Annotated in this window: 56 protein-coding genes (2 of these 56 cut by a window edge); 31 read left to right on the top strand and 25 right to left on the bottom strand. The window is 72.4% G+C overall.

The window, feature by feature from the left end; translation table 11 throughout:
- Together BFV98_RS15120 and BFV98_RS15125 are read left to right on the top strand one after the other, a co-directional pair.
- Positions 1-343 carry the 3' portion of a GtrA family protein gene (locus BFV98_RS15120; protein WP_013284056.1) on the top strand. Its footprint begins 194 nt before the window's first position, so only the last 343 of its 537 coding nucleotides appear in the window; its start codon lies off the left edge, out of view; the stop codon is at positions 341-343.
- Between the two features lie 62 nt (positions 344-405).
- On the top strand, positions 406-1,101 hold the full coding sequence (locus BFV98_RS15125) for a GtrA family protein (protein ID WP_013474015.1): 696 nt from the start codon (positions 406-408) through the stop codon (positions 1,099-1,101).
- 56 nt (positions 1,102-1,157) lie between these two features.
- Here the strand turns inward: BFV98_RS15125 and BFV98_RS15130 are convergent, their stop codons facing one another.
- Together BFV98_RS15130 and BFV98_RS15135 are read right to left on the bottom strand one after the other, a co-directional pair.
- Positions 1,158-1,727 (bottom strand): PH domain-containing protein, encoded by a 570-nt coding sequence (locus BFV98_RS15130; RefSeq protein WP_013284054.1) that lies wholly within the window; start codon positions 1,725-1,727, stop codon positions 1,158-1,160.
- Positions 1,728-1,869: 142 nt separating this feature from the next.
- Positions 1,870-2,742, bottom strand: coding sequence for a biotin--[acetyl-CoA-carboxylase] ligase (locus BFV98_RS15135; RefSeq protein WP_071096809.1), 873 nt, complete (start codon positions 2,740-2,742; stop codon positions 1,870-1,872).
- 96 nt (positions 2,743-2,838) lie between these two features.
- Here BFV98_RS15135 and BFV98_RS15140 point away from each other — a divergent pair, with 96 nt between their 5' ends.
- On the top strand, positions 2,839-4,422 hold the full coding sequence (locus BFV98_RS15140) for an acyl-CoA carboxylase subunit beta (RefSeq protein WP_013474013.1): 1,584 nt from the start codon (positions 2,839-2,841) through the stop codon (positions 4,420-4,422).
- A 41-nt stretch (positions 4,423-4,463) separates the two neighbouring features.
- On the opposite strand, the gene BFV98_RS15145 is transcribed toward BFV98_RS15140, so the two are convergent.
- The 4 genes from BFV98_RS15145 to BFV98_RS15160 all read right to left on the bottom strand — a co-directional run bounded on the left by BFV98_RS15145 (position 4,464) and on the right by BFV98_RS15160 (position 7,733).
- Complete coding sequence (locus tag BFV98_RS15145) at positions 4,464-5,348, bottom strand: hypothetical protein (protein ID WP_030270714.1); 885 nt, start codon at positions 5,346-5,348, stop codon at positions 4,464-4,466.
- A complete protein-coding gene (locus tag BFV98_RS15150) occupies positions 5,341-5,844 on the bottom strand; it encodes a SigE family RNA polymerase sigma factor (RefSeq protein ID WP_030270712.1) in 504 nt (167 codons plus the stop codon). The genes BFV98_RS15145 and BFV98_RS15150 overlap by 8 nt, the downstream gene beginning before the upstream one ends.
- A gap of 59 nt (positions 5,845-5,903) precedes the next feature.
- Positions 5,904-6,887, bottom strand: coding sequence for a ketopantoate reductase family protein (locus tag BFV98_RS15155; RefSeq protein WP_071096814.1), 984 nt, complete (start codon positions 6,885-6,887; stop codon positions 5,904-5,906).
- A 102-nt stretch (positions 6,888-6,989) separates the two neighbouring features.
- Positions 6,990-7,733, bottom strand: a complete 744-nt coding sequence (locus BFV98_RS15160; RefSeq protein WP_071096816.1) for a M50 family metallopeptidase — start codon at positions 7,731-7,733, stop codon at positions 6,990-6,992.
- 100 nt (positions 7,734-7,833) lie between these two features.
- Here BFV98_RS15160 and BFV98_RS15165 point away from each other — a divergent pair, with 100 nt between their 5' ends.
- Both BFV98_RS15165 and BFV98_RS15170 read left to right on the top strand, forming a co-directional pair.
- Positions 7,834-8,382 carry a Uma2 family endonuclease gene (locus tag BFV98_RS15165; protein ID WP_071096818.1) on the top strand — a complete coding sequence of 183 codons (549 nt, stop codon included), beginning with the start codon at positions 7,834-7,836 and terminating at the stop codon, positions 8,380-8,382.
- 128 nt (positions 8,383-8,510) lie between these two features.
- The gene (locus BFV98_RS15170) at positions 8,511-9,263 is read left to right on the top strand and encodes a GH25 family lysozyme (protein WP_013284046.1); all 753 of its coding nucleotides are present in this window, start codon (positions 8,511-8,513) and stop codon (positions 9,261-9,263) included.
- A gap of 64 nt (positions 9,264-9,327) precedes the next feature.
- Here the strand turns inward: BFV98_RS15170 and BFV98_RS15175 are convergent, their stop codons facing one another.
- Both BFV98_RS15175 and BFV98_RS15180 read right to left on the bottom strand, forming a co-directional pair.
- The gene (locus BFV98_RS15175) at positions 9,328-9,540 is read right to left on the bottom strand and encodes a hypothetical protein (protein ID WP_013284045.1); all 213 of its coding nucleotides are present in this window, start codon (positions 9,538-9,540) and stop codon (positions 9,328-9,330) included.
- Between the two features lie 87 nt (positions 9,541-9,627).
- Complete coding sequence (locus tag BFV98_RS15180) at positions 9,628-11,607, bottom strand: serine/threonine-protein kinase (protein WP_013284044.1); 1,980 nt, start codon at positions 11,605-11,607, stop codon at positions 9,628-9,630.
- Positions 11,608-11,698: 91 nt separating this feature from the next.
- Here BFV98_RS15180 and BFV98_RS15185 point away from each other — a divergent pair, with 91 nt between their 5' ends.
- Both BFV98_RS15185 and BFV98_RS15190 read left to right on the top strand, forming a co-directional pair.
- Positions 11,699-11,911: an acyl-CoA carboxylase subunit epsilon gene (locus BFV98_RS15185; protein ID WP_071096820.1), complete on the top strand. Its 213-nt coding sequence runs from the start codon at positions 11,699-11,701 to the stop codon at positions 11,909-11,911.
- Positions 11,912-12,012: 101 nt separating this feature from the next.
- Complete coding sequence (locus tag BFV98_RS15190; protein WP_013284042.1) at positions 12,013-12,465, top strand: hypothetical protein; 453 nt, start codon at positions 12,013-12,015, stop codon at positions 12,463-12,465.
- A 292-nt stretch (positions 12,466-12,757) separates the two neighbouring features.
- Here BFV98_RS15190 and BFV98_RS33080 read toward each other — a convergent pair whose 3' ends face one another.
- On the bottom strand, positions 12,758-13,012 hold the full coding sequence (locus BFV98_RS33080; protein ID WP_030270705.1) for a hypothetical protein: 255 nt from the start codon (positions 13,010-13,012) through the stop codon (positions 12,758-12,760).
- An 813-nt stretch (positions 13,013-13,825) separates the two neighbouring features.
- On the opposite strand from BFV98_RS33080, the gene mycP reads away from it, so the two are divergent.
- The 4 genes from mycP to BFV98_RS32685 are packed head-to-tail and all read left to right on the top strand — an operon-like array spanning position 13,826 to position 16,431.
- Positions 13,826-14,941, top strand: a complete 1,116-nt coding sequence (mycP, locus tag BFV98_RS15200) for a type VII secretion-associated serine protease mycosin (protein ID WP_052166156.1) — start codon at positions 13,826-13,828, stop codon at positions 14,939-14,941.
- A 10-nt stretch (positions 14,942-14,951) separates the two neighbouring features.
- Positions 14,952-15,608, top strand: coding sequence for a nucleoside triphosphate pyrophosphatase (locus BFV98_RS15205; protein ID WP_013284039.1), 657 nt, complete (start codon positions 14,952-14,954; stop codon positions 15,606-15,608).
- 9 nt (positions 15,609-15,617) lie between these two features.
- Positions 15,618-16,271, top strand: coding sequence for an O-methyltransferase (locus tag BFV98_RS15210; protein ID WP_013284038.1), 654 nt, complete (start codon positions 15,618-15,620; stop codon positions 16,269-16,271).
- Positions 16,272-16,296: 25 nt separating this feature from the next.
- The gene (locus BFV98_RS32685; RefSeq protein ID WP_255352853.1) at positions 16,297-16,431 is read left to right on the top strand and encodes a hypothetical protein; all 135 of its coding nucleotides are present in this window, start codon (positions 16,297-16,299) and stop codon (positions 16,429-16,431) included.
- 119 nt (positions 16,432-16,550) lie between these two features.
- Here the strand turns inward: BFV98_RS32685 and BFV98_RS15215 are convergent, their stop codons facing one another.
- From BFV98_RS15215 to BFV98_RS15230, 4 genes are all read right to left on the bottom strand, one after another.
- The gene (locus BFV98_RS15215) at positions 16,551-18,056 is read right to left on the bottom strand and encodes a sugar MFS transporter (protein ID WP_071096821.1); all 1,506 of its coding nucleotides are present in this window, start codon (positions 18,054-18,056) and stop codon (positions 16,551-16,553) included.
- A gap of 63 nt (positions 18,057-18,119) precedes the next feature.
- Entirely contained in the window at positions 18,120-18,875 is a 756-nt protein-coding gene (locus tag BFV98_RS15220; RefSeq protein WP_013284036.1) for an ABC transporter permease, read from the bottom strand.
- A gap of 17 nt (positions 18,876-18,892) precedes the next feature.
- Positions 18,893-19,852 carry an ATP-binding cassette domain-containing protein gene (locus tag BFV98_RS15225; protein WP_071096823.1) on the bottom strand — a complete coding sequence of 320 codons (960 nt, stop codon included), beginning with the start codon at positions 19,850-19,852 and terminating at the stop codon, positions 18,893-18,895.
- Between the two features lie 127 nt (positions 19,853-19,979).
- Entirely contained in the window at positions 19,980-20,570 is a 591-nt protein-coding gene (locus BFV98_RS15230) for a PadR family transcriptional regulator (RefSeq protein WP_013284034.1), read from the bottom strand.
- 132 nt (positions 20,571-20,702) lie between these two features.
- Between BFV98_RS15230 and BFV98_RS15235 the strand changes: the two genes are divergently transcribed.
- Positions 20,703-22,454, top strand: coding sequence for a biotin carboxylase N-terminal domain-containing protein (locus BFV98_RS15235; RefSeq protein WP_013473998.1), 1,752 nt, complete (start codon positions 20,703-20,705; stop codon positions 22,452-22,454).
- A 125-nt stretch (positions 22,455-22,579) separates the two neighbouring features.
- The gene (locus tag BFV98_RS15240; RefSeq protein WP_013284032.1) at positions 22,580-24,019 is read left to right on the top strand and encodes a GuaB1 family IMP dehydrogenase-related protein; all 1,440 of its coding nucleotides are present in this window, start codon (positions 22,580-22,582) and stop codon (positions 24,017-24,019) included.
- Between the two features lie 21 nt (positions 24,020-24,040).
- Here BFV98_RS15240 and BFV98_RS15245 read toward each other — a convergent pair whose 3' ends face one another.
- A complete protein-coding gene (locus tag BFV98_RS15245) occupies positions 24,041-24,580 on the bottom strand; it encodes a TetR/AcrR family transcriptional regulator (protein WP_013473996.1) in 540 nt (179 codons plus the stop codon).
- Between the two features lie 85 nt (positions 24,581-24,665).
- On the opposite strand from BFV98_RS15245, the gene BFV98_RS15250 reads away from it, so the two are divergent.
- Positions 24,666-25,109: a DoxX family membrane protein gene (locus tag BFV98_RS15250; protein WP_071096824.1), complete on the top strand. Its 444-nt coding sequence runs from the start codon at positions 24,666-24,668 to the stop codon at positions 25,107-25,109.
- A gap of 44 nt (positions 25,110-25,153) precedes the next feature.
- Here BFV98_RS15250 and BFV98_RS15255 read toward each other — a convergent pair whose 3' ends face one another.
- Positions 25,154-26,776 carry a DHA2 family efflux MFS transporter permease subunit gene (locus tag BFV98_RS15255; protein ID WP_071096826.1) on the bottom strand — a complete coding sequence of 541 codons (1,623 nt, stop codon included), beginning with the start codon at positions 26,774-26,776 and terminating at the stop codon, positions 25,154-25,156.
- A 53-nt stretch (positions 26,777-26,829) separates the two neighbouring features.
- Here BFV98_RS15255 and BFV98_RS15260 point away from each other — a divergent pair, with 53 nt between their 5' ends.
- The 4 genes from BFV98_RS15260 to BFV98_RS15275 all read left to right on the top strand — a co-directional run bounded on the left by BFV98_RS15260 (position 26,830) and on the right by BFV98_RS15275 (position 31,730).
- Positions 26,830-27,345, top strand: a complete 516-nt coding sequence (locus BFV98_RS15260; protein ID WP_013284028.1) for a MarR family winged helix-turn-helix transcriptional regulator — start codon at positions 26,830-26,832, stop codon at positions 27,343-27,345.
- A 61-nt stretch (positions 27,346-27,406) separates the two neighbouring features.
- The gene (locus tag BFV98_RS15265; protein ID WP_030270693.1) at positions 27,407-27,928 is read left to right on the top strand and encodes a MarR family winged helix-turn-helix transcriptional regulator; all 522 of its coding nucleotides are present in this window, start codon (positions 27,407-27,409) and stop codon (positions 27,926-27,928) included.
- A complete protein-coding gene (locus BFV98_RS15270) occupies positions 27,922-29,655 on the top strand; it encodes an ABC transporter ATP-binding protein (protein WP_013284026.1) in 1,734 nt (577 codons plus the stop codon). The genes BFV98_RS15265 and BFV98_RS15270 overlap by 7 nt, the downstream gene beginning before the upstream one ends.
- Entirely contained in the window at positions 29,652-31,730 is a 2,079-nt protein-coding gene (locus BFV98_RS15275) for an ABC transporter ATP-binding protein (protein WP_071096827.1), read from the top strand. Before BFV98_RS15270 ends, BFV98_RS15275 begins: the two co-directional genes overlap by 4 nt.
- Before the next feature lie 70 nt (positions 31,731-31,800).
- Here the strand turns inward: BFV98_RS15275 and thrS are convergent, their stop codons facing one another.
- Positions 31,801-33,015, bottom strand: coding sequence for a threonine--tRNA ligase (thrS, locus tag BFV98_RS15280; RefSeq protein WP_071096829.1), 1,215 nt, complete (start codon positions 33,013-33,015; stop codon positions 31,801-31,803).
- A 502-nt stretch (positions 33,016-33,517) separates the two neighbouring features.
- On the opposite strand from thrS, the gene BFV98_RS15285 reads away from it, so the two are divergent.
- The 3 genes from BFV98_RS15285 (at position 33,518) to BFV98_RS15290 (ending at position 35,121) form a co-directional block, all read left to right on the top strand.
- Entirely contained in the window at positions 33,518-34,141 is a 624-nt protein-coding gene (locus BFV98_RS15285; protein ID WP_013473989.1) for a DedA family protein, read from the top strand.
- 38 nt (positions 34,142-34,179) lie between these two features.
- Positions 34,180-34,362: a hypothetical protein gene (locus BFV98_RS31925; protein ID WP_141722566.1), complete on the top strand. Its 183-nt coding sequence runs from the start codon at positions 34,180-34,182 to the stop codon at positions 34,360-34,362.
- 96 nt (positions 34,363-34,458) lie between these two features.
- Positions 34,459-35,121 carry a DUF998 domain-containing protein gene (locus BFV98_RS15290; protein WP_013284022.1) on the top strand — a complete coding sequence of 221 codons (663 nt, stop codon included), beginning with the start codon at positions 34,459-34,461 and terminating at the stop codon, positions 35,119-35,121.
- Between the two features lie 24 nt (positions 35,122-35,145).
- Here BFV98_RS15290 and BFV98_RS15295 read toward each other — a convergent pair whose 3' ends face one another.
- Positions 35,146-36,549, bottom strand: coding sequence for an NAD(P)H-quinone dehydrogenase (locus BFV98_RS15295; protein WP_013284021.1), 1,404 nt, complete (start codon positions 36,547-36,549; stop codon positions 35,146-35,148).
- 106 nt (positions 36,550-36,655) lie between these two features.
- Between BFV98_RS15295 and BFV98_RS15300 the strand changes: the two genes are divergently transcribed.
- Positions 36,656-37,111: a gamma-glutamylcyclotransferase gene (locus tag BFV98_RS15300; protein WP_013284020.1), complete on the top strand. Its 456-nt coding sequence runs from the start codon at positions 36,656-36,658 to the stop codon at positions 37,109-37,111.
- A gap of 74 nt (positions 37,112-37,185) precedes the next feature.
- Here the strand turns inward: BFV98_RS15300 and BFV98_RS15305 are convergent, their stop codons facing one another.
- From BFV98_RS15305 to BFV98_RS15320, 4 genes are read right to left on the bottom strand one after another with little or no spacing between them, the layout of a single operon-like run.
- Positions 37,186-38,148, bottom strand: coding sequence for a GNAT family N-acetyltransferase (locus BFV98_RS15305; protein WP_013473987.1), 963 nt, complete (start codon positions 38,146-38,148; stop codon positions 37,186-37,188).
- A gap of 42 nt (positions 38,149-38,190) precedes the next feature.
- Positions 38,191-38,931 carry a hypothetical protein gene (locus BFV98_RS15310; RefSeq protein ID WP_047893668.1) on the bottom strand — a complete coding sequence of 247 codons (741 nt, stop codon included), beginning with the start codon at positions 38,929-38,931 and terminating at the stop codon, positions 38,191-38,193.
- A 43-nt stretch (positions 38,932-38,974) separates the two neighbouring features.
- Positions 38,975-39,901, bottom strand: a complete 927-nt coding sequence (locus BFV98_RS15315; RefSeq protein WP_013284017.1) for a hypothetical protein — start codon at positions 39,899-39,901, stop codon at positions 38,975-38,977.
- A 2-nt stretch (positions 39,902-39,903) separates the two neighbouring features.
- Positions 39,904-40,533, bottom strand: a complete 630-nt coding sequence (locus tag BFV98_RS15320) for an MBL fold metallo-hydrolase (RefSeq protein WP_071096831.1) — start codon at positions 40,531-40,533, stop codon at positions 39,904-39,906.
- A 124-nt stretch (positions 40,534-40,657) separates the two neighbouring features.
- Between BFV98_RS15320 and BFV98_RS15325 the strand changes: the two genes are divergently transcribed.
- On the top strand, positions 40,658-41,653 hold the full coding sequence (locus tag BFV98_RS15325) for a DUF4349 domain-containing protein (RefSeq protein ID WP_013284015.1): 996 nt from the start codon (positions 40,658-40,660) through the stop codon (positions 41,651-41,653).
- On the opposite strand, the gene BFV98_RS15330 is transcribed toward BFV98_RS15325, so the two are convergent.
- The gene (locus tag BFV98_RS15330) at positions 41,610-42,869 is read right to left on the bottom strand and encodes an amidohydrolase (RefSeq protein ID WP_013284014.1); all 1,260 of its coding nucleotides are present in this window, start codon (positions 42,867-42,869) and stop codon (positions 41,610-41,612) included. The two genes, BFV98_RS15325 and BFV98_RS15330, sit on opposite strands and share 44 nt — an antisense overlap.
- A 472-nt stretch (positions 42,870-43,341) precedes the next feature.
- Positions 43,342-44,925, bottom strand: coding sequence for a methylmalonyl-CoA mutase (locus BFV98_RS15335; protein WP_013473985.1), 1,584 nt, complete (start codon positions 44,923-44,925; stop codon positions 43,342-43,344).
- A 203-nt stretch (positions 44,926-45,128) separates the two neighbouring features.
- Here BFV98_RS15335 and BFV98_RS15340 point away from each other — a divergent pair, with 203 nt between their 5' ends.
- A complete protein-coding gene (locus BFV98_RS15340) occupies positions 45,129-47,147 on the top strand; it encodes a serine/threonine-protein kinase (RefSeq protein WP_013284012.1) in 2,019 nt (672 codons plus the stop codon).
- 49 nt (positions 47,148-47,196) lie between these two features.
- Positions 47,197-48,861, top strand: coding sequence for a phospho-sugar mutase (locus tag BFV98_RS15345; RefSeq protein ID WP_013284011.1), 1,665 nt, complete (start codon positions 47,197-47,199; stop codon positions 48,859-48,861).
- 88 nt (positions 48,862-48,949) lie between these two features.
- On the opposite strand, the gene BFV98_RS15350 is transcribed toward BFV98_RS15345, so the two are convergent.
- Positions 48,950-49,624: a GPP34 family phosphoprotein gene (locus BFV98_RS15350; RefSeq protein ID WP_013284010.1), complete on the bottom strand. Its 675-nt coding sequence runs from the start codon at positions 49,622-49,624 to the stop codon at positions 48,950-48,952.
- 193 nt (positions 49,625-49,817) lie between these two features.
- Positions 49,818-50,450: a uracil phosphoribosyltransferase gene (upp, locus tag BFV98_RS15355; protein ID WP_013284009.1), complete on the bottom strand. Its 633-nt coding sequence runs from the start codon at positions 50,448-50,450 to the stop codon at positions 49,818-49,820.
- Positions 50,451-50,586: 136 nt separating this feature from the next.
- On the opposite strand from upp, the gene deoC reads away from it, so the two are divergent.
- From deoC to BFV98_RS15385, 6 genes are all read left to right on the top strand, one after another.
- Complete coding sequence (gene deoC / locus BFV98_RS15360) at positions 50,587-51,546, top strand: deoxyribose-phosphate aldolase (RefSeq protein WP_071096833.1); 960 nt, start codon at positions 50,587-50,589, stop codon at positions 51,544-51,546.
- 5 nt (positions 51,547-51,551) lie between these two features.
- Positions 51,552-52,982, top strand: coding sequence for an aldehyde dehydrogenase family protein (locus BFV98_RS15365; RefSeq protein ID WP_071096835.1), 1,431 nt, complete (start codon positions 51,552-51,554; stop codon positions 52,980-52,982).
- Complete coding sequence (locus BFV98_RS15370) at positions 52,975-53,799, top strand: aldehyde dehydrogenase family protein (protein ID WP_071096837.1); 825 nt, start codon at positions 52,975-52,977, stop codon at positions 53,797-53,799. The genes BFV98_RS15365 and BFV98_RS15370 overlap by 8 nt, the downstream gene beginning before the upstream one ends.
- 887 nt (positions 53,800-54,686) lie before the next feature.
- Complete coding sequence (locus BFV98_RS15375) at positions 54,687-55,163, top strand: BlaI/MecI/CopY family transcriptional regulator (protein WP_071096839.1); 477 nt, start codon at positions 54,687-54,689, stop codon at positions 55,161-55,163.
- A gap of 10 nt (positions 55,164-55,173) precedes the next feature.
- Positions 55,174-56,079, top strand: coding sequence for a M56 family metallopeptidase (locus tag BFV98_RS15380; RefSeq protein ID WP_013473979.1), 906 nt, complete (start codon positions 55,174-55,176; stop codon positions 56,077-56,079).
- Positions 56,080-56,181: 102 nt separating this feature from the next.
- On the top strand, positions 56,182-56,208 hold the 5' portion of the coding sequence (locus BFV98_RS15385; protein ID WP_071096840.1) for a cytochrome ubiquinol oxidase subunit I. The gene runs 1,221 nt beyond the window's last position; only the first 27 of its 1,248 coding nucleotides appear in the window; its start codon is at positions 56,182-56,184; its stop codon lies beyond the right edge, outside the window.

Below are 56,208 nucleotides of genomic sequence, written 5' to 3' on the forward strand. Positions count from 1 at the left end.
CTCCACGGTGATCGCCGCGACCGTCGCCTTCCTCGGCAACCGGTTCTGGACGTGGCGGCACCGGCAGCGGTCGAACCCGGCCCGCGAGTACGCGCTGTTCTTCTTCTTCAACGCGGTCGGCCTCGGCATCGCGGTGGCCTGCCTGGCGATCAGCCACTACGGGCTGGGCGCGATCTGGCCCGCGGTGTTCCAGACCCCCCTCGCCGACAACATCGCCAGCTTCGTCGTCGGCACCGGCCTGGGGACACTCTTCCGGTTCTGGTCGTACCGACGGTTCGTCTTCGTCGAGGCGGGAACACCTCCCGTTCCGGCAACGAGCCACGACCGAGAGTCCGGGGCGTGACGAACCGCCCATCCCGACCCGCCGGGCCCAGCCGGCCCAGCCAACTGCCTAAGGTGTTCCGCATGCCTGGAGTCCGTCTGCTGCCCGAGCGCTGGCAGAAGTTCATCCACGAGGCGCTCAAATTCGGCATCGTCGGCGGCATCAACACCGTCATCAATTACGCGGTGTTCAATGCGCTGGCACTCACGGTTTTCCGTGACGGTCAGCTGAAGGCGACAGTGATCGCGACGATTGTCGCCACGATCACGTCGTATCTGATGAATCGTCACTGGACGTACCGTGATCGACCGAAATCGGCACTCCGGCGCGAATACGTCCTGTTCTTCCTCTTCAACGGCGCGGGTCTGCTCATCGAACTCGGCGTCCTGGCCCTGGCCAAGTACGGCCTCGGCGTACACGGCCTGCTCGCGCTGAACGTCGCCAAGACCATCGGTGTCCTGCTGGCCACGCTGTTCCGCTTCTGGTCGTACCGCACGTTCGTCTTCCAGCCGGTACCCAAGCACGCCGAGGAGACCTGGCACTCGGTGCCGCGTGACGAGTGGGACAACGTCGCCGAGATGGACCCGGTGGCCGAGCTGGCCGAGTCGGTCAGCGAGCTGGAGGAGGAGGAACCAGCTCCGGGCGCCGGCCGGGTGGCCGACTTCCCGCCACCGCGTGGCCGCCCCGCACCGGCGGACGCCGGACTGGGTGGCGCGCTCGGCGCCGACCTGGACGCCGAACTCGCCGCGGAACTCCAGCCCCGCCGCGCCCGCCGCTGAACGACGAGAGGCCGGCACCCCTGACACGGGGTGCCGGCCTTTTCCGTCGGTCAACGTCAGGGCTGGTCGCGCAGGGCCTTGCCCTCGGTCATGTCGGCCAGGATCTCGCGCATCTCGCCGTCACCCAGGCTGTGCTTGTCGTGGTGCGCCTCGACCAGCTCGTAGAGCTTCGTCTGAACCTTGTCCACGCCCGGCACGTCGTGCAGCACCGACTGGCCGCGCTCACCCGCCGACTCGATGGTCAGCGTGCCGCAGCCGAGCAGCCGCTCCACGAAACGCTGGTGCATGGCGTGGTCGTTGATCCGGGTCAGCGGCAGGTCCCGCCGGTTACGCGACAGCACCCCCTGCTGGAGCAGCACCCGCTCGTTGGTGAACAGGTAGTGCGTGGTGCGCCAGACCAGGAACGGCCACAGACCCAGCCACAGCACCAGTGCCAGGCCGACCACCGCGATCGCGTAGAGCGCGATCGTGCCGCCGCTGCCGTCGGGCAGCAGGAGCCACCCGGCGACGACCGCCGCGACGGCGAGCACGAGCACCAGGACCGGCCGGATCAGGGCCTTCCAGTGCGGGTGCAGGTGCAACACGACGTGCTCGTCCTCGGTGAGCACGTCTTCGGGGAACGCCACGGCTGAACCTCCTCGCAGAACCGGACGCGCTGACCGTAACCGGTCGGCGCATCCGGCCGGCATCGGCCGCGCGGACGGCTACCCGTGGTTGTTAACAGGGGGCCCTTCCTCTACCGGAGGCGTTAAGAGGGTGCCCTTCCTTTCACCGCAGGTGCAGCACGTCGCCTGCGGCCAGCCGCAGCGTCTCGGCGCCCGTCTCGACCAGGAGCTGCCCGTCGGCGTCCACGCCGGTGGCGGTGCCGTGCGCCTCGCGGCCGTCGGGCAGCAGCACCCGCACCTGGCGGCCGACTGTGGCGCACCCCGCCAGGTACGCCTCACGCAGCCCGCTGGCCTCCGCGTCGCCTCCGGCGTCACGCCAGCGCTCGTACCAGTCGGCGAGCGAGCGCAGCAGCGCCCGCAGCAGCGGATCGCGGTCGGTGGCGGTGGCGCCGGCGAGCTGGAGCGACGTGGCGGGCAGCCCGGTCGGGTTCTCCGGCAGCTCGTCGGCGCGCAGCGTCACGTTCAGCCCGACACCGACCACGATCGCGGGCGGCCTGTCGTTCTCCCCCGGCACCGCCTCGGCCAGCACCCCGGCGCACTTCGCACCGTCCACCAGCAGATCGTTGGGCCACTTCAGCCGCGCGTCCAGCTCGGCCAGCAGCCGTACCGCCTCGGCCAGCGCGACACCGGCCAGCAGCGGCAGCCAGCCGTACCCGGTGGTGGGCACGGGCGACCAGCCGCGCTCCGCGACCGCCTCGCCGGGCCGCAGCAGCACGCTCGTCGCGAGACCGGCGCGCGGCGGCGACTGCCAGACGCGGCCCCGGCGGCCGCGGCCGGCGGTCTGCCGCTCGGCGACCACCACCAGGCCCTCCGGCTCTCCGGCCCGCGCCGCGGCCACCACGTCCGCGTTCGTCGAGCCGGTCTCGGCCAGCAACTCCAACCGGCGCCAGGGCCCGTGCGGCGCGACGAGCGCGCGCCGCAGCCGGGCCGCCGACAGCGGCGGTCGGTCCAGATCGGTGTACGGCGAACCGGGCATCCCGCCAGCCTACGGCCACCGGGTCCGCCGGTCGCCGCGAAGCGGTGAGGCGCACTGCACAGCCTCAGACACCTGAACCATCGTTATATTCCACGGGTGACTACCGAGACCGGGTTCAACATCCACACGACCGCCGGCAAGCTGGCGGACCTGGAGCGACGGCTCGACGAGGCGGTGCACGCCGGGTCGGCACGCGCGGTCGAGAAGCAGCACGCGCGGGGCAAGAAGACCGCCCGCGAGCGGATCGAGATGCTCCTCGACGAGGGCTCGTTCGTCGAGCTGGACGAGTTCGCCCGGCATCGCTCGACCAACTTCGGGCTGGAGAAGACCCGCCCGTACGGGGACGGCGTGGTGACCGGCTACGGCACCGTGGACGGCCGGCAGGTCTGCGTCTTCTCGCAGGACTTCACCGTCTTCGGCGGCTCCCTCGGCGAGGTCTTCGGCGAGAAGATCGTCAAGCTGATGGACCTCGCCATGAAGATCGGCTGCCCGGTCGTCGGCATCAACGACTCCGGCGGCGCGCGGATCCAGGAGGGCGTCACCTCCCTCGGCCTCTACGGCGAGATCTTCTTCCGCAACGTCCGGGCCAGCGGCGTCATCCCGCAGATCTCGCTGATCATGGGCCCGTGCGCGGGCGGCGCCGTCTACTCCCCGGCGGTCACCGACTTCACCGTCATGGTCGACCAGACCTCGCACATGTTCATCACCGGCCCCGACGTGATCAAGACGGTCACCGGCGAGGACGTCGGCATGGAGGAGCTGGGCGGCGCCCGCACCCACAACACCCGCAGCGGCAACGCGCACTACCTCGGCACCGACGAGGAGGACGCGATCGAGTACGTCAAGGCGCTGCTGTCGTACCTGCCGTCGAACAACCTGGACGAGCCGCCGGTCTTCGACGCGCCCGCGATCCTCGACGTCACCGAGGAGGACCGGGAACTGGACACGCTGATCCCGGACTCGGCGAACCAGCCGTACGACATGCACCGGGTCATCGAGCACGTGCTCGACGACGGCGAGTTCCTCGAGGTGCAGCCGCTGTACGCGCAGAACATGGTTGTCGGTTTCGGCCGCGTCGAGGGGCGCCCGGTGGGCGTGGTGGCGAACCAGCCGATGCAGTTCGCCGGCACGCTCGACATCGCCGCCTCGGAGAAGGCGGCCCGGTTCGTGCGCACCTGCGACGCGTTCAACGTGCCGGTGCTCACCTTCGTCGACGTGCCCGGCTTCCTGCCCGGCACCGGCCAGGAGTGGGACGGCATCATCCGCCGCGGCGCGAAGCTCATCTACGCGTACGCCGAGGCCACCGTCCCGAAGGTCACAGTCATCACCCGCAAGGCCTACGGCGGCGCGTACGACGTGATGGGCTCCAAGCACCTCGGCGCGGACCTGAACTTCGCCTGGCCGACCGCGCAGATCGCGGTGATGGGCGCGCAGGGCGCGGTGAACATCCTCTACCGCTCGGAGCTGGCGAACGCCGAGGACCCGGCCGCCGTCCGCGCCGAGAAGATCGCCGAGTACGAGGACACGCTCGCCAACCCGTACATCGCCGCCGAGCGCGGCTACGTCGACGGGGTGATCCCGCCGCACGAGACGCGTACCCAGATCGTGCGGGCGCTGCGGGTGCTGCGCACCAAGCGCGAGACGCTGCCGCCGAAGAAGCACGGCAACATCCCGCTGTAGCCGACCTGGTGCCCCGCCACCGAGTCGGCGGGGCACCGGCGTCAGCAACCCGGGTTCGCGGCCACGCACATCCGCTCGGCCGCGACCCGGGCCATCTGCCGTACCTGTTCCTCGGTCACCCTGGCCTCGGGCACCTGGCCCTGGGGCAGGTCGGTCCGCAGCCGGCCGGACGGGATCAGCACCGTCACCAGGTCACCCACCCTTACGACCAGCCGGTCCTCGTACAACGGCGCATAGCCGGGCGGCCGGCCGGTCGCCTGGTCCGGCGGCACGCTCGCCTCGTGGCGCAGCAGCAGCGCCTGATCGCCGGCGAAGCCGCTCGCCGCGACGTACCAGCGGTGCACGACCTCGGCGCTGACCATCCCCCGCTCGGTGTAGGCCTGGCCCGTCGTCCGCCACGCGCCGCAGGCCGCGACAGTGCCCTCCAGGTCGGTGACGAACCGGCCCGCCGCCCCGGGTTCCATCCGGTAGACCTCTTGGGTGAGGACCGATCCGACGGTGGTCGCGGGCTCGGTCGGCGGTTCCATCAGGGTCTGCGACCGCGAGTAGCGCGAGCGCGGTTCCTCGGCCGGCCGCCCCTGTTCCCCGGCGCAGACCTGGAGGAGGTCGTCGACCCGGACCGGCTCGTCGAGGCCGGTCTCGCTGAGCCGCTCGCCTGTGGGAACGGGGATGTCGGCCGGTTCCAGCATCGCCTCGGCCACGATCTCCCCCGGCCCGTCGACGGCGCCGGCGGGCGGTGGCGGCGCACCACCCCGGTCCACGAGGGTCGCGGTGAGCGCCGCGACGACCACCACCGAGACCGCGGCGAGTGCGGCGGAGCGCCGGCTGCGCCGCCGGGCCGTGGCCCGGATCGCCTCCGGCTCCGGCCAGGTGACGTTGCGCAGGTCCCGGTGCAGCAACTCCACGAGCGCGACGTCGTCAGGCATCTGCCGCCTCCTCTTCCAGGTCCACCACGGCGAGCAGCCCGGCGAGCGCGTTCCGCCCCCGGGACAGCCGGGCCTTGACGGTGCCGATCGGGGCCTCGGTCTCCCGCGCCACCTCGGCGACCGGCATGCCGAGCAGGTAGTGCATGGCGATCGCGGTGCGCTGGGCCTCGGGCAGCCGGCGCAGCGCGGCGACCACGTCCAGCGTCTCGGTGCTCGGCGCCGGCACGTCCGCCACCGCGCCGTGCCGCAGGTAGGCGCGCGCCCGGCTGCGCAGGCTGCGCCAGCGGCTCACCGCGATCCGGCTCGCCACCACACGTACCCATGCCTCCGGGTCGTCGTACGCACGCACTGTGGACCACCGCTGCCAGGCCCGGATGTACGCCTCCTGCACGGCGTCCTGCGCCTCGGCGAGGTCGCCGGTGAGCACGTAGACGAAGCCGAGCAGCCGCTGCCGGCTGCCCCGGTAGAACTCGTCGAAGCCGTCGCTGTCGGGCACCTGCCACCTCCCCGTGTTCGTGAGGGGACACGCCTGGCGGCGCGGCGCGGGTTGCCCGCTCAGCCGAGCAATTTCTCCAACTCGCCGAGCGGGAAGCCGCCGGCCGGGATCCGGTCGCGGACGGCCCGGCGTACCGCGGTCTGCACCGCCGCGTTGGCCGGGGTGGGTACGCCGTGCAGTCGCCCGAGCAGCACGATCTCGCCGTTGAGGTGGTCGGTCTCGACCGAGCCCGCACCACGGGCCAGGCTCTGCCAGGTGGAGCCGCCGGAGCGCTCCGCGCCGCCGACCGGCCGGTGCGACACCAGGTCACCGCGTTCCGCGGCCTCCTCCTCGACCGAGGTGTGGGCGATGCCGGCGGCCGCGAGCGCCGCCTCGCCCTCGGCGCGTACCCGTTTCGACAGGGCTTCGGGCACGTCCCGGCCGAGCAGCGCCTGGAGGCCGTTGCCGAGGTTGGCGAGCAGCTTGCCGTACTTCCAGCGCATCACGTCGTCGCGCACCGGCGCGACGAACCCGGCGGCGGTCAGGTCGGCGGCGACCGCGCGGCTGGTGTCGTCGGCGCCGCTCGGGTAGCGGCCGATGTGCAGCATGCCCGGATGCGGATGGCCGTTGGCGACCACCACGCCCGGCTCCAGGTGGGTGGCGGGCAGCCACACGCACACCGGGTGTACGCGGGCGAAGCGCCGCAGCGCGGCCGGCTCGTTCGCGACGCCGTTCTGGGCCAGCACGACCGGCAGCCGTTCGCCCGCCGTCCCGCCACCCTCGACCGGGGCGTCCGCCCAGACGTCGAGCGCCGCCACGGTGTCCTGCGACTTCACGATGAGGACCAGCACTGTGTCCGCCGGCAGCGGCGGCCCGTCCGGCCCGGCCACCGCCGGGAGCCGGCCGGTCACGTCACGGTCCGGCGTGCGCAGCGTCAGACCCCGCTCCCGGAGCGCGTCCAGGTGCGCGCCGCGGGCCACGAGCGTCACGTCGTGGCCGGCGTCGGCCAGGAGTACGCCGATGGTGCCGCCGACCGCGCCCGCTCCGATGATCACGTATCGCACGGTCCGATTCTGCCCTGCCACGTAGCGGCCCGCTCCGCGGCGCGATACGGCGTGCTGCGGCCGGCTCGGCGCGGCTCGGCGCGTTCGTGCGGCTCGGCACGGTCAGCCGGTGAGCCCCGCGTCGGCCAGGATCGGGCCGGCCAGCAGCAGCGCTCCGGCGGCGAGTGCGCCCACGCTCACCAGCAGGAACAGGCCCACCCAGAACAGCGCCGGGAACGGCGTGATCCGGGCGAGCTGGTCGGCGTCGGACTGCGGCATCCGGCCCCGGGCGCGTTGCCGGTGCAGCTCGAACACCGGCCGTACGCCGCCGATCAGCAGGAACCAGACCGACGTCCAGGCGAACGCGGCCTGCACCTCGGGCGAGGTGTACCAGGAGACGGCGAGCACCACCCCACCGGTGACAAGTAGCGACAGCACGCCGAACAGGTTGCGGATCATCACCAGCATGGCCAGCAGCAGCGCCACCGCGAGCCAGAGCAGCAGCGTGATCCGGTTCCCGGCCAGCAGCCACGCGCCGCCGAGGCCGAGCAGCGACGGCGCGACGTACCCGGCGAGCAGCGTGAGGATCATGCCGGGCCCGGTGGGACGGCCGGCGGACAGCGTCAGCCCGGAGGTGTCCGAGTGCAGCCGGATGCCGTGCAGCCGCCGGCCGGTGAGCAACGCGACGAGCGCATGGCCGCCCTCGTGCGCGATGGTCACCGCGTTACGGGCGATCCGCCAGGGCAGCCGGGCCACGACCACCGCGAGCGCGACCACGGCGGTGACCATCACGAGCAGCGGCGGCGGGTCCGGCTGGGCGCTCATCAGCGTGTCCCAGAGCGTGGTGAGACCGTCGATCAGGGGCATGGGCGGGGAGCCTACCGCCCCGAGCCGTGTCGTTCGACCGGCGTGCTCCCGCAGCCGGTCAGACTTGGCCGGGCAGTTACTGGAACGGAGATGATGTCGGGTGGATTCGGTAACTGGTGCGTCCGTGACCCCGCTGACCGAGGCCGATTATCTCGCGATGGGCGACGGTCACCACCGCGTCGAACTGTTCGACCGAGGACTGGTCGTCAGCCCCGCCCCGGACCTGCGGCATCAGCGGGTGGTGCGCCGGTTGGCGAACGCCGTCGAGTCGGTGGCCGCGCCGGTCGGGTTCTGCGTCCATCACGGCGTCAACGTTCGGCTCGGCGTCGACCGGATCATGATCCCCGACCTCGTCGTCACAGATGCCGACGACGAGGGCGCGATCCTGGACGCGGAACGTGTGGCGCTGGTCGGCGAGGTCGTCTCGCCCCGGAACTCCGGAGTCGACCGGGTGTTGAAGATGCAGCTCTACGCGATCGCCCGGATTCCGTGGTACCTGCTCGTCGAGCAGGACGGCGACAGCCACGCGCTGCGGCTGCACCGGCTCGACGGCGCGCACTACGTCGAGGATGCCGTCGCCAAGGCGGGCGAGACGCTCAGTGTCACCGAGCCGTTCCGCTGGGCGATGGACCCGAGCACCCTGCGCTGATCAGCAACTGACGTGCCACCTGGGCGAACGACGACCGTCGATGAAGATTTCCTTTCTTCCTATTGCGATCTAGGGCACTAACCTCCAAAGATGGGCATCAATCAACGGACGTCCCTCTGGAGGCAACCATGGCCCGTACCAGACTCTCCGTACGCCGGCTTCTCGCCGCCGGCCTGGCCGCCGCCGCCACCGCGGCCGCGGCCCTCGTGGCGACCGCCGGACCGGCCGCCGCCGCGACCACGCCCGGGATCGACGTCTCCCGCTACCAGGGCAGCATCAACTGGACCAGCGTGCGCAACTCGGGCATCCAGTTCGCCTTCATCAAGGCCACCGAGGGTACGAGCTACAAGGACCCGAACTTCAACGCGAACTACGTCAACGCGTACAACGCCGGGGTGATCCGCGGGGCGTACCACTTCGCCCGGCCGAACATCTCCGCCGGTTCCACCCAGGCCAACTACCTGGCCAGCAACGGTGGCGCCTGGTCGGCGGACAGCCGTACGCTTCCCGCCGCGCTGGACATCGAGGGCAACCCGTACAGCGGCGGCTACTGCTACGGCCTGAGCACCACCGGCATGCGCAACTGGATCCAGGACTTCCTGAACACCTACCGCTCCCGCACCGGCCGGTACGCGGTCATCTACACCACAACGAGCTGGTGGAACCAGTGCACCGGCAGCTGGACCGGCCCGTGGGCCAACCACCCGCTGTGGCTCGCCCGCTGGGCCAGCGCGCCGGGCACCCTGCCGGCCGGCGCCCCGTTCTGGAGCTTCTGGCAGTACACCAGCACCGGCTCCGTCTCCGGGATCAGCGGCAACGTCGACCGCAACTACTGGAACGGTGACCGCAGCCGGCTGATCGCGCTTGCCAACAACACCTGACCGGCGCGCGAAAGCAATGGGACCGCCTCGTCTCGGGGCGGTCCCGCTGTCGTCGTACCCGAGGTCAGGCTCTGCGGCGCGCGGTGGCCGGGACGGGCACCGGCGTCCGGCGCATCAGGCGCCACGCCGCCACACCGGCGACAGTGAGCGTCAGCACGCCGAGGACCGCGACCGGCGCGGACAGGCCGGCGCTGATCAGGAGCAGTACGACGTCGCCGAGCGCCACGAGCATCCACAGTGCCAGCCGCGGGCCGGTGTACCTCCGTCGGTAACCCATGTCGCGCCTCCTTCCGTCGTCGGAGGGATTCATACCCCCGACGACGGAAAGCCATGCGAGCGAGTTTCGTAACCGCGGGATTCCCGGTCAGTTCTTGCGGTCCGGCACGAAGCCCTTGGTGATGATCTCCCAGTTGGCCAGGTTGGCGTCCCAGTCCTTCGCGGGCACCTCCCAGCGCAACGCGAAGCCCCGGTTGCCGGCGGTCGCCACACCCCGGTTGCGGACGTGGAAGCGGGTGTCGCCGTTGCGCGTCTCCAGCCAGTCCCAGTCGGCGCAGGTGCGGTAGTAGCCGTCGCACTTGGTGATGCCGACCAGCTTGTAGCCCCGCACACGCGACGCGCGGTACGGCTCCTGTTTCTGCCAGTCGGTGTACGCGTCGGGCTTCGGATCGGACGTCCACTGGATGAACAGCACCCGCCGGCTGCCGCCGACCTCGTAGAGCACGACGTTGTCCCCGCCGACCCGCGCCTGGAAGTTCTCCGGGATCGGCACCTTGAAGCCGTTCGGGCCGGTGTAGAGGCGCCAGCCGGCCGGCAACGCGGCCCCGGACGCCGACGGGCTGGCCGACGGCGTGGGGCTGGCCGACGCCGCCGGGGCGCTCGGCGACGCGCTCTCGCTCGGCGCGGGCGGCGGCGCCACCGACGCCGAGGTGCCGGCCGTCGGCTCACCGCCGTCGCCGTCGTCACCGTTGTTCAGCAGCGGCACGGCCACCACCAGGCCGACGAGCAGCAGCAGGACCAGTGCGCCGATCAGCAGGTTGCGCCGGTTGGGCGCGGACTTCTCGACCGGCAGCACCGTCGCCCGGCCGGTCGACGGCGCGGGATCGGCTGAAGCCGGAGCCGGGCTGACCGGCGCGGAGCCGGACGCGGCCGGGCTCACCGGTGCCGGGGTGTCGGTGACCGGCTCGCCGTCGAGCCGCGTCTCGTCCAGCGCCGGGTCGACGCCGTCCACCCGGGCCTCGTCGTCCACAAGCGTCTCGTCGGTCGAGGGCGCCGGGTCGAGCTTCGCCGTCGGGTCGGCGGGCGGCGGGGTCACCTTCGCGGTGGGCCCGGCGTCCGAGGTGGGCGCCGGCACCTTCGCCGTCGGGTCGGCGGCTGCCGCCGTACCCCCGGTTGCGGCGACCCCGGACGCGGCGCGTTCGGCCTGGTCGGCCGGGCGCGGCGCGGGCACCAGCGGCGGGCGCGGCACGCGCGGACCGTTCGGCCCGGGCCGGCGTACGCCGTCCAGCAGCGAGATGCTCTTGGCCCGCCGGCCGGCGGCCTTGCGCAGCATGCGCTCGGCCACCTCGGCGGTGATCCGCTCGTCCGGGTCCTTGCGCAGCAGGCCCTGGAGCACCGGCTTGAGCGGCCCGGCGTTGCGCGGCGGCGGCATCGGCTCGGTGGCGAGCGCGGCGAGCGTGGCGATCGCCGACGGGCGCGCGTACGGCGACTTGCCCTCGACCGCCGCGTAGAGCGTGGCGCCGAGCGACCAGAGGTCCGCCTCCGGGCCGGCAGTGCCGTCGCGGGCGCGCTCCGGCGAGATGTACGCGGGCGAGCCCAGCACCATGCCGGTGCGCGTCACGTTCGGGTCGCCGGGGATGGTGGCCAGGCCGAAGTCGGTGAGCACCACGCGGCCGTCCTCGCCGAGCAGCACATTGCCCGGCTTGACGTCGCGGTGCATGATCCCGGCCTTGTGCGCGGCCTTCAACGCGTTCAGCACGCCGAGGCCGATCTCGACCGCCTTCGCCACCGAGACCGGGCCGTCCTCGGCGATGGTGTCCTGCAACGACTTCGACGCCACGTACTCCATGACGATCCACGGATCGCCGTCGGTGCGCAGCACGTCGAAGATGCGGACCACGTTGACGTTGTTGAGCCGGGCGATCGCCCGCGCCTCACGCAGCGAGCGCTCACGCATCTCGCGGCGCTCCTCCGGGGTGAGGCCGGGGGGCGGGACCAGTTCCTTGATGGCCACGTCCCGGTGCAGCACCTCGTCCCGCGCCTTCCAGACGCGGCCCATGCCGCCTTGACCGAGCGGCGTGAGAAGCCGGTATCGGTCGGCGACGAGTTGGGGGAGCGCGTTCGACATCGCAGAAACCGTACCCGGCCGCTGCGACGCCCACACCGTCGGCACGCCACTGTACGGCGAAGGTCGAATTCGCGACGCGTACCCTTGGGTCATGTCTGCCGAGGAGCCGCTGTTCCGGATCGTCCGTGGCGTGCCCACCGCCGAGGAGCTGGCCGCTCTGGTCGGCGCGATCGTGGTGCGCACCCGCCCGGCCCAGGCCGCAGCGCCGGCCCTCGTGTCGCAGTGGGCGCGCAGCGCACGCCCCGCCCTGGCCGGGCCCGTCGCGGGGCCCGGCGCGTGGCGGGCCTCCGGCCTCCCCCGCTGACCTCACCTCCCGCCCACGGCGACGGGGCGGGGCTGCCGGGATCAGCGTCGAGCCATTAACCTCACTCAGGGAAACCGTGTGGTGACGGGCAGGAGGCTCCGATGATCCCGGAGGACAACCAGCCAGCCGGCTGGCTGCGCGGCTACGGCGGCATCGAGGCCGACATCCGGCAGATGCGGGAGTTCGCCGACCGCCTCCAGGACGAGGTGACGCGCAACTACTCGCCGCACCTGTCCTACATCGCCGACGACATGAAGGCGCCGGTGCCCAACCCGGCCGACGCCTTCATCGAGCTGGTCCAGTTCCTCCAGGCCCACCACGACACCCAGACCGCCGCGGTGAGCGCCGTGTGGGATCTCGCACCGGCGACCGGCCGCCTCGCCGACGCCGCCGGGCGGATCGCCGCCCACTACGGCGACGCCGACGCGTTCTCCTCCGCCCGAGTGGCCGACGTCGAACGAGCGCTCGCCGGGCCGTCGAGCACCGTCGCCCGCCCGATGCCGCCACTGGCCGACCCCACCGCCCCCGAACAGAGCCGGGTGATCCTGCCGTGATCGAACGGGGCAGCGGACGCACCTCCGGGCTGACCGACTGGCGGCTGATGGACGTCCTCAGCATGTGGGCGTGCGTGCAGGACCAGGACACCGCCGGCCAGTGGAAGCAGGTGGCCGGCTGGCGCAAGGTCTGCGACCTCGCCCTGGCCCACCTGAGCCGCCTTCGGGAATACCGGCGCGGTCTGGCCGAGGCGTGGCCGCCGGAGACCAACACCGCCGCGCGGGCGTACATCGCCGAACTCGACCAGCTCATCGACCGCGTGCAGCGCACCCACGACGCCGCCGCCGCGAACTACGACGCGTTGGCGGCCGCCGCCCGCGCCATCGGCAGCGCGCGGGCCGAGCTGCAGCCGCTGCACGAGGAGTACGCGAAGAAGCTGCGGCAGAAGCAGGCGTACGAGGCGACGATCGCCGACCCGAAGGCGGTGGCGGGCAGCCGGTTGCCGGAACGGCCCCCGGTGACGGACGACGACCTGGAGCAGTTGAACGTCCGGGCACGCGGGTTGATGACGGGGTTGAGCGGCGAACTCCAGCACGCCCAGGTCATGCTTCGCCAGCCACCACCGAAGCCAAAGCTCCCGCGGCAAACTGAAGACACAGACACTTACGCCTCTACGGCACCAATAATTCCCCCTGTAGTTCCGGTGCCGACATCCGTCCCGGATAATCCTCAACACCGTGCCGGGCCCGTATCTCGTCCTGCAGCCATTTCAACCGAAGCGAACAGGGGACCTGTCCTCGGCGGTATCAGCACCGGCGTCGCCCCTCCAACGCCTAGCGCTGCACCCGGCCTACCGCCACACCCAGGCTCCGTTGGTCCTACCGGCGGCGGAGCGTTTACCCCGCCAATCGCTCCGATCACCGGTTCGACCCTCAAACCGCCGACGCCAAACACACCTGGGGGCATTCCGCCGGGACGATTCTCGGGCGGATCGCCACCCCCTCCGCCCAAGTCGGCGCCCATCGGCGGCGTCATCGGTGGAGGCCCGGCAGTTGGGCTGCCACCTACGAATGGCGGCACGAGTGGACGACGAGTCAATCCGGTGGGCGGCGTGATTGGTGGAGGAGGGGCGGGAACTGCCCCAACTGGAGGTGCCGGCTCTCGACCGGGCACGGGAAGATTGCTCTCGTCCGGCACTCCGGGCGCCATCCCTTTGGGGGGAGGCCCCGGTTCGACAGCTTTTGGCCCGGCGAGCTTCAGTACGCCCACGACAAGAGCCAAGCCTCATACCGGAACCGATGATGAGAAATCATGGGATCCTGACGATCCTTGGCAAGTCACCGAGGGCGTCGATCCTGTCATGCGCCCACCCGATGACCGCCCCCCAGATCCGGGACCTGCAATCGGCCTCGATCGATAATGAACCTCTCCCTGGTAGTTCGCTTGGCCTCCGCCTGCCTAGCCAGCTCCGTCTTGGCCGCACCAGCGGCAGCAACGGCTCCAAATGTTCGTCAGGACCAGTGGCACCTCAGATTTCTGAACGCAGCTGCAGCTCAGGCAATGAGCGAGGGCGAGGGAGTAACCGTCGCAGTCCCGGACACAGGGATCGACCCTCATCCGGACTTGAGGGAAAACCTGCTTGCAGGCACCGATCTGTCGAGCGAAGGAGATGGTCGACAAGACCGAGACGGGCACGGCACATCCATGGCTGGCCTTATTGCGGCGCACGGGCAGCGTGACAACAGCGGTGCCCTCGGCGTGGCACCAAGGGCTAAGCTGCTGCCAATCCGCACACGACTCGTCGACGGCAGAGGAAGCGCAGACGAGCTGGCAGCGAGCGTGGAATGGGCGGTGGCTAACCACGCTGACGTAATCAGCATCTCGGCAGTAGCAGGGGCAACCAGTCGCCTGCAGGGCGCTATTCGATCAGCGCTAAAAGCGGAGATCGTCGTAGTTGCTGCGGTCGGCAATCAGCCAGAGGATCCGACTGTCGGCTACCCCGCGTCTGAGCCCGGCGTTATCGGCGTGGGTGGCATCGACAGGTCCGGGCTACACGCCCCAATCTCAGCCACCGGCCCTGAGATTGATCTAGTTGCTCCTGCTGTCGATATCTACAGCACCAGCTACGACGGCAAGTACTCGAAGGGCACAGGGACTTCCAGCGCCACTGCGATCGTTGCCGGGGCTGCTGCTCTCATCCGCTCCAAGTACCCCAACCTCCCTGCCCAGGAAGTCGCCCACCGGCTGACCGCCACCGCCGTCGACAAGGGGCCACCCGGCCGCGACGACCAGTACGGCTACGGCGTCATCGACCTGGTCGCCGCGCTCACCGCCGACGTACCGCCGCTCGGCTTCGAGTCCTCCAACGTCACGCCACCGGCGTCAGCGGAGGCAGCACCCGACAAGGGTGACGACGGCAGCGCGACCGTACGCGGGCTCGCCACCCTCGGTGTGCTGGTGGCGGCGGGCGGCGGGTACCTGTTCTGGCGGCGCCGCCGACGTGCCGACGACCCGCCGCCGAGGGTCAGCCGGTAGCGTCGGCGGGGTGTCGACCTCCGTACCGGTGCGCCTCGTGCTCGCCTCGCAGTCTCCCGCCCGCCGCAAGTTGCTCCAGGCCGCCGGGATCGAGCCGGACGTGCTGGTCAGCGGCGTGGACGAGTCGCAGGTGGTGAGCGATCGGGCCGAGGATCTGTGCCTGGAGCTGGCCCGGCTGAAGGCGCAGGCGGTACGTGATCGGCTGCGGCCCTCGCCGGACGAGCGCACGCTGGTGCTCGGCTGTGACTCGGTACTCGCCTTCGACGGCGAGATCCTCGGCAAGCCCGATGACGCGGCGGACGCCACCCGGCGGTGGCAGCGGATGCGCGGGCACAGCGGTGTCCTGCACACCGGGCACTGCCTGATCGACGTGACCCACGAGTCGCGCGCCGAGGCCGTCGCCTCGACCACCGTGCACTTCGCGGATGTCAGCGACGACGAGATCGCCGCGTACGTGGCGACGGGCGAGCCGCTGGCCGTGGCGGGCGCGTTCACCATCGACGGGCTGGGCGGGGCGTTCCTGACCGGGATCGAGGGTGACCCGGGCACGGTGGTGGGGTTGTCCCTGCCGTTGCTGCGCCGGCTGCTCGCCGAGGTGGAGCTGAGCATCGTCGACCTGTGGACGAAGATCGCGCCCGGGGGCCAGGAGATCGAACATCTCGGCTAACGTCCGGACATGACCACGAAGCCGCTGCCGCTCACCCCGGAACTGCACGCCTACCTGGTGGCCCACGGGTCCGCCCCGGACGAGATCGTCCAGGAGCTGGCCGAGGAGACCCGGGCGGCCCTGCCCGCCGAGGCGGTCATGCAGGTCGCGCCCGAACAGGCCGCGTTCCTGACGTTCCTGACCCGGCTGCTCGGCGTACGGCAGGCGGTCGAGGTCGGCACGTTCACCGGCCTCTCCTCGCTGGCCATCGCCCGAGGGCTGGCCGAGAACGGCCGGTTGACCTGCTTCGACATCTCCGAGGAGTACACGGGCGTGGCCCGGCGCTACTGGCAGCGCGCCGGTGTTCAGGACCGCATCGAGCTGCGCATCGGCCCGGCCGCGGAGACGCTGCGCGAGCTGCCCCGCGAGCGTTACCTGGACTTCGCGTTCATCGACGCGGACAAGGTCGGCTACCCGATCTACTGGGACGAGCTGGTGCCCCGCATGCGTCCCGGCGCGGTGATCGCCGTCGACAACACGCTGCGCGACGGCCGGGTGCTCGCCCCACGCAACGCCGACGACCGGGCGATCGCCGCGTTCAACGACGCGGTCATCGCGGACGTCCGCGTCGAGGCGGTCATGCTGCCGATCGCCGACGGGGTCACGCTCGCCCGGGTGCTCTGAGCCGACCGAACACAACCTCCCCGAAATGGCGGCATCCCTGAGCACCGGATACCGCCACCTCGCCGACATGGAGTCGATCAAGCCACCCGCACCAAGCAGGCAGCGCACGGCGGCCATGACACCCACCGCCGACGACCTCACACTCGCCCGGACGCGCTGAGCCGACCGAACACAACCTCCCCGAAGTGGCGGCATCCCTGAGCACCGGATACCGCCACCTCGCCGAAATGGCGGCATCCCTGAGCGCCGGAAGCCGCCACCTCGCCGACATGGAGTCGATCAAGCCGCGCGGACCGGCGCGGGGAGGGCACGGCCCAGCCGTACGGTCAGCAGCACCGCCACCGCGATGAACGCGGGCAGCAGCAGGAACGCCGGGTGCGGGCCGACGCCGTCGGCCACCCATCCGAGCGCCACCGGCGCGATCCCGAAACCCACACCCATCGAGTACGCGGACCAGCCCGCCGCCTTGTCCGCAGCCGGACCGGCGACGGCCAGCGCGATCGAGATCGCCAACGGGTAGTGCAGCGCGTTGCCGAGCCCGAGCACGACCAGCCCGGTGACCGCGAGCCAGCCGACGGTGCTGCCCCAGAACAGCGCGAACCCGGCCATCGAGACGGTGAGCGCGCCGAGCAGCAGCGGCACCGGCGCCCAGCGCAACGCGGCCCGGCCACCGGCGAGCCGGCCGGCGAACATGCCGCAGACGATCGCAGCGACCGCCGCCGACGCCCCGCCCGCGCTCAGCCCGGCATGGGTCCGCAGCACGTCGGCGGTCCACAACGACAGGCAGACCTCGATCGACCCGGTGACGGACATCAGAACCCAGGCGATCCAGTACGCACGCGGCAGCCGCCCCGCCGCACCGGAGCCGAAGGAGGAAACGGGCTCCCCGGAGGCGGGAACGGCCGAGGCCCGGACGGAGGAATCGGTGGCGACGGCCTCGACGGCACCGGAGGCGGGAACAACCGAAGCGGGCACGGCAGGAGCGGGCACGGCAGGAGCGGGCACGGCAGGAGCGGGCACGGCAGGAGCGGGCACGACCGAAGCAGGCACCACGGGAGCGGGGACGACGGGAGCAGGCACCACGGGACCGGGGACGACGGGAGCGGGGACGACGGGAGCAGGCACGACGGCCTCGGAAACCCCGGGAGCGGGGACAGCGGACACCCGGGTGGAGGCGGCCACGGAGACGGGTGTGCCGGCAGCCGCGTCAGCGGGGGCGGTTTTCGGCCCGCGTACCCGGAAGGTCAGGGCGGCGAGCGCGACGAGCGTGATCAGCCCGACCTCGACGGCCATCAGGGGTCGCCAGCCGAGACCGGCGTCGACGGTGGCGCCGATGGTCAGCGGCGCCAGGATGCCCATGCCGGCGCAGGCCGCGTTGGCCTCGGTGAGCGCGGCGGGGGCGGCGGGTCCGTGCCGGGCGGTGAGCACCACGCTGACGCCGCTGACGACCATCATGCCGAAGGTGGCGATGACCGCGACGGAGGCGAGCGTGGCCGGCAGCGGGCGGAGCAGGCCGAGCGCGGTGACTCCGGCAGCGACACCGGCGAGGCCGAGCCAGATGGCCGGGCCGCGGCCGAGGCGGCGGGCGACCGGGGCGAACAGCGCGCCGCCGGCGAGCGCGCCCACGGCGATGCCGGTGCTGTGCAGGCCGGCGACGGCGGCGCTGGTGCCCTGTTCGTCGCGGAGCAGGGGTACGACCGGGCCGAACCCGTAGAGGAAGAAGCCCCACAGACCGAGCTGGGCGTAGGTCAGCCAGGTGATCCGGTCACGGGTGAGGCGGGGCACCAGCCTTACGCTACGCGCGCCCGGCCGGTGCCCCGCCCCTGCTGAGAGGTAGGTCTCCCCTGCTCAGCGGACGCTGCGGGCGAACTGGCGGGCGGCCCAGAACACGCCTGCGGCGGCGAGCACCGCGATGATGCCGAGGCCCTGCCAGACGCGGTCGTTGCCGAGGTCGCCGTTGAACAGCGCACGGGTGCCCTCGACCGCCCAGGAGAACGGGTTCCACTTGGCCACGCCCTGGAGCCAGCCGGGGGCGAAGGTGAGCGGCAGCAGGATGCCGGAGAGCAGCAGCACCGGCTGCGCGACTGTGTTCATCAGTGGGGCGAGCGCGTCCTCGCTCTTGACCTTGAGCGCGATGCCGTAGGAGACGGCCGAGGTCATCAGCGCGATGAGGGCGAGCATCAGGTACGCCAGGAGCAGGTTGCCGATGAACACGCGCAGGTCGAACGCGAGCGCCAGCAGCGTGATGATGATCGCCTGAGCGATCAGCGAGACGACGTCGCGCAGCGAGCGGCCGAGCAGCAGGGCGAGCCGGCTGACCGGGGTGACCCGGGAGCGCTCGATCACGCCGGCGCGCAGCTCGGCGATCAGGCCGAACCCCTGGAACAGGCCGCCGAAGATGGCCAGCAGCACGAGCAGGCCGGGCACGAAGATCTTGTACGCGGCGGCCTGGGTGGGCGCGTTCAGCGCCGGCTTGAGCAGCGGGGCGAACAGGAGCAGGTACATCACCGGCTGGAAGACGCCGACGAAGATCCATACCGGGTTGCGCAGCAGCAGTTGCGTCTGGCGCTGGAAGATCAGCCAGGTGTCGCGGGCGAGTTTCATGACAGCTTCTCCGGGGGTCAGGACTCGCGCAGCGAGCGGCCGGTCTTGGTGAGGAAGACGTCGTCCAGGCTGGGGCGGTGCAGCTCGATCGAGCGCAGGTCCAGCCCGGCGTGGTCGAGGCGGCGCAGCACCTGCGGGATGGCGGTGGCGCCCTCGTCGACGTAGAGGCGCAGGCCGCCCTCGTCGACGGTCTCCAGCTTGCTCACGTACGCCTCGGTGTCGAGCAGTTCGGCGGCGCGCGGGGTGGTCGCGGCGTCCAGGCCGACGATCACCACCTCGCCGGAGATCTCCCGCTTCAGCTCGGCCGGTGTGCCCTCGGCGACCACCTCGCCGTGGTCCATGATCGCGATGCGGTCGCAGAGCGCGTCCGCCTCGTCCAGGTAGTGCGTGGTGATGAAGACGGTCATCCCCTCGGTACGGAGCCGGCGGATCTCGTCCCACATGTGCGCGCGGCTCTGCGGGTCGAGGCCGGTGGTCGGCTCGTCCAGGAAGACGATCTTCGGCTCGTGGATGATGCCGAGCGCGATCTCGACGCGTCGCCGTTGCCCGCCGGAGTAGGTCTTGCTCTTGCGGTCGGCGTACTCGGTGAGCTGGAAGGCTTCGAGGGCGCGCTCGGCGCGGCGGTGCGCCTCGGCCTTGCTGATGCCGTAGAGGCGGGCCTGGAGGACCAGCTCCTCACGGGCGCTCGACTCGTCCCAGGTGCTGCCGCCCTGGGCCACGTAACCGATCCGGCGGCGCACCTCGGCCGGGTTCTTGCGCAGGTCGGCGCCGGCCACAGTGGCCTCGCCGCCGTCCGGCTCGATGAGGGTGGCGAGCATCCGCAGCGTGGTGGTCTTGCCGGCGCCGTTGGGCCCGAGGAAGCCGAAGATCTCCCCCGCCGCCACGTCGAGGTTGACGCCGCGGACCGCGTCCACGGTCTTCGTCTCGCGACCCGCGCGGGAGCGGTACGACTTCCGCAACCCCCTGGTCTCGATCATTTCTGCTCCTGGTCGTCCGGGCGGACCTGAGCGGCCGCCGATCGTCCGCGAGGACGCACGAATCCCCCGCGATTCCCGCTGAGGCTAACGCGATATAGCTCTTTTGGTCAACGTTGATTATGTCGTGTCACCGTGATCCGTCGGACCAGCCCGACCAGCCCTCGGCCTGCTCCATCCCATCGGGCAGGTACGACACTCCCGACTCGATCCGCTCCGCGATCCGCTCGCACCAGGCCGTCTCCGCCTCGGCGCGGGCCAGCCACAGCTCGAACATCCACCCGACGTGCACCGGCTTGCGGGTGCGCACCCAGTCCGAGTCGAGCGAGGCCCGCATCGACTCCACCCCGGCCCGCAGCAGGTTCGCCCGGTTGCGCAGCGCCGCCGCGGCCTCGTCGCGGGGCATCGCCGGCAGGAATGAGAACGCCGCGACGAACGGATCGGGTGGCTCCTGGACCTGCCACCACTGCGCCCGCAGCAGCGTCTCGAACTCGTCCTCCCCCTTCGCCGTCACCTCGTACGTGGTGCGCGCCGGACGGGCGCCCACCTGCTCGACCGAGACGGTCCGCAGCAGGCCCTCGTCGGTGAGCTTGCGCAGCGCGTGGTAGATCGAGCCGGGCTGCACGTTCGCCCACTTGTCCGCGCTCCAACTGAGCAGTTCGCGGCGCACGTCGTAGCCGTGCACCGGCTGCATCCACCTGACCAGGCCGAGAATCATCATCCGCGTCGCCGACACGGGACAAGCGTAATAACCAAGTTTGACTACAGTGCCGCATCCCACACTGAGCGATCGTTAGGCTCCGCAGCTCGGCCGCTAAACTCCCGGCAACGACCTCCCGGGAGGAGCCACAAGGTGCGCAAGGTTCTCATCGCCAACCGCGGCGAGATCGCCGTCCGCGTCATCCGCGCCTGCCGCGACGCCGGGCTGGCCAGCGTCGCCGTCTACGCGGACTCCGACCGGGACGCCCTGCACGCCACGCTCGCCGACGAGGCGTACGCCCTCGGCGGCGACACCGCCGCGGACAGCTACCTGCGCATCGACAAGCTGATCGACGTGGCGGCCCGCTCCGGCGCGGACGCGGTGCACCCCGGCTACGGCTTCCTCTCCGAGAACGCCGACTTCGCCCAGGCCGTCATCGACGCCGGGCTGACCTGGATCGGCCCCACCCCGCAGGCGATCCGCGACCTGGGCGACAAGGTGACCGCCCGGCACATCGCGCAGCGCGCCGGCGCGCCGCTGGTGCCCGGCACCCCTGACCCGGTGGGCAACGCCGACGAGGTGATGGCGTTCGCCGTCGACCACGGCCTGCCGGTCGCCATCAAGGCCGCCTTCGGCGGTGGCGGGCGCGGCCTCAAGGTCGCCCGCACCATGGAGGAGATCCCGCACCTGTTCGAGTCGGCCACCCGCGAGGCGGTCGCCGCGTTCGGCCGCGGCGAGTGCTTCGTCGAGCGCTACCTGGACAAGCCGCGCCACGTCGAGGCGCAGGTACTGGCCGACCAGCACGGCAACGTGATCGTGGTGGGCACCCGGGACTGCTCGCTTCAGCGCCGGCACCAGAAGCTGGTCGAGGAGGCGCCCGCGCCGTTCCTCACCGACGCCCAGCGGGCCCAGATCCACGACAGCGCCAAGGCCATCTGCCGGGAGGCCGGCTACCACGGTGCCGGCACCGTGGAATACCTGGTCGGCGTGGACGGCACGATCTCGTTCCTGGAGGTCAACACTCGGCTCCAGGTCGAGCACCCGGTGACCGAGGAGACCGCCGGCATCGACCTGGTCCGCGAGCAGTTCCGCATCGCCGACGGGGAGAAGCTGCGCTTCACCGAGGACCCGACGCCGCGCGGGCACGCCATCGAGTTCCGCATCAACGGCGAGGACCCGGGCCGCAACTTCCTGCCCGCACCGGGCACCGTCACCGCCCTGCGCCTGCCCTCCGGGCCGGGCGTGCGGGTGGACACCGGCATCTCGGCCGGCGACGTGATCGGCGGCAACTTCGACTCGCTGCTGGCCAAGGTGATCATCGTCGGCGAGACGCGTACCGAGGCGCTGGAGCGGGCCCGCCGGGCGCTCGACGAGATGGTGGTCGACGGCATGGCCACGGCGCTGCCCTTCCACCGCCTGGTGATCCGCGACGAGGCGTTCACGGCCGAGCCGTTCACCGTGCACACCCGGTGGATCGAGACCGAGTGGGACAACACCGTACCGGCCTTCACCGCCACCGCCGGCGCCGCCGACGAGCCGGCCGAGCGCGAGACCGTCGTGGTCGAGGTGGGCGGCAAGCGGCTGGAGGTCGTCCTCCCCGCCGGGCTCGGCGCGGGTACGGCGGCAGCCGCACCCGCCGCGAAGAAGCCGGCCCGCCGGGGTGGCGGAGGCAAGGCGGGTGCCGCGGTCAGCGGTGACACGCTCACCTCCCCGATGCAGGGCACGATCGTGAAGATCGCCGTCGCCGACGGCGACGAGGTGGCCGAGGGCGAGCTGGTCGTGGTGCTGGAGGCGATGAAGATGGAGCAGCCGCTGCACGCGCACAAGGCCGGCACTGTCAGCGGGCTCGCCGCCGAGGTCGGCGCGGTGATCACCGCCGGCGCGGCGATCTGCACCATCGCCTGAGGTGTAAGGAAGGGCCCCTTCTTAACGCCTGAGGTAGAGAAGGGGCCCCTTCTTAACAGCGCGGGGCCGGGTGGTCTGAGCCACCACCGGGGGCGGGAGCGCCGCCGGGCGGGAATGATGGCCGGGTGCGGTTCCTTCACGGCGCGGTCCCCGCGCACGACCTGACCTACAACGACGTCTTCATGGCGCCCAACCGTTCCGAGGTGGGCTCCCGGCTCGACGTCGACCTGGCCACCACCGACGGGACCGGCACCACGATCCCGCTCGTGGTGGCGAACATGACAGCCGTCGCGGGCCGGCGGATGGCCGAGACCGTGGCCCGGCGCGGCGCGGTGGCGGTGATCCCGCAGGACATCCCGATCGAGGTCGTCGCCAACGTGGTCGGCTGGGTCAAGCAGCGGCACCTGGTGCACGACACGGCGATCACGCTCGGCCCGACCGACACCGTCGGCGACGCCATCCACCTGCTGCCCAAGCGTTCGCACGGCGCGGTGGTCGTGGTCGACGCGGACGGCCGGCCGATGGGTGTGGTGACCGAGGCGGACACCGTCGGGGTGGACCGCTTCGCCCAGCTCCGGCACGTGATGTCGACCGAGCTGCACACCGTTCCGGCGGACGCGGACCCGCGTACCGGATTCGACCGGCTGTCGGCGGGCCGGCGGCGGCTCGCGCCGGTGGTGGACGGAGACGGACGCCTGATCGGGGTGCTGACCCGGCAGGGCGCTCTGCGCGCCACGCTCTACAAGCCCGCAGTGGACGACCGGGGGCGGCTGCGGATCGCCGCCGCAGTGGGCATCAACGGCGACGTCACCGGCAAGGCCGCCGCGCTGCTGGAGGCCGGGGTGGACACGCTCGTCGTGGACACCGCGCACGGGCACCAGGAGCGGATGCTCCAGGCGCTGCGGGCGGTCCGCCGGCTGGACCCGCCGGTGCCGGTGGCGGCCGGGAACGTGGTGACCGCCGACGGCGTACGCGACCTGGTCGACGCGGGCGCGGACATCGTGAAGGTCGGCGTCGGACCGGGTGCGATGTGCACCACCCGGATGATGACCGGCGTGGGCCGCCCGCAGTTCTCCGCCGTGCTCGACTGCGCGGCGGCGGCCCGCTCGCTGGGGCGGCACGTCTGGGCCGACGGCGGCGTACGCCACCCGCGGGACGTGGCGCTGGCGCTCGCGGCGGGCGCCTCGAACGTGATGATCGGCTCCTGGTTCGCCGGCACCTACGAGTCCCCCGGCGACCTCTACACCGACGCCGACGGGCGGCGCTACAAGGAGAGCTTCGGCATGGCGTCGTCGCGTGCGGTGAGCGCCCGTACGGCCGAGGACAGCGCGTTCGACAGGGCCCGCAAGGCGATCTTCGAGGAGGGCATCTCCTCGGCCCGGATGTACCTGGACCCGAACCGGCCCGGCGTCGAGGACCTGATCGACGAGATCATCTCCGGCGTACGCAGCGCGTTCACGTACGCGGGGGCGCGCAGCCTGGAGGAGTTCCACGAGCGGGCGCTCGTCGGCGTGCAGAGCGCCGCCGGGTACACCGAGGGGATGCCGCTGCCCACGAGCTGGTGACGCCCCGACCGGCCCGCCGGCTCAGTCGAACAGTCGCTTGATCACGGTACGGGCGGCGGCCTCCGGGTCGTCGCCCACCCGTGGTGGCAGCGCGCCGGAGAGCCAGAGCGTGGCGAAGCCGTGCACGATCGACCAGGCGGCGAGCGCGTCCGCGTCCGGCTCCCGCCCGGTGTGCCGGGCCACCCCCTCGCGCAGCACCTCCCCCGACCGGGCGCGGGCGGCGACCAGCTCCGGGTCGTCGGCCCGGTACAGCTCGGGCCGGAACATGACGTCGAAGTGCGCGCGGTGCCGCACCGCGAACCCGACGTAGGCCACGCCGGTGTCGAGCAGGTCGTCCCCGGCCTGCCGCAGCGCGTCGGCGAGCAGGTCGAAGCCCTGCGTGGCGAGCGCGGTGAGCAGCCCGGCCTTGTCGCCGAAGTGGTGCGCGGGCGCGGCGTGCGAGACGCCGGCGCGCCGGGCCAGTTCACGCAGGCTCAGCGCGGCCGGCCCGGACTCGGCGATCGCCTCGGCTGCGGTGCTCAGCAGGACGCGGCGGAGGTCGCCGTGGTGGTACGAGGCCATGCCGTCACCCTAACTTGTCATTGACAAGATGGCACCCGTTGACGCAATCTTGTCAGCGACAAGATATTCGTCGGAGGGATCGACAATGGCACCCCTGATCGCACTCCTCGCCGGCACCGCGCTGGCCCGGATCGCCGGCCTGCTCGGCGTGGACGCCCTGGACGGGTGGCACCCCGCGCTGCGGGTGGGGCTGGCGCTGATGTTCGTGCTGACCGGCGTGGCCCACTTCGCGTCCCGCCGGGCCGACCTGATCGCGATGGTCCCGCCGTCGCTGCCCCGGCCCGGCCTGCTGGTCACAGTCACCGGCGTGCTGGAACTCGCCGGCGCGCTCGCCCTGCTGTTCCCGGCCACCGCGCGCCCGGCTGCGGCCGGGCTGGTGCTGCTGATGCTCGCCATGTTCCCGGCGAACGTGTCCGCAGCTCGGCGTCACCTCACGCTCGCCGGCCGCCCGGTGACGCCGCTCGGCGTCCGTACGGTGCTCCAGGTCGTCTTCGTGGCCGCGGCGCTGACGGTCGCCCTCGGCGGATGAGCCGACGGCATGCCCGGCCGGGACGGCCCCGGCGGGGACGCGGCTCAGGCCCGGGACGGCTCCGCCTCGGCGGGCGGGGACTCCCCGGTCTCCTCATGGCGCACCGTCGGCAGGCGCATGCAGGCGACCAGGCCGATCAGCAGGAACCCGGCGCCCGCGAAGGCCGCGTACCTGGTGGCGTCGGAGAACGCCTGCTTCGCCTCCTCCGCGATCGGGGCGGTACGCGGGTCCGCCTCCAACCCGGTGATCGCCGCACCGGCGCTCTCCTTGACCGCGCTCACCACCTGGTCCCGCTGGACCGGGGTGAGTCCGGGCTGGTCGGCCAGGCGGTCGCCGAGGATCCCGCCGAGACCGGCGAAGAGCACGGTGCCGAGCACCGCGATGCCGAGCGCGGAGCCGACCTGCCGGGCGGTGCTCTGCAGGCCCGAGCCCTGGCCGCTGAGGCGTACCGGCACCTGCGACAGCGAGACGCCGGTGAGCTGGGCGGTGGCCAGGCCGACGCCGACGCCGTACACGAACAGGAAGCCCAGCGGCGCCCACCAACTGGTGTCCGGCGCGACCACGAACCCGAGCCCGGCCACGCCGACCAGTTCGGCGGCCACACCGAGCTGGACCACCCGGGCCGCGCCCCAGCGCTGGGTCAGCGGCGCGCCGATGCCGCTGGCCAGGAAGCTGCCGACGGCGAGCGGCAGCAGCGCCAGGCCGGTCCGGAAGGCGCTGTAGCCGAGCACGTTCTGAAACCACAGCGGCAGCGCGAACAGCAGGCCGAACTCGCCCAGGCTGACGATCGCGGCGGCCAGGATGCCGTTGCGGAACGAACCGATGCCGAACAACGACAGGTCGAGCAGCGCCGGGCGGCCGGCCCGGTTGCGGCGTACCTGCTGGGCCAGGAAGATGCCGAGCGCGACGAGACCCACCAGCGCGGCCACCGGCACCGGCGAGATCGACGCGGTCCAGTCCAGCCCGAACAGGCGCAACGGCCGCTCCCGTTCCCACCAGCCGTAGGTGCGGCCCTCGATCAGCGCGAAGACCACGCCGGTCATGCCGACCACCGAGAGCAGCGCGCCGAGCAGGTCCAGCCCGCGCTCGGCCCGCTCGTCGCGGGACTCGGCCACGAGCACGAGCGTCGCGACGATCACGGCCAGGCCGACCGGCACGTTGATGCCGAAGGCCCACCGCCAGGAGTACGTGGTGGTGAGCCAGCCGCCGAGCAGCGGCCCGAGCGCCGCCGCGCCACCGATCGTGGAGCCCCAGACGGCGAACGCGATGCCCTTCTCCCGGCCGGTGAAGTTGGCGTTGAGCAGGGAGAGCGAGGTGGGCAGCATCATCGCCCCGCCGACACCCTGGAGCACCCGGGAGGCGATGAGTGTCTCGCCGGAGCCGGCGAGCGCCGCGAGCACGCTCGCGACCACGAACACGGTGACGCCGACGAGGAACATCCGCCGCCGCCCGGACCGGTCGGCGAAGCGACCGGCGACCAGCAGCAGCGCCGCGAAGACCAGGGTGTACGCCTCCTGCACCCACTGCGCGTCGGTGGAGGTGATGTCGAGGTCCCGGATGATCTGCGGCACCGCGACGTTCACGATCGTGGCGTCCACGATGATCATCGCTACGCCGAGGCTGATGGCCAGCAGCCCGAACCAGCGTCCGCGCCCGTCGCCGCGCATCTCGCCCTCCTTTAGCTAGATTTTCTAGCTACCCGAGATGCTAGCTTTATCCCATGGAAGGGGTGCCGTCAACCGGAGAGCCCGCGCCGGGTCCGCCGCCGAGCAGCGAGGCCTCCCGCGCGCTGCGCGACGTGCTGCGGATCGCGGGTGACACCCGGGCCGCGCTGGCCCGCCGCCTGGGCCTCAACGCCACCGACGCCGCGGCGATCGACCACCTGGTCTCCAGCCCGGAGCCACTGGGCCCGGTGGAACTGGGCAACCGGCTCGGCATCCGGTCCGCCTCGGCGACCACGCTCGTCGACCGGCTCGTGCAGGCCGGCCACGTCGCCCGGACCCCGCACCCGCACGACAGGCGGCGACTCAGCCTCCAGGTGACCGAGAGCGCTGTGAGCGAGGTGCTGGAGGCGCTGCGCCCGATGCTCGTCGGCGTCGACCGGGCGGTCGCCCGGCTCACGCCCGAGCAGGCCGAGGCCACCACCGCGTTCCTGCGCGAGGTCACCGAGGTGATGCGGGAGTACGTCGCCACCGCCCCCGACGAGCCGTCCCGGGCACGCGCCGACCGCGGCTGAGGAGATTCTCAGAAATAGTTTGGGGCCTGATGGTTCGGGAGCTAATCTGACGCTCGTGAACATGGGCCCGCTCGTCCGCTTCCCCGACGCGTTGCACCACGCGCCACTCGGCCGGCTGATCTCGATCGCCGGTCACGTCGTCGAGCAGCACTGGGGGCGTTACCTGGCCGAACACCACGGGCTCACGTCCGCCGGCATGCGGGTCCTGATGATCCTCCTCCGTTCCGGCGACGTGAGCCACCGGGAAATGGCCGAGCTGTGCTTCGTCCGGCCCGCCACGCTCACCGGCATCGTGGACACCCTCGAACGCGACGGCTTCGTCAGCCGCCGTCGCGACCCGGAGGACCGCCGCACGGTCCGGCTCACGCTGACCGACAAGGGCGGCGAGCACGCCCGCGCCATCATCGACATGATCCACAGCGACCGGCCGTTGACGTCGGTCGACGCCGACCCGGCCAACCGGGCGGTGATCCGCCAGTTCCTGATCGAAATCATCACCGGCATGTCCGACGGGGACCTCCGTCGGTTGAACCGGGACAGCGAGTCCGACACCGAGCCGCCAACGGGGAGCCATCCGTGTTGATCCGCCTGCTCCGCTCACATCTGCACCCGTACCGACGATGGCTGGCCGCCGTGGTGGCCTTCCAGTTCGTCGGCACCATCGCCTCGCTCTACCTGCCCAGCCTGAACGCCGACATCATCGACCGGGGCGTCGCCGTCGGCGACACCGACCAGATCCTGCGTACGGGCGGGTGGATGCTGGTGGTCAGCCTGCTCCAGATCGCCTGTTCGATCGCCGCCGTCTACTTCGGCGCGAAGACCGCGATGGCGTTCGGCCGCGACGTACGCGGCTCGATCTTCCGCCGCGTCAACAGCTTCTCCGCCCGCGAGGTCGCCCGGTTCGGAGCGCCGTCCCTGATCACCCGCAACACCAACGACGTCCAGCAGGTGCAGATGCTGGTGCTGCTGAGCTGCACCATGCTGGTGGCCGCGCCGATCATGAGCGTCGGCGGCGTGGTGATGGCGCTGCGCGAGGACGTCGGGCTCTCCTGGCTGATGCTGGTCTGCGTACCGGTGCTCGCAGTCGCGCTGGGCCTGATCATCCGCCGGATGGTGCCGGGCTTCCGGCTCATGCAGACCCGGATCGACACCGTCAACCGGGTGCTGCGCGAGCAGATCACCGGCATCCGGGTCGTCCGGGCGTTCGTCCGTGAGCCGTACGAGACCGACCGGTTCCGGGTCGCGAACACCGACCTGACCACCACCGCGCTGCGGATCGGACGGCTCCAGGCGCTGATCTTCCCGATCGTGATGCTGGTGCTGAACGTCTCCAGCGTCGCCGTGCTCTGGTTCGGCGCGGCACGGGTCGACTCCGGTCAGATCCAGGTCGGCGCGCTCACCGCGTTCCTGCAATACCTGATGCAGATCCTGATGGCGGTCATGATGGCCACCTTCATGCTGATGATGGTGCCCCGGGCCGCGGTCTGCGCCGAGCGCATCGAGGAGGTGCTGGACACCGACTCGTCGGTGGTGCCGGCGACCGACCCGGTCACCGAGGTCACCGGCCGCGGCGAGCTGGAACTACGCGGCGCCGGATTCCAGTACCCGGGCGCCAGCGCGCCGGTGCTGCACGACATCTCGTTCCGCGCCGAACCGGGCCGGACCACAGCGATCATCGGTTCCACAGGCGCCGGCAAGACCACGCTGCTCACGCTCATCCCCCGGCTGGTCGACCCGACCGCCGGCGCGGTCCTGGTCGACGGCGTGGACGTACGGGACCTGGCCCCGGACGAGCTGTGGCGGCGGATCGGGCTGGTGCCCCAGCGGCCGTACCTGTTCACCGGCACCGTCGCCAGCAACCTGCGCTACGGCAACCCGGACGCCACCGACGCGGACCTCTGGGCCGCGCTGGAGATCGCCCAGGCGCGTGACTTCGTCACCGAGATGCCGGGCGGGCTGGAGGCGCCGATCGCGCAGGGCGGCACCAACGTCTCCGGCGGCCAGCGGCAACGCCTGGCCATCGCCCGCGCGCTCGTCCGCAAGCCGGAGATCTATCTCTTCGACGACTCCTTCTCCGCGCTCGACCTCGGCACGGACGCCCGGCTGCGGGCCGCCCTCAAGCCGGTCACCGCGGACGCGGCGGTGGTGATCGTGGCCCAGCGGGTCTCCACGATCATCGACGCCGACCAGATCATCGTGCTCGAGGACGGGGGTGTCGTCGGGATGGGACGACATGAGGAACTGCTGGAGAGCTGCCCCACGTACGCCGAGATCGTCGCGTCGCAGCAGACGGCGGAGGTGGCCGCGTGAGCGCGCCGACCGGGGGGAACAGCGGGACGCCACCGGTTCCGCAGCAGAAGAACGAGCCGACGCGGCTGCCGCCGGCCGGACGGCGCCCCGCTGGCGGCCCGCCGCACATGAGCATGGGTATGCCGGCCGAGAAGGCGATGAACTTCGGGCCCTCGGCACGGCGGCTGCTGGCACGGCTGCGGCCGTACCGGCTCCAGCTCACCGGCGTGCTCGCGCTGGCCCTGGCCAGCGTCGGGCTCAGCGTCATCGGACCGAAGGTGCTCGGCCACGCCACCGACATCATCTTCAGCGGGGTGATCGGGCGTCAGCTGCCGCCCGGCACCACCACCGAGGCGGCGGCGGAGGCGGCCCGCGCCGAGGGCAACGGCAACTTCGCCGACATGCTGGCCCGGATGGACGTGATCCCGGGGACCGGCATCGACTTCGACGCGCTGGGCCGGGTGCTGGCGTTCGCTGTCGTGCTCTACATCGGCGCCAGCATGCTCCAGTGGGCGCAGGGCTGGGTGCTCAACGGGGTGGTGCAGCGCACCGTGCTGACGCTGCGCGCCGACGTGGAGGACAAGCTCAACCGGCTGCCGCTGCCCTACTTCGACAAGCAGCCCCGCGGTGAGCTGCTGAGCCGCGTCACGAACGACATCGACAACGTGTCGCAGACGCTCCAGCAGACGCTGAGCCAGTTGCTCACGTCGCTGCTCACCGTCGTCGGCGTACTCGGGATGATGTTCTGGATCTCGCCGTTGCTGGCGGTCGTCGCGCTCGTCGCGGTGCCGATGTCGGTGGTGGTCACCAGCCTGATCGCCAAGCGGTCGCAGGGCAAGTTCATCGCCCAGTGGAAGCACACCGGCGAGCTGAACGGCCAGATCGAGGAGGCGTACACCGGGCACGAGCTGGTCAAGGTCTTCGGCCGGCAGAAGGAGGTCGAGGCCGCCTTCCACGCCAAGAACGAGGAGCTGTTCCGGGCCGGCTTCGGCGCGCAGTTCGTCTCCGGGCTGATCATGCCGGCGATGTTCTTCATCGGGAACCTCAGCTACGTCGCGATCGCCGTGGTCGGCGGCCTGCGGGTGGCGTCGGGCTCGATGAGCCTCGGTGACGTGCAGGCGTTCATCCAGTACTCGCGGCAGTTCACCCAGCCGCTCACCCAGGTCGCGTCGATGGCCAACCTGCTGCAGTCCGGGGTCGCCTCGGCCGAGCGGGTCTTCGCCGTGCTCGACGCCGACGAGCAGAGCCCCGACCCGGCCGAGCCGGCCCGGGTCGCCGACCCGCACGGGCGGGTCGAGTTCGAGCACGTCTCCTTCCGGTACGACCCGGAGAAGCCGCTCATCGACGACCTGTCGCTGGTCGCCGAGCCGGGTCACACGGTCGCCATCGTCGGTCCCACCGGCGCCGGCAAGACCACACTGGTCAACCTGGTCATGCGGTTCTACGAGCTGGACGCCGGGCGGATCACGCTGGACGGGGTGGACATCTCCACGATGCGCCGCGACGACCTGCGCGGCCGGATCGGCATGGTGCTCCAGGACACCTGGCTGTTCGGCGGGACCATCCGGGACAACATCGCCTACGGCCGGCCGGACGCCACCGAGGAGGAGATCCTCGCCGCCGCCCGGGCGACCTTCGTGGACCGGTTCGTCCGCAGCCTGCCGGACGGCTACGACACGGTGATCGACGAGGAGGGCAGCAACGTCAGCGCCGGGGAGAAGCAGCTCATCACCATCGCTCGGGCGTTCCTGGCCGAGCCGTCGCTGCTGATCCTGGACGAGGCGACCAGCTCGGTGGACACCCGGACCGAGGTGCTGCTCCAGCGCGCCATGGCGGCGCTGCGCTCGGACCGGACGAGCTTCGTCATCGCGCACCGGCTCTCCACCATCCGCGACGCCGACCTGATCCTGATGATGGAGCAGGGCCGGATCGTCGAGCAGGGCACCCACGACCAGCTCGTCGCCGCCGGTGGCGCGTACGCCCGGCTCTACCGGGCGCAGTTCAGCGGCGCGGTGATCGAGGACGAGGTGCCGGCGCCCGCCCCGGCCGGCCCGCCGGGGATGCGTGCCGGCGCCGGCACGCCGGTCGGGAACTGACGTGGACCCGGCCACAGGTCCGGCACCGGTCCCCGTCCGGGTGCCTCACCGGCACCCGGACGGGCCGGGGTCAGGCCGGGAGCAGCGCCGCCGACCGGCTCGCGACCACCGCGCCGATCAGGCCCAGCGCCTCGGCGGCGGGCATCGGGTCGAGCACCCGGCCGTCGCGCAGGCGCAGCGAGACCGAACCGTCGGCCGCCTCCCGGGGGCCGAGGACCCCGGTGTACGGGACGCGGCGGCGGGACGCGTCCCGGATCCGGGCGCCGAGCGAACCGGCGTGGTCCACCTCGGCCCGCAGCCCGGCCGCCTCGGCCCAGCGGGCCAGCCCGACGGCCGCGTCGGCCTGCGCCGCGTCCACCGGGAGCAGCAGCAACTGCACCGGGGCGTACCAGGCGGGGAACGCGCCCTCGTGCACCTCGATCAGGTACGCGAACAGCCGCTCCATGCTGCCGACCAGGCTGCGGTGCACCATCACCGGCCGTTTCCGGCGGCCGTCCGAGTCGGTGTACGACAGGTCGAACCGCTCCGGCTTGTCGAAGTCGAGCTGCACGGTGGAGATGGTCGACTCCCGGCCGGCCGCGTCCACGATCTGAATGTCGATCTTCGGGCCGTAGAACGCGGCCTCCCCCGGCGCCTCGACGACGTCCACCCCGTCGAGCGCCGCGCGGAGCAGTTCCTCGGCCCGCGCCCAGCCGGCGTCGTCGCCCACGTACCGCTGACCCGGCCCGCGCAGCGACAACCGCAACCCGGCGGGACGGACGCCGAGCGCGGCGTGCGCCTCGCCGATCAGCCGCAGGATCTCGCGGACCTCGTCACCGACCTGCTCCAGGGCGCAGAAGTTGTGCGCGTCGTTGAGCGAGATGGCCCGCACCCGGGACAGCCCGCCGAGCACACCGGAACGCTCCGCCCGGTACATGCCGCCCAGCTCGGCGACCCGCAGCGGCAACTCCCGGTAGGAGCGGCCGCGGGCGCGGAACACGAGCGCGTGGTGCGGGCAGAGCGCCGGGCGCAGCACGAACTCGTCGTCGGCGCTCAGCCGCATCGGCGGGAACATGTCGTCGGCGAAGTAGCCCAGGTGCCCGGACAGCTCGAACAGTTCCCGCTTACCGAGCGGCGGCGAGTAGACGTGCCGGTAGCCGGCCCGGCGTTCCAGCTCCCGGACGTACTCCTCGACGGCGTGCCGGGCGGCGGCGCCGGCCGGCAGCCAGATCGGCAGCCCGGCGCCCGCGAGCGGGTCGGAGACGAACAGCTCCAGGTCCCGGCCGAGCCTGCGGTGGTCGATCATGTCGCTCTCCTTGATCGGGTACGACCCGGAGGCGAGCAGGCCCGGAACGCCGCGAGGCCCCGGAGCGGATCGCCCCGGGGCCTCGTCGACGGAAACGTCAGTGCGGCGCGCCGGGAACACCCGGCGTCGTGGTCACTACCGCGCTGCGCATGCCCGAACGATAGGCACGCGGGTATCGACGGCGCATCTGAGTTTCGGAGAGTGGGTGCGGGTCGCCGGCACGGGACCTGCCGGCGACCCGCGGCGGCCCGGGCATCGGGAACGGGGGACCCGACGGCTCCGGTGCCGCGTCCGACCAACGGTACGCCGGGAATCGACGATGCGCCGCCCCGCCCCGGCGCGTATGCCCCGGTGACCCGTCACTCGCGGGCGGGCCGCCTCGTTTCACATCTACGGCCTGCCGGTGTCGGCTGTCACCGTGCGGTGGGGCCGGTGGTGGTGACGCCGGGCACGGCGTCAGGCTCGATCCGGTCGAACGGAGAACTCCGGCGAGGTGGCGGTCGTGGCCGAACTCATCTCTGACGTCGCGTCGCCCATGTGGGCGTACGCGCTGCTGCTGATCCTGCTGATCGCCGACGCCTTCGTCCCGGTGGTGCCGACCCAGCTCGTCATGATCACCAGTGGGGCGCTGACGGTGTACGGCGGGCTCAGCCTGCCGCTCACCATCGCGGTCGGCGCTGCCGGTGTGTTCATCGGTGACCTGGCCTGCTACCTGATCGGCCGCAGTACGCCGACCCGCCGCGCGGCACGCGCCACGCCACCCGGACGGGCACGCCGCGCCGTCACCCGGGTCACCCGTGGGCTGCGCGAACCGGGGCCAATGGTGATCCTGCTCTGCCGTTTCGTACCAGGCGGCCGGATGGCGGCCTGCTTCTCGGCCGGGCGCAGCCGCTACCCGTACCGCCTGTTCCTGCCGTACGAGGCGGCGGCGGCGCTCGCCTGGTCCAGCTACGGCACGCTCGTCGGTCACCTGGGCGGTACGGCGCTGACCCACTCGGCGTGGCGGCTGCTGCTGATCGGTGGGGTGGCCGCTGCGGGGTTCGCGCTGGCCGGGTGGGCGATGACCTGGATCAGCAGCACCCGGCAGACCCGCGCCGAGGCCACCGCCGACTCCGCCGGCAGCTGACCCCCGAGCACCTGATCGACGTAAAGGAAGCACAGGCCATGAGCGACGCGGCGAGATGGCACGACGTCAAGGCCAGGGCCCGGCGAATCGATCCTTCGTGGGACGACGCCGAGCGCGCGGCTCGGCGCAGACATCTCAGGGAGCAGATGCTGGCATCGATCGCCGCCGCGCAACCGGCGGGAGACCGGGCGGACGATCCACCTCGACCCGACCTCACCTGACGCGGTTCTCGGGGGGCCGGTAGGGGACGACCCGGGGAGTGAAGTGGGTGGTGGTCCCGGATCCGTCTGGGGCGGTTCCGGCGACAGGCTGGCCGTATGCCTGGAACGCGGAGCAGCGGCCTGCTGGCCCTCGGCGGGATCGTCCTGGCGGCGGTGCTCGCGATGGTCGGTCATCTCGAGGTGAGCGACGACCTGGATCCCTGGTCGCTGACCGTCAGCGACTTCGCCGTCTCCGACCGGGGCGGCGTCATCGACACCGCGATGGCGGTGCTCGCAGCGGCCAGCCTGGTCCTGCTGCCGTCGCTGCGCCGGGCCGGTGCGGGCCGCGTGCCGCTCGCGCTGCTGACCGCCTGGTCGGCCGGGCTGCTGGCCGCCGCCGTGGTGCCCACGAACGAGCCGGGCACGCCCATGGACACCGCCGCGTACGTGCACCGGTACGCCTCGGTGCTGTCGTTCCTGGCCCTGCCGGTCGCCGGCTGGCTGCTCGCCCGTCACCCGGTCGCCGGAGCCGCCGCCTGGCTGCGCGGACTGACCGTGGCCAGCCTGGTGCTGGCGGGCGCGATGATCTGGTCCGCCTACCCGGGCGACCGCGCGCTGCTCGGCCTGATCGAGCGCCTCCTCATCCTCACCGAGACAGCCGTCATAACCACCCTGGCCCTGCACGCCACCCTGAACCCCAGGACCAGCGCCGTCGATCATGCAGTTGCGACCCCGCACGGACCGGGCATACCGGTCGGATCGGGGGCCACAACTCCATGATCGACGAATGCCCGCGAACGGCTGCTACTCCAGCTCGTGGAGCATGAGCTGGCGGGCGGCCTCGGTGATGGAGCCGGACAGGCTCGGGTAGATGGTGATGGTGTGGGCCAGCTCGTTGACGGTGAGGTTGTTCTCCACCGCCATCGTGATCGGCAGGATCAGCTCGCTGGCCTTCGGCGCCACCACCACGCCGCCGATCACCTGGCCGCTCGCCGGCCGGCAGAACAGCTTGACGAAGCCGTCGGCCAGGTCGTCCATCTTCGCCCGGGCGTTGCCGGACAGCGGCAGCATCACCTGGCGGGCCGGGGTCTTGCCGGCGTCCACCTCGTCCTGCGAGACGCCGACGGTGGCCAGCTCCGGGTCGGTGAAGACGTTCGCCGCGACGGTGCGCAGCCGCAGCGGCCGTACCGCCTCGCCCAGCGCGTGCCACATGGCGATGCGGCCCTGCATGGCCGCGACGCTCGCGAGCGGCAGCACGCCGGTGCAGTCGCCCGCCGCGTAGATGCCCGGCACGTTGGTACGCGAGACCCGGTCCACAGTCACGTAACCGCCCCGGGCCAGTTCCACGCCGTACTCGGCCAGGCCCAGGTCGGCGGTGTTCGGGATCGAGCCGACAGCGATCAGCGCGTGCGAGCCGGTGACCTGGCGGCCGTCGGAGAGCACCACCTCCACCCCGTCGCCGACACGGCGGACCGCCTCGGCGCGGGAGTTGTTCAGGATGCTCATGCCCCGGTTGCGGAACACCCGCTCGATCGCCGACGCGGCGTCGGCGTCCTCGTGCGGCATGACCCGGTCCCGGCTGGACACGAGCGTGACCTTGACGCCCATGGCGAGGTACGCGCTGGCGAACTCGGCACCGGTCACACCGGAACCGACCACGATCAGGTGCTCGGGCAGCTCGGGCAGGTCGTACACCTGGCGCCAGGTCAGGATGCGCTCGCCGTCCGGTACGGCGGTGGGCAGCTGGCGGGGGGTCGCGCCGGTCGCGACGAGCACCGTCGACGCGGCGATGGAGTATTCGGCGCCGCCGTCGGCCGGGGTGACGATCACCCGGTGGGTGTGGCCGAGCGTGTCCTCGCCGAGCCGGGCGGTGCCGGCGACGAACTCGACGCCGGCCTTGACGAGCTTGGTGTGGATGTCGGCGGACTGGGCCAGCGCGAGCCGCTTGACCCGCTCGTGCACCGCCCGCGCGTCGACGGTGACCGCCTCCAGGCCGTCGGAGTGCACGCCGAACTCCTCGGTGTCCCGGTAGCCGGTGACCACCTCGGAGCTGGCGATGAACGTCTTGGAGGGCACGCAGTCGGAGAGCACGCAGGCGCCGCCGGCGCCCTCCGCCTCGACCACTGTGACATCGGCGTCCAGCTGTGCGGCGACCAGAGCCGCCTCGTACCCGGCCGGCCCGCCGCCGATGATCACGATCTGGCTCACAGAGCCATCCCTTCGTCGAAGCTCACAGTGACTTTCTTCTCCCCGTCCCGTCCGACACGCACTGTCGTATTCTCCCCCACCCGTCGGCCGGGCTATCGTCGTCGCCGTGCGTCTCTACGCTGCTTACGGCTCGAACCTGGACCCCGCCCGCATGCGCGCCTACTGCCCGCATTCGCCGATGGTGGGCACCGGCTGGCTTGAGGGGTGGCGGCTCACCTTCGCCGGCGAGGACGTCATCGGGTGGGAGGGCTCGGTCAGCACCGTGGTCGAGTCCCCCGGTGACCGGGTGTTCGTGGCGCTCTACGACATCCACCCGTACGACGCCGCGCAGCTCGACGAGATCGAGGGCGTGACGGCCGAGACGTACCGCAGGCTGACCGTCCGCGTCTCGACGCTCGACGGCGACGTGACCGCATGGGTCTACGTGTTCGACGGGTACGAGGGCGGGCTGCCCACGGCGTGGTACCTCTCGGAGATCGCGAACGCCGCGGAGAAGGCGGGCGCGCCGGACGACTACGTCACCGAGCTGCGGTCCCGCCCCACCGGCACCGCGTCCGCGTAGCGCGTCTCCCACACCGACAGTCTGCGCCGCGCGACCCTACGGGCGCTCGGCGACCCCGGTACGCGGGTGCCGGGTCACACCCGCGAGGCGGGCACACTCCGCTCGTACATGTCGGTCCAGCGCTCCTCCACCAGCCCGACGGAGCGGTAGAGCGTGACCGGCGCGGTCGGGTTGGCCAGGTCGACGCCCAGCCCGGCCCCGGCGCGGCCCTTCGCCGCGTAGACCGCAAAGGCCCGGCGCAGCAGTGCCGCACCCACCCCGCGACGCCGGTACGCGGGCAGCACCGACAGCGTCCGCACCCACCCGAGGTCCTGGTCGAGCGCCTGGTCGGAGGACTGGAGCGCACCGGCCGGCTCGCCGTCGACCTCGGCCAGGAACCACTCGTCCCAGACCTTGCCGTACGACGGCAGCAGCTCCCGCCACTGCTCGAAGTCGAGCGGGTCGTGGTCCGGGGTGTCCCGGAACGCGGTGTCGTAGATCCGGTGGAACAGCCGCAGGTCGCTCTCGTCGTCGGCGCGCAGCGGCCGCACCGTCACCCCGGGCGGGGGCGCCGGCTCGGCGGGCAGGTCGGCGAACGAGCGACTCATCCGGATGTAGCGCTTGATCCGGGTGAACCCGGCCTCGGTCAGCTCACCGGCCCAGCGGGTCTCCGGCGCGTACACCCCGGTGCGCGCGGTCAGCGCGGGCAGGCCGCGCTCGGCGGCCCGCTCGGCGACGCGTTCCAGCAGCCGGGCAAGCAGCGGCGCGCGCAGGTCGGCGCCGCGGTCGGGGTCGACGAGGACGTCCACCCACTCCCGGCCCACGCCGCTCGGGTTGGCCAGGATCGACCAGGCCACCGCCGTACCGTCCGGGTCGGTGACCAGCCAGGAGTCCCGGTCCGGGTCGACGAACGGCGCGGTCAGCGCGGACCGCACGTCCTCGTCGTCGAAGTCCGGGTAGCCCACGGCGAAGGTGTCGGAGGCGTGCACCACCGCGAGGATCGCGGGCACGTCGTCGAGGGTCGGGCGGCGGGCCGACCAGCCGGCGGGGAGCGTCACGGGCCAGATCCTGGCAGCCGGACCGGCCGGATCGCCTCCCATTTATCCGCCGCGGGCGCGGAGCCGCGCGGCGCCGAGCAGACCCAGCAGCTCAGCGCCCTCGGCCGCGTCCAGCGCGCGGAACGCCGCCGACGCCAGCCGGTCGGTCACCGCCTCGGCCCACAGCCGGCGCCGTACCAGCGGCCCGACCGGCGGGTACGGGGGCGCCCAGCCGCACGCCGCAGCGCCCGCCTCGCCCTCCGGCCCGGCCAGCACCGCCTCCAGCGGCGTCAGCCCGGCCGCGCGCACCGCCAGCAGGTACGCCCCGGCGAAGTGCTCGCGCAGCAGCAGCATGCCGACAGCCGCCCGCGCACCCGGGGACGGATCGGGCACGGGCATGGCCCGCCAGGCGGCGAACAGTGGCATGCCGCTGCCGTCCGCCGCGTCGACCGCCCGGCCCAGCAGCGCGGCGAGCCGCGACGACTCGGCGCCGTCGCCCAGCCGGGCGGTGCCCCACCGGCAGCACTCGGCCAGGTTGGCGGCGGCCACCTCAAGCGGCGGGACGGTCCGCGCGGCGGCGTCCCAGCCGTCCGTGACCGCCTCCGGCGCGATGAAGCCGAGCGCCGCGGCCACCGTCTCGGCGCGGACGTCGCCGAGCGCACCGGCCCGCCCGGTGATGTAGAAGGCCCATCCGGAGATGCCCAGCAGCCGCGCCCGGCGCAGCGTGGACGGGCAGCGGGCGAACGCCTCCCCGAGTTCGAGCACCAGCGGTTTGCAGGCGGCGGCGAGCTGTTCCGGAGTCATCGGCCGCCCGTCACCGTCACTCCACCGAAGCCATTCATCACGCTCAGTCTGCCGCGTGGTCACCGGTGTCGGCATCCCCCTCTTCGGCGTCGAGCGCCTCCAACACGGCCTCCACCTCACCGGCGCGGCGCCGGGCCGCTGTGACCGCCCGTTCCGCGCCCCGGCGGGCCAGCCGGGCCCGGCTCAGCTCCTGCTCGGCGACGGCCCGGCGACGCTCCAGCTCGGCCAGCTCGGTCTCGATCCGGTCCAGCGTCGCGGCGCCGTCCCGCTCGGCCGCGTCGGCCGTCGCCAGCTCCTTCTCGGCCCGGTCCAGGTCCGCGCGGGCCCGGGTCAGCTCCCGGGTCGCGGTCCGCCGCCGCCCGGCCCGTTCGGCCCGCGCCGCCCGCTCGTCGCGGGCCCGGCGCGCGTCGGCCCGCTCGGCCGCCCGATCCGGTACGACAGGCGCCTCCTCGCCCCCTGTCACGAGCCGGAGCTGGGGGCGGGGCACCTCGCCGAACCCGGCGTAGTGGCTGGCCCGCAGCAGGCGTCCGGCGCGTACCTGCTCGGCCACCTCGGTGTCCGACAACGCGGCGTTGAGTGTCGCCTCCACCTCACCCAGCGGCAGCTTCCCGGCCGGGGGCGCGGCGGGCTCGGCGGCGGCCAGCCGGCGTACCTCCGCCACCAGCGCGCCCACGACGGCGCGCCGCTGCGCGGAGAGTTCCCGCAGCGTGCCGCCGCGCAGGTCGCGTTGCGCGGCGCGCAGCGACTCGGCGAGCTGGGTGAGGTCGGCGACCAGCTCGGGACGGCGGATCGCCAGCAGGTTGACCAGCCACGCCGCCACTGTGGGCCGGCGAAGCTTGCCGATCTCCCGGGCGGTACGCGGGTCACCGGACTGCCGCGCCTGCGCGACGGCGGCGTCCCGGGCCGCGACGAACCGGTCCGGCGGCGTGGCGTAGAGCTGCCGGACCACCTCCGCGGGCACCTCGGCCATGCTCAGGCGTCGATCCGGGTGCCCGGCTCCAGACGGCGGTAGTCGGTGTTGGACATCGCCGTGTACTGCCGGTCCAGCACACCGAAGCCGTTGTCGTTGAGCAGCCCGTCGTGCAGTGCGTACGCCCGGCGCGGCGCGACCGCGCGGATGAAGTCGAGCACCTCGGAGAACTTCGACCAGGGCGCGTGAATCGGGGCGAACAGCGTGTCGACCTGCACGTCGTCGGGCACGAACAACGCGTCGCCCGGGTGGTACACCACGTCGGCGAAGAGGTAGCCGATGTTCTGGATCACCGGGATGTCCGGGTGGATGACTGCGTGCTGCCCGCCGTACGTCCGCACCGGCGTCCCGGCGACTGTGAGCGACTGTCCGGGCTCGACCGTCACCAGCGCCTCGGCGGCGTCGCCGAGCACCCCGGCGAGCGAGGCGGGACCGTGCACCGGCACCGGCCGCCGCTCCAGCGCCCGGGTCAGCGCGCCGACGTCCACATGGTCCGGGTGCTCGTGGGTGATCAGCACCGCGTCGGCGCCGTCCAGCGCCGCCGGATCGCTGAAGACACCCGGGTCGACGACGAGCACCGCACCGTCGTGCTCCAGCCGGAGACAGGAGTGGGCGTATTTGGTCACCTGCATCGTGACTCCTCGATTATCGAATCGTGATGTCCTCAGCGCAGTCTGCCGGAACCGGCGCGACCACGCGTCACGTCCGAGGTATCGGTCCCGGCAGTCGGGGCCGTCGACGATCGGAGTACGGGGTATGGGCGGACGACGACTCCGGGGCGTGGCCCTGGTGGCTGTGGGTCTGATAGCGGCACTGGGTGTGGGCGCCTGCGGCGCGGGCGGGGACTCCGGCAGCGACTCGGCCGCGCCGGCGGCCGACGGGGGCGCGGGGCGCGAGCAGGCCGCCGAGGGCGGCGCGGACAGCGGTGGCGCGGATCGCGACCAGGCCGCTCCGGGCGGCACCGGTGGCGCTGACCTGCGGGTCGACCAGCGGTCCATCATCTACACCGGAACCATGCAGGTCCGGGTGGACGATGTGGAGGCCGCCGCCCGGGAGGCGACCACAGCGGTGACGGCGGCCGGCGGATTCGTCGGCGCGGACCGGCGGTCGAGCCGGGCCGCCGAGGCGCGGGCGGCGCTGACGCTGCGCGTGCCCGCGGACCGGTTCGCCGCGGTGATCGACCGGCTCGCCGGTCTCGGCCGGCAGGAGCGCCGGGAGATCCGCACCGAGGACGTCACCGAGCAGGTGGTCGACCTGGACGCCCGGATCGCCACCCAGCGGGCGCGGGTGGAGAGTTCCCGCAAGCTGCTGGCCCGGGCCACGTCGGTGGACGAGCTGGTCCGGCTGGAGAACGAGGTGGGCACCCGGCAGGCCGACCTGGCCGCGCTGGAGGCCCGCAAGCGCCGGCTCGCGGACCTGACCTCGCTGTCCACCATCACCGTGACGTTCCTCGGTCAGGACGCCAGCACCGCCGAGGAGGAGGCCGACCTCGGCTTCCTGGCCGGGCTGGGCGGCGGCTGGACGGCGTTCCTGGCCTCGGCCCGGGTCCTGCTCACAGTGCTCGGCGCGGTGCTGCCGTTCGCGGTCGTGATCGGCGTACCGCTGTGGTTGCTGCTCCTGTGGCGGCGCCGGGTGCGGGCCCGGCGGACGCCGCCGCCCGGCCCGAACCCGGCGGCGCCGATGCCGCCGGGGCCGCTCGGCGGTCCGGTCAGCGCGCCGCCGCCAGTGCCCGCAGCGCGGTCTGGACCATGAGGCGTACGCCGGCTTCGATGGCGCGCTCGTCCACGTCGAACGAGGCCCGGTGCAGGTCCACGTTGGGCCCGCTGCGACCGACGCCGAGGCGGGCGAGCGCGCCCGGCACGTGCTCCAGGTACCAGGAGAAGTCCTCGCCGCCCATGCTCTGCGGCGTCTCGGCGATGCCGTCGGGGCCGAGCGCCGCGGCGGTGGCCGCGGTGAGGACGCCGATGGCGCGGGCGTCGTTCGTCACCGGGGGCCGGCCGCGCAGGTATTCCAGGTCGACTGTGGCGCCGGTGGGGGCGAGCACGTCCCGCACCACCTGAGCGACGATCTTGGGCGCCTGGTCCCAGGTGTCGCGGTCCATCACCCGCAGCGTGCCGGCCGCGCACGCCTCGGACGGGATGACGTTGTAACGGGTGCCGGCCGAGGCGTGGCCGAACACCAGCAGCAGCCCGCTGTTGGCCGGCACCCGGCGGCTGATCAGCGTCGGCACCTCGGTGACCAGGCGGCCGAGCGCGTCCACCAGGTCGACGGTCAGGTGCGGGCGGGCGGTGTGCCCGCCGGGCCCGGTGAGCCGGACGGTGACGTTGTCGGCGGCGGCGGTGATCGGGCCGACCCGCAGGCCGACCTTGCCCACCGGCAGGTTCGGGTCGCAGTGCAGCGCGAAGATCTGCACCACGTCGTCCAGGCCACCGGCCTCGATGACCTCCAGCGAGCCGCAGGGCAGGATCTCCTCGGCCGGCTGGAAGATCAGCCGGACCCGGCCGTCGAGGCGGCCCGTGTCGGCGAGCTGGGCCAGCAGCATGCCGACGCCGAGCATCACCGACGTGTGCACGTCGTGGCCGCAGGCGTGGCAGACGCCCTCCACGGTCGAGCGGTACGGCACGTCCTTCGGGTCGCTCAGCGGCAGCGCGTCGATGTCGGCGCGGAGCGCGATCACCGGACCGTCCGGGCGTCCGTCGATGTCGCAGATGACGCCGTTGCCCTTCGGCAGCAGGCGCGGCTTGAGACCGGCGAGGGACAGCTCACGGTGCACCAGCGCGGCCGTCTCGAACTCCTCGCCGGACAACTCCGGGTGGGAGTGGATGTGACGGCGCGTTTCGATGAGGCCGGGTACGCGCAGCGCGAGCAGATGGTCGAGCTCGAAGGGCAGGGGCTGGTAACCGGTCGGCGCCTCGGGCCGGGACGACGACAGCAGGCCGCCGGAAGGCAGCGTCAACGCACTCGTCACGTCGAATTCTCGATCACTAGAAGTGGATGGATCTTCGGGTCGGACAGCAGACAGCCTAGACCTCCGGCGGTGACGCTGCGCAACATCTTTCGCGTAGCGGTCGGACCGCGCAGCGTCACGAATGCCCTGGTGAGAGGGCTCGAATATCTGCGGGACAGCAGGTAGATCGCGGTCGAACGCCGTCATCCGCCTCCCACCTCCTACAACGCGTAACCGTTTCATCGGTCACAAATAACGACCCGTCGTTCCGAATTGTCGCATTAGTCGCGGCAATTAACTGCCGCTCCGACAATTGCACGACAACTGTCGGCTGCCGGAAGACTCCCGACGGTGACACGAGCGCCCGACCGCCGACCGCACACGCTGTCCGTCCCGTTCACCCGATCCGGTTACCCGAATCGCCGAATCGCACACGCGAAGGCGGCCCGCGCCGCACACCGAGGGTGTACGACGGGGCCGCCTCCGGACAGTTTCAGAACCGGTCGCTGGGCCGGTAGATCCCCCACACCTCGCGCAGCGTCCCGCAGACCTCGCCGACCGTGGCGCGGGCGCGCAGCGCCTCCTTCATCGGGTAGAGCACGTTGGTGTCCCCCTCGGCGGCGGCGCGCAGCTCGGCCAGGGCCCGCTCGACCGCGCCGGAGTCCCGCTCCGCGCGCAGCCGGGCCAGCCGCTCCCCCTGCGCCGCCTCGATCGACGGGTCGACCCGCAGCGGCTCGTACGGCTCCTCCTCGTCGATCCGGAACCGGTTGAGCCCGACCACCACCCGCTCACCCGAGTCGATCTCCTGGGCGATCCGGTACGCGGACTGCTCGATCTCCCGCTTCTGGAACCCGGCCTCGATCGCGTCCACCGCCGAACCGTGGTCGAAGACCCGGTCCATCAGCTCGGTGGCGGCCGCCTCCACCTCGGCGGTCATCGCCTCCACCACGTACGACCCGGCGAACGGGTCGACGGTGGCGGTCAGGTCCGTCTCGTACGCCAGCACCTGCTGGGTCCGCAGCGCCAGCCGGGCCGCCTTCTCGGTGGGCAGCGCGATGGCCTCGTCGAAGCTGTTGGTGTGCAGCGACTGGGTGCCGCCGAGCACGGCGCCGAGGCCCTGCACCGCCACCCGGACCAGGTTCACCTCCGGCTGCTGGGCGGTGAGCTGCACGCCGGCGGTCTGGGTGTGGAACCGCAGCATCATCGACTTCGGGTTCTTCGCGCCGAACTCGTCGCGCATCAGCCGGGCCCAGATGCGCCGGGCCGCGCGGAACTTCGCGACCTCCTCCAGCAGCGTGGTGCGGGCCACGAAGAAGAACGACAGCCGGGGCGCGAAGTCGTCGACGGCCAGCCCGGCGGCGAGCGCCGCGCGGACGTACTCCACGCCGTTGGCGAGCGTGAACGCGACCTCCTGCGCGGGCGACGCGCCGGCCTCGGCCATGTGGTAGCCGGAGATGGAGATGGTGTTCCACTTCGGCACCTCGGCCCGGCAGTAGGCGAAGGTGTCGGCGACCAGCCGCAGCGAGGGCTTCGGCGGGAAGATGTACGTCCCCCGGGCGATGTACTCCTTGAGGATGTCGTTCTGGATCGTGCCGTTGAGCGCCGCGCCGGGCACGCCGTTCTCCTCGGCCACGAGCTGGTAGAGCAGCAGCAGCACCGAGCCGGGCGCGTTGATGGTCATCGAGGTGGAGACCTTGTCCAGCGGGATGCCGCCGAACAGCGTGCGCATGTCCTCGATGGAGTCGATGGCGACGCCGACCTTGCCCACCTCGCCGTGCGCGATCGGGTCGTCCGAGTCGTACCCCATCTGGGTGGGCAGGTCGAACGCGACGGACAGGCCCATGGTGCCGGCGCGAAGCAGCTGGTGGTAGCGCGCGTTGCTCTCGGTCGCGGTGCCGAACCCGGCGTACTGTCGCATGGTCCAGGGCCGGGACGTGTACATCGTCGGGTAGACCCCGCGGGTGTACGGGAACTCGCCCGGCTCGCCCAGCCGGGCGTCCAGGTCCGCCGGAAGGTCTGCCGCCGTGTAGACGCCCTGGATCGGGAAACCCGACTCGCTTGACCGCGCATCGCTCATTACCGGATGGTAGGACGCGCAGACCGCCTGGTGGGTGAGGGATACCGCACACCTCGCGGCGGCGACCCACCGGAGGTGAGCGACCGACCACATACCGTCGAGTAGGTAAACGCCCGCCGCGTCGGGTTTCGCATCGGGCGTCGGAACCAGCAAGATAGAGGGGTTGTGTCCCAGCCCCCTCGATATCCCCCGGTGGCTTTTCTGTGACTCAGATTCCGACGTGGAGCGGCGGACCGGCCAGTCCCCCCACTGGACGCGCGGCGCCCGGCACCACCATCGGTGGTCGCTACTCGCTGCGCTCCCCGGTGGGCAACGGAGGCATGGGCACGGTCTGGCGGGCCACAGACACGTTGCTGCGCCGTGATGTGGCGGTCAAGGAGGTCGTCCTCCCGCCGGGGCTCGCCCCGAGCGACCGCGACGCGCTCTACGAACGGACGCTGCGGGAGGCCCGTGCCGCCGCCGCGATCCAGCACCCGGCAGTGGTGCAGGTCTACGACGTGGTCACCGAGGGTGGCCGCCCGTGGATCGTGATGGAGCTGCTGGACGCCCGCAGCCTGGCCGACATGGTGATCGAGGACGGGCCGGTCGCTCCGCGCGCCGTCGCCAAGATCGGGATCGCGCTGCTCGGCGCGCTGGAGGTGGCGCACGCGATCGGCGTGCTGCACCGCGACGTGAAGCCGGCCAACGTGCTGATCTGCACCGACGGCCGCTGCGTGCTCACCGACTTCGGCGTCGCCCGGATGCCCACCGACGTGCAGCTCACCACGCCCGGCATGGTGCTCGGCTCGCCGCACTTCATCTCGCCCGAGCGGGCCATGGGCCAGGAGTTCGGGCCGCCGAGCGACCTGTTCTCGCTCGGCGTGACGCTCTACACAGCGGTCGAGGGCCGGCCCCCGTTCGACAAGGGCGACCCGATCGAGACCATGCACGCCGTGGTCGAGGACCCGCCCGCCACGCCGCAGCGCAGCGGCCCGCTGACCGGCGTGCTGATGGGGCTGTTGGAGAAGGACCCGGCCCGCCGGATGGACGTGCACCGGGCCCGCGCCAACCTGCGCGAGCTGCTCGCCGGGCCGCTGACCAGCACCGCCACAGCCGTCAACTCGGTCACCGACCCGTACGCGGTGGTGCCGGTGCCGCGCCCGACCACGCCGCCGGCGATCGCGGCGGAGCCGAAGCCGAGCGGGCAGATCGGCGGCCGGGCGATGATCGGCCCGGACGAGTCGCTCACCGACCGGCTCGCCGCGCTGCGCCGCGGGGAGCGGCCCGCCGGCGAGAAGCCCGCGGCGGGTGCCGCCGCGCTCGACGAGACCAGCGCCGACGCGCTGGCCGGCCCGCTGCACACCCCGACCGGCGCGATGTCCGGCCCGGGCACGCCGGAGGCCACCCAGCGCATCTCGCCGGACGCCACGGTGCGGCTCGGCCAGGGCGCCGGAGCGGACGCGACGCAGGCGGTGCCGACCGCCTACGGCCGCACCGTCGACGCCACCCAGCCGGTGTACGGCGGCAACCAGTGGTCGGTGCCCGGCACCGGCCAGCCCTGGACCACAGCGGCCACCTCGCCACCGGCCGCCGGTGGTGGCGGCGCGGTCGGCGGCGCCAAGGGCCTGCTCGGGCGCGTGAAGGCGTGGCCGCGCAAGGTCCAGCTCGCCGCCGCCGGTGGTCTCGCCGTGGTGCTGCTGGTGAGCGTGATCGCGCTGACCAGCGGCGGCGACGACGCTCCCCCGCCGATCGTGGGCGCGCTGCCGTCGAACTCGGCCGCCGCCTCGCCGGTGGAGATGCAGGAACAGACCGTCAAGGGCGTGACCATCCAGGTGCCGAAGGGCTGGCAGCGGCAGACCGGCGGCCTCTACGTCGACTACGTCGACCCGGAGGACGAGGGCCGCAAGGTGCGGGTCATCGCCGAGGCGTGGGGCGGCACCTCGATCAGCTGGGCCGAGTTCGCCTCGCGGAACCTGAAGAAGAACAGCACCAAGAGCAAGACCTGCCCCGCCCCCTACACCGAGGTGTCGGTCTCCGAGCAGCCGCTGGCCGGGCAGACCGCCGGCCAGCTCGAATACACCTGCGGCGAGGGTGAGTCCATGCGCCACGGCATCTGGCGGGGCGTGGTCAAGGACGGCAAGGTCTACTCGTTCTACCTCTCCTCGACCGACGCGCGGTTCACCGAGAGCAAGCCGATCTTCGACGCGATGGCCGGCTCGTTCCAGCTCACGGCGGCCAACTGAGTCGAGGCCGACGGCCAGTGGTGATCCGCCGCCGTGCTTTCATGAGGCAATGGCGGCGGAAACCACTGACCTTGACGACCTTCGCGTACGCGCCGAGCGCTGGCTCGCCGACGACCCGGACCCGGACGACCGCGTCGAGCTGCGCACGGTCCTCGACGGGCTGCCCGGCACGGCGGCCGACCTGGCCGACCGGTTCGCCGGCCCGCTGACGTTCGGCACCGCCGGGCTGCGCGGCCCGCTGCGGGCCGGGCCGAACGGCATGAACCTCGCCGTGGTCACCCAGGCCGCCGCCGGGCTCGTCGGCTGGCTCGCCGCCCAGGGCGGCGAGGGCCCGCTGGTGATCGGGTACGACGCCCGGCGCGGCTCCCGTGCCTTCGCCGAGCGCACCGCACAGGTGGCCACCGGTGCTGGCCGCCCGGCGCTGCTGCTGCCCCGGCCGCTGCCCACGCCCGTGCTGGCGTTCGCGGTCCGGCAGCTCGGCGCGGTCGCCGGGGTGATGGTCACGGCCAGCCACAACCCGCCGCAGGACAACGGCTACAAGGTCTACCTGGGCGCGCAGCTCGGCGGTGAGCTCGGCGCCGGCGCGCAGATCGTGCCGCCCGCCGACGCCGGCATCGAGGCGGCCATCCGGGCGGTCGGCCCGCTCGCGGCGGTGCCGCTCGGCCCGGCCGGTCAGGTGCTCGGCGACGACATGGTGACCGCGTACGTGGAGCAGGCCGCCGCGGTGGTGGACCCGGCCGGACCGCGGGACCTGAAGGTGGCATACACGCCGCTGCACGGGGTGGGTGGCGCGGTGCTGACCGCCGCGTTCGCGCACGCCGGTTTCGGCGTTCCAGGCGTGGTGCCCGAGCAGGCCGAGCCGGACCCGGCGTTCCCGACCGTGAGCTTCCCCAACCCGGAGGAGCCGGGCGCGGTGGACCTCCTCGTCGCGCTCGCCGACCGCACCGGCGCCGACCTCGCCGTCGCCAACGACCCGGACGCGGACCGCTGCGCGGTGGCCGTACGCGACGCCGGGTCCTGGCGGATGCTGCGCGGCGACGAGGTGGGCGCGCTGCTCGCCGACCACCTGATGCGGCGCGGCGTGACCGGCCTGTATGCCACCACGATCGTGTCGTCGGCGCTGCTGCGGGCCATGGCGGCGGCCCGGGGCCTGCCCTACGACGAGACGCTCACCGGGTTCAAGTGGATCGTGCGGGCCGGCGGGGGCCGGGAGCCGCTGGTGTACGGCTACGAGGAGGCGCTGGGCTACTGCGTCGCGCCGGGTCACGTCCGGGACAAGGACGGCATCACCGCCGCGCTGACGGTCGCCGAGCTGGCCGCCGGTCTCAAGGCCGAGGGCCGTACGCTCCTCGACCGGCTGGACGAGCTGGCCGCCGAGTTCGGTGTGCACCACACCGAGCAGCTCTCGGTCCGGGTGGAGGACCTGCGGGTGATTGCGGACTCGATGGCGCGGATCCGGGCGGCCACCCCGACCACGCTGCTCGGGCAGCCGGTGACCGAGGCGTCCGACCTGCTCCCCGACGCGGACGTAGTGATCCTGCGTACCGGCGCGGCCCGGGTGGTGATCCGGCCGTCGGGCACCGAGCCGAAGCTCAAGGCGTACCTGGAGGTGGTGGAGCCGGTGACCGGCGGCGACGTGCCCGCGGCCCGGCAGCGCGCGCGGGCCGCCGTCACCGAGCTGCGCAACGAGATCGCCGCCGCCCTGGGCCTCTGACCCCTGGTGCAAGGAAGGGCCCCTTGTTAACGCCTGGCGTTAACAAGGGGCCCTTCCTCTACCGGAGGCGTTAAGAGGGGGCCCTTCCTTACCGCTTGCCGAGGGCGGCGTCCACGGCCTGGCCCAGCGCGGCGATGACCAGGCTGATCGACGGGCGTACGACGCTGTCGTCCAGGCTCACCGTGCCGGAGAACCCGGCGCCGGCCGCGATCTCCTCCAGGCGCCGGCCGGCGTCCTCGGCGGCCGGGCCGGTCAGCCCCAGCGCGGGTTCCATCCGCAGCACCGCGACCAGCGTGGCCAGCGCGGCGGTCCGCTCGTCCGGGAGCTGCCCGCTGGTCAGCGCGTCGGCCAGCCGCTGCCGGATGTCCGCCTCGACCGAGGCGTCGGCCACCGGGTAGCGGTGCACGTGGATGAAGCCCAGCTCGGTCTCGTCGACGTCGCGGACCACGCCCCGGCCGCAGAGGTCGGAGAGGATCCGGTCGCGCAGCCCGTGCCGCAGTCGCTGCACCCACGACGACGGCGTGTGCGGGGTATCCGCGGCGATCTTGGCGAGTACGGCGTCCGCGATCGGCTCGCCGGTCGGGGCCGGGTCGACCACCGCCAGGTTCCCGTCCGCGTACGCGACCCGTCCGGCCAGGGCCAGCTCGACCAGCACCGCGGCGGCCATGCCCAGGTCCAGGCTGATCCGTGGCATGGTGGCCTTGCCGGTTTCGTCGTCATACGCGAGGAGCAGCAGCTCCTCGGCGAGCGCAACACCAGTCATGGCCCGGAACGCTAGCGCCTCCCCGCACCCCCGCGCATCGACTCGCCGGGGCCGCCCGATTCACGGCGAGAGGGCCCTTCCCCGCGGGAAAGGGCCCTCTCCACCGAATCGCCGGATTGCCGGATTGCCGGCGGCGCGGCGACGCCGGAACCCCGGCGTCGCCGGTGCCGGATCCGGAACCCGGACGGCCTGGTCAGAAGCGGGGCATGCCGCCGAACTGGCGGTCGCCGGCGTCACCCAGGCCGGGGACGATGAACTTCGAGTCGTTCAGTCCCTCGTCGATCGAGGCGGTGACCAGGCGCAGCGGCAGGCCGGAGCGCTCCAGCCGCTCGATGCCGACCGGGGCGGCCAGCACGCACAGCACGGTGATGTCGGTGCAGCCCCTGTCGGCGAGCAGCCGGCAGCAGTGCTCCAGCGAGCCGCCGGTGGCGAGCATCGGGTCGAGCACCAGCACCGGCAGGCCGCTGAGGTCGCGCGGCAGCGACTCCATGTACGCGCGGGGCTCGTACGTCTCCTCGTCGCGGGCCAGGCCGACGAAGCCCATCGACGACTCGGGCAGCAGGCCGAGCGCGGCGTCGGCCATGCCGAGACCGGCCCGCAGCACCGGCACCAGCAGCGGCGGGTTCGCCAGCCGGCTGCCCTCGGTGGCGGTGACCGGGGTCTGGATCGAGTACTTCTCGACCGGGAAGGAGCGCGCGGCCTCGTACACCAGCATGGTGGTGAGTTCGCGCAGCGCCGCCCGGAACGACGACGAGTCGGTCCGGGCGTCCCGCATGGCGGTCAGCCGCGTCTGGGCGAGCGGATGGTCAATGACGTGTACGTCCACGATCGCTCAACCTACCGTTTGGCGGTCCGGCGCAGGGCGGGTGCGGTACGACCAGCGACACCGCTCACGTATGGCGCTCACGACCGGTCGTCCGTGAGCAAGATCACTCGACTCGCGGGTGCGTACTATTCGGGGCATGACGGCGACAACGACGTCGGCCCGGTCGGACCTCACCGAGCTGGGACGATCCGAGACCGCTCTGCGGACCTTCCTGCACGGCCTGCCCGGCGTGGACCAGGTCGGCGCGGAGCAGCGGGCGGCGCAACTCGGCACCCGCTCCATCAAGACCACAGCCAAGGCCGAGGCGATCGACCTGGCGATCCGGATGGTCGACCTGACCACCCTCGAAGGGGCGGACACCCCGGGCAGGGTACGGGCGCTGGCCGCGAAGGCGCTGCGCCCCGACCCGGCCGACCCGAGCTGCCCGCACGTCGGCGCCGTCTGCGTCTACCCGTCGATGGTCCCGTACGTGGCCGAGGTGCTGCGCGGCAGCGGCGTGCACCTGGCCAGCGTGGCGACCGCGTTCCCGTCCGGCCAGGCCCCGCTGGAGATCAAGCTCGCCGATGTGCGGGCGGCGGTCGAGGCGGGCGCGGACGAGATCGACATGGTGATCAACCGGGGCGCGTTCCTGGCCGGGCGCTACTCCGAGGCCTACGACGAGATCGTGGCCACCAAGGAGGCATGCGGGGACGCGCACCTCAAGGTGATCCTGGAGACCGGCGAGCTGGCCACGTACGACAACGTGCGCCGGGCGTCATGGCTCGCCATGCTCGCGGGCGGCGACTTCATCAAGACCTCCACCGGCAAGGTCCCGGTCGCGGCCACCCTGCCGGTGACGCTGGTGATGCTGGAGGCGGGCCGCGACTTCCGCGCCGCCACCGGGCGTCAGGTCGGCGTCAAGCCGGCCGGTGGCATCAAGACCACCAAGGACGCGATCAAGTACCTGGTCATGGTCAACGAGACAGTCGGCGCCGACTGGCTGAGCCCGGACTGGTTCCGGTTCGGCGCGTCGAGCCTGCTCAACGACCTGCTCATGCAGCGCACCAAGCTGACGACCGGCGTCTACGCCGGCCCCGACTACTTCACCCTGGACTGAACGCGATGTTCGAATACGCACCCGCCCCCGAGTCCCGCTCGGTGGTGGACATCAAGCCCTCGTACGGGCTCTTCGTCGACGGCGCGTTCGTCGACCCGGCCTCCGGCGGCAGCTTCAAGTCGGTGAACCCGGCCTCCGAGGAGGTGCTGGCCGAGATCGCCGAGGCCGGCGCCGAGGACGTGGACCGCGCGGTCCGCGCCGCCCGCAGCGCGTACGAGAAGGTCTGGGGTCCGATGCCGGGCCGCGACCGGGCCAAGTACCTGTTCCGGATCGCCCGGATCATTCAGGAGCGCTCGCGTGAGCTGGCGGTGCTGGAGTCGCTGGACAACGGCAAGCCGATCAAGGAGTCCCGCGACGTCGACCTGCCGCTGGTCGCCGCGCACTTCTTCTACTACGCGGGCTGGGCCGACAAGCTCCCCCACGCGGGCTTCGGCCCCGACCCGAAGCCGCTCGGCGTGGCGGCCCAGGTCATCCCGTGGAACTTCCCGCTGCTCATGCTGGCGTGGAAGATCGCCCCGGCGCTGGCCGCAGGCAACACGGTGGTGCTCAAGCCGGCCGAGACCACCCCGCTCACCGCGCTGCTGTTCGCCGAGATCTGCCAGCAGGCCGACCTGCCCGCCGGCGTGGTGAACATCGTCACCGGCGCCGGCGACACCGGCCGGGCGCTGGTCGAGCACCCGGGCGTGGACAAGGTCGCGTTCACCGGCTCCACCGAGGTCGGCCGCGCCATCGCCCGCTCGGTCGCCGGCACCCGCAAGAAGCTCACGCTGGAGCTGGGCGGCAAGGCCGCGAACATCGTCTTCGACGACGCCCCGATCGACCAGGCCGTCGAGGGCATCGTCAACGGCATCTTCTTCAACCAGGGCCACGTCTGCTGCGCCGGCTCCCGGCTGCTGGTCCAGGAGTCGGTGGCCGACCAGGTGCTGGAGTCGCTCAAGCGCCGGATGGCCCAGCTTCGGGTCGGCGACCCGCTGGACAAGAACACCGACATCGGCGCGATCAACTCGGCCGAGCAGCTCGCCCGCATCCGGGAGCTGTCCGACGCCGGGTCCGCCGAGGGCGCGGAGCGCTGGTCGCCGCCGTGCGAGCTGCCCGAGCGTGGCTTCTGGTTCGCGCCGACCATCTTCACCGGCGTCACCCAGGCCCATCGGATCGCCCGCGAGGAGATCTTCGGCCCGGTGCTGTCCGTGCTCACGTTCCGCACCCCGGCGGAGGCCGTCGAGAAGGCCAACAACACGCCGTACGGGCTGTCGGCCGGGATCTGGACCGACAAGGGTTCCCGGATCCTGTGGCTGGCCGACCGGCTGCGCGCGGGCGTGGTGTGGGCCAACACGTTCAACAAGTTCGACCCGACGTCGCCGTTCGGCGGCTACAAGGAGTCGGGCTACGGTCGCGAGGGCGGCCGGCACGGGCTGGAGGGGTACCTCAATGTCTGAGCGGGTCGCGGTACGCAAGACGTACAAGCTCTTCATCGGCGGGAAGTTCCCGCGCAGCGAGTCGGGACGGTCGTATCTCGTGCAATCCGCGAACGTGTCTCTTGCCTCCCGGAAGGACGCGCGGGACGCGGTAGTCGCCGCCCGCGCCGCGGTGAAGGGCTGGGCCGGGGCGACCGCGTACAACAGGGGTCAGATCCTCTACCGGGTCGCCGAGATGCTGGAGGGCCGGCGCGAGCAGTTCGTCGCCCTGGGCGTCCCGGCCGACGAGGTGGACGCGGCGATCGACCGCTGGGTCTGGTACGCCGGTTGGTCCGACAAGCTGGCCCAGGTGTACGGCGGGGCGAATCCGGTGGCCGGCCCGTACTTCAACCTGTCCGCGCCGGAGCCCACCGGCGTGGTGGCGGTGGTGGCACCCGAGGAGCCCGCGCTGCTCGGCCTGGTGAGCGTGATCGCCCCGGCGATCGTCACCGGCAACACGGTGGTGGTGGCCGCCTCCCCGGCGGCGCCGCTGGCGGCGGTGACGCTGGCCGAGGTGCTCGCCACCTCCGACCTGCCCGGCGGGGTGGTCAACATCCTCACCGGCCGGCTGACCGAGACCGTGCCGACGCTCGCCGCGCACATGGACGTCAACGCGATCGACCTGACCGGCGTCGCCGACGCCGACCTGGCGGCCGACCTGGAGATCAAGGCCGCGGAGAACCTCAAGCGGGTGCTCCGGCCGGCCCCGGCCGACCACGACTGGTACGCCGATCCCGGCATCACCCGGATGACCACGTTGCTGGAGACCAAGACGGTCTGGCACCCGAAGGGCGTCTGACCGGCGCAGCCCAAGTCCGGCCCGAAGTGGCGGCACACCCCCAGCCGGGTTGCCGCCACTTCCCCTTCCACCCACCTCCCCGAGCCGGTGCCGATCTCACCAGGCGCCCCCACCAAGATCGACGCAATTCCCCCGAAGTGGCCACATCAGCCACCCCCGGACAACACCACCTCCCCGAGCCGGTGCCGACCTTGCTCCAACCTGCCCCCTCGGCCAGCAAGATCAACCCCAGCTCCGCGAAGTGGCCGCATCCCACCCGCCCCAGATAACGCCACCTCCCCGAACCAGCGTGGATCTTGTCCACGCACCCCACCCCGGACTTCAAGATCAGCACCAGCACGGCGAGGTGGCTGCATCAACCCGCCCGGGACAGCGCCACCTTCCCGAACTGGCGTGGATCTTGCCCGCGGTGCCCGCCCGGATCAGCAGGATCAACACCAGACCCCGGAGTGGCTTGGGCAACGCCCCGATGCCGCCCGAAGCCAGCAAGATCAACACCAGCTCCGCGAAGTGGCCACATCGACCAGCCCGGGACGGCGCCACCTCCCCGAGCCGCGTTGATCCCACCCGGAGCACCCATACGGAATGACCAAGATCAACACCAGTGCGCCGAAGTGGCTGCATCGACCGACGCGGGACGGCACCACTTCCCCGAACTGGCGTGGATCTTGCCGACGGGCGCCCACACGACCGCGGCATGGTCGGCACCGGTTCGCCGGGAAGCGGCCCGGACTCCCCGTCAGCAAGATCGACACCAGTACGCCGAAGTGACTGCATGGACCGACGCAGGACGGCACCACTTCCCCGAGCTGGTGTTGATCTTCGGGAGCGGGGAACGGGGACCGGGGGCGACGGAAGGGATCTACTACCGGGGGTAGGATTGACGGGTGACTCGGCTGGGGGACCTTGAGCGTGCGGTGATGGACGTGCTGTGGGACGCGGCGCCCGCCTCGTCGGACGGGGTGACCGTGCGCGAGGTCGCCGACGCCCTGGACGGCCGGGAACTCGCCTACACCACTGTGATGACCGTGCTCGACCGGCTCGCCGGCAAGGGCATGGTGCAGCGCGAGCGGGAGGGCCGCGCCTGGCGTTACCGTCCGGCCGCCACCCGCGAGGCGCACATCGCCCAGCTCATGCTCGAAGCCCTCGACCTCGGCGGCAGCCGGGACGCCGCGCTCGTGCGTTTCGCCCGCTCGGTGACCGGCACGGAGGCGGACGTGCTCCGCGCCGCGCTCGGCGCCGAGGCCGGGGCCGGGGCCGCGCTCGGCGCCGAGGCCGGGGCGACTGTCGAGGACGGACCGGCCGGCCGGGTCGAGAACCCCCGGCCCGGCCGGCCGGCGCTCGACGAGGCGACGGACCGGTAGGGCGGCTGCCGTGGCGTACGCCCTGCACTTCGCCGCGATCATCCTGGCCTGCTGGCTGACCGCGCAGGTCCTCGCCGCCGCGCGCTGGACCTGGCGGGCACCCCGGGTGGCGATCATCTGCTGGCAGGCGGTCGGGCTGGCGCTCGGCCTGTCGGCCATGGGGCTGCCGATGGCGCTGGGGCTCGACGCGTACGACCGGGCGACCGGGCACGCGCTGCTGGCGCTGGCCGACGACCTGGCCCACGGCACTCTGCCGGCCGGTGTGGGCGCGGTGCACCTCAGCCTGGTCGGCGTCGGTCTCGGCATCGGCGCGGTGCTGCTCACCACGACGGTCCGCAGCCTGCACGGCGCGGTCCGCGCGCAGCGCCGGCACCGGGAGCTGCTGCACCTGGTGGCCCGGCGTGACCCGACGGTGCCCGGCGCGCTGGTGCTCGACCACCCGAGCGCGGCGGCGTACTGCCTGCCCGGGGTTCGTCCCCGGGTGGTGGTGAGCGCGGGCACGCTCGACCTGCTCGATCCGGCCGAGCTGGCGGCGGTGCTCACCCACGAGCGGGCGCACGCCCAGGAGCGGCACGATCTGGTGCTGCTGCCGTTCACCGCGCTGTGCCGGGCGCTGCCCTGGTTCCGGTGGGTGCGGGACGCGCACGCGCGGGTGGCGCTGCTGGTCGAGATGCGTGCCGACGACAAGGCCCGGGAGCTGCACGCGGACGCGCCGCTGGCCGGTGCGCTGCGCCGGTTCGCCGCCGCCGAGCACCGGGTGCAGCCGGCCGGCACGCTCGGACTCGGCGACCGCGACCTCGACGTACGCGTGCAGCGGCTGCTCGTCGCGGACCGCCCGCCGCGGGTGCTCGGCGCGATGGCGCTGGCTGTCGCGGGCACGCTCGTCTCCCTGCCGTTCGCCCTGTTCCTGAGCTGACGTCGCCCCCTACGGGACTTCTCCGGGTTCGCCGCTCCTATAGGTAGCGAGGCTACGTGTAGGTTGGCTACGACAAGAGAGCCAACCCATGGGAGGACGACAGTGGACCCGCTGCTCCTCGCCCGCCTC

The organism is Micromonospora sp. WMMB235 (genome assembly GCF_001855515.1).
Classification (GTDB): Bacteria; Actinomycetota; Actinomycetes; order Mycobacteriales; family Micromonosporaceae; genus Micromonospora; species Micromonospora aurantiaca.

Coding starts and splice junctions, on each gene's coding strand:
- BFV98_RS15250 (WP_071096824.1), top strand. CDS start 24,666: ATGGCACCCCTGATCGCACTCCTCGCCGGCACCGCGCTGGCCCGGATC.
- BFV98_RS15315 (WP_013284017.1), bottom strand. CDS start 39,901: ATGGCCGAGGTGCCCGCGGAGGTGGTCCGGCAGCTCTACGCCACGCCG.
- BFV98_RS15345 (WP_013284011.1), top strand. CDS start 47,197: ATGGCGGCGGAAACCACTGACCTTGACGACCTTCGCGTACGCGCCGAG.
- BFV98_RS15220 (WP_013284036.1), bottom strand. CDS start 18,875: ATGAAACTCGCCCGCGACACCTGGCTGATCTTCCAGCGCCAGACGCAA.
- BFV98_RS15255 (WP_071096826.1), bottom strand. CDS start 26,776: ATGCGCGGCGACGGGCGCGGACGCTGGTTCGGGCTGCTGGCCATCAGC.
- BFV98_RS15310 (WP_047893668.1), bottom strand. CDS start 38,931: ATGACTCCGGAACAGCTCGCCGCCGCCTGCAAACCGCTGGTGCTCGAA.
- BFV98_RS15365 (WP_071096835.1), top strand. CDS start 51,552: ATGTTCGAATACGCACCCGCCCCCGAGTCCCGCTCGGTGGTGGACATC.
- BFV98_RS15335 (WP_013473985.1), bottom strand. CDS start 44,925: ATGAGCGATGCGCGGTCAAGCGAGTCGGGTTTCCCGATCCAGGGCGTC.
- BFV98_RS15230 (WP_013284034.1), bottom strand. CDS start 20,570: ATGATGATTCTCGGCCTGGTCAGGTGGATGCAGCCGGTGCACGGCTAC.
- mycP (WP_052166156.1), top strand. CDS start 13,826: ATGAACCTCTCCCTGGTAGTTCGCTTGGCCTCCGCCTGCCTAGCCAGC.
- BFV98_RS15290 (WP_013284022.1), top strand. CDS start 34,459: ATGCCTGGAACGCGGAGCAGCGGCCTGCTGGCCCTCGGCGGGATCGTC.
- BFV98_RS15260 (WP_013284028.1), top strand. CDS start 26,830: ATGGAAGGGGTGCCGTCAACCGGAGAGCCCGCGCCGGGTCCGCCGCCG.
- BFV98_RS15170 (WP_013284046.1), top strand. CDS start 8,511: ATGGCCCGTACCAGACTCTCCGTACGCCGGCTTCTCGCCGCCGGCCTG.
- BFV98_RS15325 (WP_013284015.1), top strand. CDS start 40,658: ATGGGCGGACGACGACTCCGGGGCGTGGCCCTGGTGGCTGTGGGTCTG.
- BFV98_RS15185 (WP_071096820.1), top strand. CDS start 11,699: ATGTCTGCCGAGGAGCCGCTGTTCCGGATCGTCCGTGGCGTGCCCACC.
- BFV98_RS15370 (WP_071096837.1), top strand. CDS start 52,975: ATGTCTGAGCGGGTCGCGGTACGCAAGACGTACAAGCTCTTCATCGGC.
- BFV98_RS32685 (WP_255352853.1), top strand. CDS start 16,297: ATGGCGGCATCCCTGAGCACCGGATACCGCCACCTCGCCGACATGGAG.
- BFV98_RS15245 (WP_013473996.1), bottom strand. CDS start 24,580: ATGGCCTCGTACCACCACGGCGACCTCCGCCGCGTCCTGCTGAGCACC.
- BFV98_RS15190 (WP_013284042.1), top strand. CDS start 12,013: ATGATCCCGGAGGACAACCAGCCAGCCGGCTGGCTGCGCGGCTACGGC.
- BFV98_RS15320 (WP_071096831.1), bottom strand. CDS start 40,533: ATGCAGGTGACCAAATACGCCCACTCCTGTCTCCGGCTGGAGCACGAC.
- BFV98_RS15175 (WP_013284045.1), bottom strand. CDS start 9,540: ATGGGTTACCGACGGAGGTACACCGGCCCGCGGCTGGCACTGTGGATG.
- BFV98_RS31925 (WP_141722566.1), top strand. CDS start 34,180: ATGAGCGACGCGGCGAGATGGCACGACGTCAAGGCCAGGGCCCGGCGA.
- BFV98_RS33080 (WP_030270705.1), bottom strand. CDS start 13,012: ATGACCTGGGCGTGCTGGAGTTCGCCGCTCAACCCCGTCATCAACCCG.
- thrS (WP_071096829.1), bottom strand. CDS start 33,015: ATGATCGACCACCGCAGGCTCGGCCGGGACCTGGAGCTGTTCGTCTCC.
- BFV98_RS15210 (WP_013284038.1), top strand. CDS start 15,618: ATGACCACGAAGCCGCTGCCGCTCACCCCGGAACTGCACGCCTACCTG.
- BFV98_RS15135 (WP_071096809.1), bottom strand. CDS start 2,742: ATGCCCGGTTCGCCGTACACCGATCTGGACCGACCGCCGCTGTCGGCG.
- BFV98_RS15180 (WP_013284044.1), bottom strand. CDS start 11,607: ATGTCGAACGCGCTCCCCCAACTCGTCGCCGACCGATACCGGCTTCTC.
- BFV98_RS15225 (WP_071096823.1), bottom strand. CDS start 19,852: ATGATCGAGACCAGGGGGTTGCGGAAGTCGTACCGCTCCCGCGCGGGT.
- BFV98_RS15160 (WP_071096816.1), bottom strand. CDS start 7,733: ATGCCCCTGATCGACGGTCTCACCACGCTCTGGGACACGCTGATGAGC.
- BFV98_RS15125 (WP_013474015.1), top strand. CDS start 406: ATGCCTGGAGTCCGTCTGCTGCCCGAGCGCTGGCAGAAGTTCATCCAC.
- deoC (WP_071096833.1), top strand. CDS start 50,587: ATGACGGCGACAACGACGTCGGCCCGGTCGGACCTCACCGAGCTGGGA.
- BFV98_RS15265 (WP_030270693.1), top strand. CDS start 27,407: ATGGGCCCGCTCGTCCGCTTCCCCGACGCGTTGCACCACGCGCCACTC.
- BFV98_RS15145 (WP_030270714.1), bottom strand. CDS start 5,348: ATGCCTGACGACGTCGCGCTCGTGGAGTTGCTGCACCGGGACCTGCGC.
- BFV98_RS15350 (WP_013284010.1), bottom strand. CDS start 49,624: ATGACTGGTGTTGCGCTCGCCGAGGAGCTGCTGCTCCTCGCGTATGAC.